The 57,190-nt window shown below is 69.8% G+C and carries 49 protein-coding genes (1 of these 49 cut by a window edge); 28 read left to right on the forward strand and 21 right to left on the reverse strand.

Features of this window, described 5'->3' with window-relative positions; all coding sequences use genetic code 11:
• Positions 1-74: 74 nt before the first annotated feature.
• Together D7Y21_RS03265 and D7Y21_RS03270 are read right to left on the reverse strand one after the other, a co-directional pair.
• Entirely contained in the window at positions 75-1,457 is a 1,383-nt protein-coding gene (locus D7Y21_RS03265) for a lipopolysaccharide assembly protein LapB (RefSeq protein WP_120567142.1), read from the reverse strand.
• 7 nt (positions 1,458-1,464) lie between these two features.
• Positions 1,465-2,265, reverse strand: a complete 801-nt coding sequence (locus D7Y21_RS03270) for a 1-acyl-sn-glycerol-3-phosphate acyltransferase (protein ID WP_199724628.1) — start codon at positions 2,263-2,265, stop codon at positions 1,465-1,467.
• 211 nt (positions 2,266-2,476) lie between these two features.
• On the opposite strand from D7Y21_RS03270, the gene D7Y21_RS03275 reads away from it, so the two are divergent.
• The 3 genes from D7Y21_RS03275 to D7Y21_RS03285 all read left to right on the forward strand — a co-directional run bounded on the left by D7Y21_RS03275 (position 2,477) and on the right by D7Y21_RS03285 (position 6,066).
• Entirely contained in the window at positions 2,477-3,091 is a 615-nt protein-coding gene (locus tag D7Y21_RS03275) for a deoxynucleoside kinase (protein ID WP_120567141.1), read from the forward strand.
• Positions 3,088-4,263, forward strand: coding sequence for a DUF2314 domain-containing protein (locus D7Y21_RS03280; RefSeq protein ID WP_121711184.1), 1,176 nt, complete (start codon positions 3,088-3,090; stop codon positions 4,261-4,263). Before D7Y21_RS03275 ends, D7Y21_RS03280 begins: the two co-directional genes overlap by 4 nt.
• A 66-nt stretch (positions 4,264-4,329) precedes the next feature.
• Positions 4,330-6,066 (forward strand): FHA domain-containing protein, encoded by a 1,737-nt coding sequence (locus D7Y21_RS03285; protein ID WP_121711186.1) that lies wholly within the window; start codon positions 4,330-4,332, stop codon positions 6,064-6,066.
• A 6-nt stretch (positions 6,067-6,072) separates the two neighbouring features.
• Here the strand turns inward: D7Y21_RS03285 and D7Y21_RS03290 are convergent, their stop codons facing one another.
• Entirely contained in the window at positions 6,073-6,999 is a 927-nt protein-coding gene (locus D7Y21_RS03290) for a DMT family transporter (RefSeq protein ID WP_121711188.1), read from the reverse strand.
• 190 nt (positions 7,000-7,189) lie between these two features.
• Here D7Y21_RS03290 and D7Y21_RS03295 point away from each other — a divergent pair, with 190 nt between their 5' ends.
• Entirely contained in the window at positions 7,190-8,107 is a 918-nt protein-coding gene (locus D7Y21_RS03295) for a pseudouridine-5'-phosphate glycosidase (RefSeq protein WP_121711190.1), read from the forward strand.
• Between the two features lie 13 nt (positions 8,108-8,120).
• On the opposite strand, the gene D7Y21_RS03300 is transcribed toward D7Y21_RS03295, so the two are convergent.
• Entirely contained in the window at positions 8,121-8,615 is a 495-nt protein-coding gene (locus D7Y21_RS03300) for a GAF domain-containing protein (RefSeq protein ID WP_120567136.1), read from the reverse strand.
• A gap of 73 nt (positions 8,616-8,688) precedes the next feature.
• On the opposite strand from D7Y21_RS03300, the gene D7Y21_RS03305 reads away from it, so the two are divergent.
• Positions 8,689-9,420: an NAD-dependent deacylase gene (locus D7Y21_RS03305; RefSeq protein ID WP_121711192.1), complete on the forward strand. Its 732-nt coding sequence runs from the start codon at positions 8,689-8,691 to the stop codon at positions 9,418-9,420.
• 10 nt (positions 9,421-9,430) lie between these two features.
• Here the strand turns inward: D7Y21_RS03305 and D7Y21_RS03310 are convergent, their stop codons facing one another.
• Positions 9,431-10,912: a two-component regulator propeller domain-containing protein gene (locus tag D7Y21_RS03310; protein ID WP_121711194.1), complete on the reverse strand. Its 1,482-nt coding sequence runs from the start codon at positions 10,910-10,912 to the stop codon at positions 9,431-9,433.
• Between the two features lie 145 nt (positions 10,913-11,057).
• On the opposite strand from D7Y21_RS03310, the gene D7Y21_RS03315 reads away from it, so the two are divergent.
• The gene (locus tag D7Y21_RS03315; protein ID WP_121711196.1) at positions 11,058-14,123 is read left to right on the forward strand and encodes a poly(A) polymerase; all 3,066 of its coding nucleotides are present in this window, start codon (positions 11,058-11,060) and stop codon (positions 14,121-14,123) included.
• Positions 14,124-14,146: 23 nt separating this feature from the next.
• On the opposite strand, the gene D7Y21_RS03320 is transcribed toward D7Y21_RS03315, so the two are convergent.
• Positions 14,147-15,322, reverse strand: coding sequence for a DUF6068 family protein (locus D7Y21_RS03320; protein ID WP_304988551.1), 1,176 nt, complete (start codon positions 15,320-15,322; stop codon positions 14,147-14,149).
• A gap of 381 nt (positions 15,323-15,703) precedes the next feature.
• On the opposite strand from D7Y21_RS03320, the gene D7Y21_RS03325 reads away from it, so the two are divergent.
• Genes D7Y21_RS03325 through D7Y21_RS03335 form a run of 3 tightly spaced genes read left to right on the forward strand, consistent with a single transcriptional unit; the run spans position 15,704 to position 18,081 of the window.
• Positions 15,704-16,477, forward strand: a complete 774-nt coding sequence (locus D7Y21_RS03325) for a zinc-dependent metalloprotease (protein ID WP_120567127.1) — start codon at positions 15,704-15,706, stop codon at positions 16,475-16,477.
• A 3-nt stretch (positions 16,478-16,480) separates the two neighbouring features.
• Positions 16,481-17,281, forward strand: a complete 801-nt coding sequence (locus D7Y21_RS03330; RefSeq protein WP_121711199.1) for a serine protease — start codon at positions 16,481-16,483, stop codon at positions 17,279-17,281.
• A gap of 23 nt (positions 17,282-17,304) precedes the next feature.
• On the forward strand, positions 17,305-18,081 hold the full coding sequence (locus D7Y21_RS03335) for a zinc-dependent metalloprotease (RefSeq protein WP_121711201.1): 777 nt from the start codon (positions 17,305-17,307) through the stop codon (positions 18,079-18,081).
• A 30-nt stretch (positions 18,082-18,111) separates the two neighbouring features.
• On the opposite strand, the gene D7Y21_RS03340 is transcribed toward D7Y21_RS03335, so the two are convergent.
• The gene (locus D7Y21_RS03340) at positions 18,112-18,744 is read right to left on the reverse strand and encodes a TetR/AcrR family transcriptional regulator (protein WP_120567124.1); all 633 of its coding nucleotides are present in this window, start codon (positions 18,742-18,744) and stop codon (positions 18,112-18,114) included.
• Positions 18,745-18,840: 96 nt separating this feature from the next.
• Here D7Y21_RS03340 and D7Y21_RS03345 point away from each other — a divergent pair, with 96 nt between their 5' ends.
• From D7Y21_RS03345 to D7Y21_RS03385, 9 genes are read left to right on the forward strand one after another with little or no spacing between them, the layout of a single operon-like run.
• The gene (locus D7Y21_RS03345) at positions 18,841-20,535 is read left to right on the forward strand and encodes an acyclic terpene utilization AtuA family protein (protein ID WP_121711203.1); all 1,695 of its coding nucleotides are present in this window, start codon (positions 18,841-18,843) and stop codon (positions 20,533-20,535) included.
• Positions 20,536-20,571: 36 nt separating this feature from the next.
• The gene (locus D7Y21_RS03350) at positions 20,572-21,738 is read left to right on the forward strand and encodes an acyl-CoA dehydrogenase family protein (protein ID WP_121711205.1); all 1,167 of its coding nucleotides are present in this window, start codon (positions 20,572-20,574) and stop codon (positions 21,736-21,738) included.
• Positions 21,739-21,749: 11 nt separating this feature from the next.
• The gene (locus D7Y21_RS03355) at positions 21,750-22,628 is read left to right on the forward strand and encodes an SDR family oxidoreductase (protein WP_121711207.1); all 879 of its coding nucleotides are present in this window, start codon (positions 21,750-21,752) and stop codon (positions 22,626-22,628) included.
• Position 22,629: 1 nt separating this feature from the next.
• Complete coding sequence (locus D7Y21_RS03360; RefSeq protein WP_120567120.1) at positions 22,630-24,246, forward strand: acyl-CoA carboxylase subunit beta; 1,617 nt, start codon at positions 22,630-22,632, stop codon at positions 24,244-24,246.
• Positions 24,247-24,257: 11 nt separating this feature from the next.
• Positions 24,258-26,270 carry an acetyl-CoA carboxylase biotin carboxylase subunit gene (locus D7Y21_RS03365; protein WP_121711209.1) on the forward strand — a complete coding sequence of 671 codons (2,013 nt, stop codon included), beginning with the start codon at positions 24,258-24,260 and terminating at the stop codon, positions 26,268-26,270.
• Entirely contained in the window at positions 26,267-27,040 is a 774-nt protein-coding gene (locus D7Y21_RS03370) for an enoyl-CoA hydratase family protein (RefSeq protein ID WP_120567118.1), read from the forward strand. Before D7Y21_RS03365 ends, D7Y21_RS03370 begins: the two co-directional genes overlap by 4 nt.
• 55 nt (positions 27,041-27,095) lie before the next feature.
• The gene (locus tag D7Y21_RS03375; RefSeq protein ID WP_121711271.1) at positions 27,096-28,706 is read left to right on the forward strand and encodes an AMP-binding protein; all 1,611 of its coding nucleotides are present in this window, start codon (positions 27,096-27,098) and stop codon (positions 28,704-28,706) included.
• On the forward strand, positions 28,675-29,370 hold the full coding sequence (locus D7Y21_RS03380; RefSeq protein ID WP_121711211.1) for a pilin: 696 nt from the start codon (positions 28,675-28,677) through the stop codon (positions 29,368-29,370). Before D7Y21_RS03375 ends, D7Y21_RS03380 begins: the two co-directional genes overlap by 32 nt.
• Positions 29,371-29,415: 45 nt before the next feature.
• Positions 29,416-31,209, forward strand: a complete 1,794-nt coding sequence (locus D7Y21_RS03385; RefSeq protein WP_199735348.1) for a Vps62-related protein — start codon at positions 29,416-29,418, stop codon at positions 31,207-31,209.
• Between the two features lie 2 nt (positions 31,210-31,211).
• Here D7Y21_RS03385 and D7Y21_RS03390 read toward each other — a convergent pair whose 3' ends face one another.
• Positions 31,212-32,639: a hypothetical protein gene (locus D7Y21_RS03390; protein ID WP_121711213.1), complete on the reverse strand. Its 1,428-nt coding sequence runs from the start codon at positions 32,637-32,639 to the stop codon at positions 31,212-31,214.
• Positions 32,640-32,812: 173 nt separating this feature from the next.
• On the opposite strand from D7Y21_RS03390, the gene D7Y21_RS03395 reads away from it, so the two are divergent.
• Complete coding sequence (locus tag D7Y21_RS03395; RefSeq protein WP_121711215.1) at positions 32,813-33,349, forward strand: hypothetical protein; 537 nt, start codon at positions 32,813-32,815, stop codon at positions 33,347-33,349.
• A gap of 49 nt (positions 33,350-33,398) precedes the next feature.
• Here the strand turns inward: D7Y21_RS03395 and D7Y21_RS03400 are convergent, their stop codons facing one another.
• On the reverse strand, positions 33,399-33,599 hold the full coding sequence (locus D7Y21_RS03400) for a hypothetical protein (protein ID WP_014395921.1): 201 nt from the start codon (positions 33,597-33,599) through the stop codon (positions 33,399-33,401).
• A 1,041-nt stretch (positions 33,600-34,640) separates the two neighbouring features.
• On the opposite strand from D7Y21_RS03400, the gene D7Y21_RS03410 reads away from it, so the two are divergent.
• The gene (locus D7Y21_RS03410; protein ID WP_121711217.1) at positions 34,641-37,298 is read left to right on the forward strand and encodes a DEAD/DEAH box helicase; all 2,658 of its coding nucleotides are present in this window, start codon (positions 34,641-34,643) and stop codon (positions 37,296-37,298) included.
• Positions 37,299-37,321: 23 nt separating this feature from the next.
• Here D7Y21_RS03410 and D7Y21_RS03415 read toward each other — a convergent pair whose 3' ends face one another.
• A complete protein-coding gene (locus tag D7Y21_RS03415; RefSeq protein WP_120567113.1) occupies positions 37,322-38,182 on the reverse strand; it encodes a haloalkane dehalogenase in 861 nt (286 codons plus the stop codon).
• A gap of 151 nt (positions 38,183-38,333) precedes the next feature.
• On the opposite strand from D7Y21_RS03415, the gene D7Y21_RS03420 reads away from it, so the two are divergent.
• Positions 38,334-39,245, forward strand: coding sequence for a LysR family transcriptional regulator (locus D7Y21_RS03420; protein ID WP_121711219.1), 912 nt, complete (start codon positions 38,334-38,336; stop codon positions 39,243-39,245).
• 3 nt (positions 39,246-39,248) lie between these two features.
• Here the strand turns inward: D7Y21_RS03420 and D7Y21_RS03425 are convergent, their stop codons facing one another.
• From D7Y21_RS03425 to D7Y21_RS03435, 3 genes are all read right to left on the reverse strand, one after another.
• The gene (locus D7Y21_RS03425; protein WP_120567111.1) at positions 39,249-39,932 is read right to left on the reverse strand and encodes a hypothetical protein; all 684 of its coding nucleotides are present in this window, start codon (positions 39,930-39,932) and stop codon (positions 39,249-39,251) included.
• 146 nt (positions 39,933-40,078) lie between these two features.
• On the reverse strand, positions 40,079-40,567 hold the full coding sequence (locus D7Y21_RS03430) for an SRPBCC family protein (protein WP_120567110.1): 489 nt from the start codon (positions 40,565-40,567) through the stop codon (positions 40,079-40,081).
• Positions 40,568-40,571: 4 nt separating this feature from the next.
• Positions 40,572-40,907, reverse strand: coding sequence for a helix-turn-helix transcriptional regulator (locus D7Y21_RS03435; RefSeq protein WP_120567109.1), 336 nt, complete (start codon positions 40,905-40,907; stop codon positions 40,572-40,574).
• A 148-nt stretch (positions 40,908-41,055) separates the two neighbouring features.
• On the opposite strand from D7Y21_RS03435, the gene D7Y21_RS03440 reads away from it, so the two are divergent.
• Positions 41,056-42,645 carry an endo alpha-1,4 polygalactosaminidase gene (locus tag D7Y21_RS03440; RefSeq protein ID WP_158627221.1) on the forward strand — a complete coding sequence of 530 codons (1,590 nt, stop codon included), beginning with the start codon at positions 41,056-41,058 and terminating at the stop codon, positions 42,643-42,645.
• Positions 42,646-42,686: 41 nt separating this feature from the next.
• Here the strand turns inward: D7Y21_RS03440 and D7Y21_RS03445 are convergent, their stop codons facing one another.
• Positions 42,687-43,427, reverse strand: coding sequence for an endonuclease/exonuclease/phosphatase family protein (locus D7Y21_RS03445; protein WP_121711223.1), 741 nt, complete (start codon positions 43,425-43,427; stop codon positions 42,687-42,689).
• A gap of 95 nt (positions 43,428-43,522) precedes the next feature.
• Positions 43,523-44,458: a bestrophin family protein gene (locus D7Y21_RS03450; protein WP_120567106.1), complete on the reverse strand. Its 936-nt coding sequence runs from the start codon at positions 44,456-44,458 to the stop codon at positions 43,523-43,525.
• A 120-nt stretch (positions 44,459-44,578) separates the two neighbouring features.
• Here D7Y21_RS03450 and D7Y21_RS03455 point away from each other — a divergent pair, with 120 nt between their 5' ends.
• Positions 44,579-45,709 (forward strand): hypothetical protein, encoded by a 1,131-nt coding sequence (locus D7Y21_RS03455; protein ID WP_121711224.1) that lies wholly within the window; start codon positions 44,579-44,581, stop codon positions 45,707-45,709.
• A 6-nt stretch (positions 45,710-45,715) separates the two neighbouring features.
• Here D7Y21_RS03455 and D7Y21_RS03460 read toward each other — a convergent pair whose 3' ends face one another.
• Positions 45,716-46,618, reverse strand: a complete 903-nt coding sequence (locus D7Y21_RS03460) for a nucleotidyl transferase AbiEii/AbiGii toxin family protein (RefSeq protein ID WP_121711226.1) — start codon at positions 46,616-46,618, stop codon at positions 45,716-45,718.
• Complete coding sequence (locus D7Y21_RS03465) at positions 46,615-47,136, reverse strand: hypothetical protein (protein WP_233591947.1); 522 nt, start codon at positions 47,134-47,136, stop codon at positions 46,615-46,617. The genes D7Y21_RS03460 and D7Y21_RS03465 overlap by 4 nt, the downstream gene beginning before the upstream one ends.
• A 303-nt stretch (positions 47,137-47,439) precedes the next feature.
• On the opposite strand from D7Y21_RS03465, the gene D7Y21_RS03470 reads away from it, so the two are divergent.
• Together D7Y21_RS03470 and D7Y21_RS03475 are read left to right on the forward strand one after the other, a co-directional pair.
• Positions 47,440-47,784 (forward strand): hypothetical protein, encoded by a 345-nt coding sequence (locus tag D7Y21_RS03470; RefSeq protein ID WP_120567102.1) that lies wholly within the window; start codon positions 47,440-47,442, stop codon positions 47,782-47,784.
• 41 nt (positions 47,785-47,825) lie between these two features.
• The gene (locus D7Y21_RS03475) at positions 47,826-48,977 is read left to right on the forward strand and encodes a YgcG family protein (protein ID WP_121711228.1); all 1,152 of its coding nucleotides are present in this window, start codon (positions 47,826-47,828) and stop codon (positions 48,975-48,977) included.
• A gap of 14 nt (positions 48,978-48,991) precedes the next feature.
• On the opposite strand, the gene D7Y21_RS03480 is transcribed toward D7Y21_RS03475, so the two are convergent.
• The gene (locus tag D7Y21_RS03480) at positions 48,992-49,750 is read right to left on the reverse strand and encodes a 2OG-Fe(II) oxygenase (protein WP_120567100.1); all 759 of its coding nucleotides are present in this window, start codon (positions 49,748-49,750) and stop codon (positions 48,992-48,994) included.
• A gap of 70 nt (positions 49,751-49,820) precedes the next feature.
• Positions 49,821-50,189, reverse strand: coding sequence for a hypothetical protein (locus tag D7Y21_RS03485; RefSeq protein ID WP_120567099.1), 369 nt, complete (start codon positions 50,187-50,189; stop codon positions 49,821-49,823).
• 196 nt (positions 50,190-50,385) lie between these two features.
• Here D7Y21_RS03485 and D7Y21_RS03495 point away from each other — a divergent pair, with 196 nt between their 5' ends.
• The gene (locus tag D7Y21_RS03495; protein ID WP_121711230.1) at positions 50,386-51,399 is read left to right on the forward strand and encodes a DUF1801 domain-containing protein; all 1,014 of its coding nucleotides are present in this window, start codon (positions 50,386-50,388) and stop codon (positions 51,397-51,399) included.
• A gap of 108 nt (positions 51,400-51,507) precedes the next feature.
• Positions 51,508-54,927, forward strand: a complete 3,420-nt coding sequence (locus D7Y21_RS03500; protein WP_121711231.1) for an ELWxxDGT repeat protein — start codon at positions 51,508-51,510, stop codon at positions 54,925-54,927.
• Positions 54,928-54,934: 7 nt separating this feature from the next.
• Here D7Y21_RS03500 and D7Y21_RS03505 read toward each other — a convergent pair whose 3' ends face one another.
• Positions 54,935-56,128 carry a macrolide family glycosyltransferase gene (locus D7Y21_RS03505; RefSeq protein ID WP_121711232.1) on the reverse strand — a complete coding sequence of 398 codons (1,194 nt, stop codon included), beginning with the start codon at positions 56,126-56,128 and terminating at the stop codon, positions 54,935-54,937.
• A gap of 117 nt (positions 56,129-56,245) precedes the next feature.
• Here D7Y21_RS03505 and D7Y21_RS03510 point away from each other — a divergent pair, with 117 nt between their 5' ends.
• Positions 56,246-56,854, forward strand: a complete 609-nt coding sequence (locus D7Y21_RS03510; RefSeq protein ID WP_120567095.1) for a TetR/AcrR family transcriptional regulator — start codon at positions 56,246-56,248, stop codon at positions 56,852-56,854.
• Positions 56,855-57,113: 259 nt separating this feature from the next.
• On the opposite strand, the gene D7Y21_RS03520 is transcribed toward D7Y21_RS03510, so the two are convergent.
• Positions 57,114-57,190: the 3' portion of a substrate-binding domain-containing protein gene (locus tag D7Y21_RS03520; RefSeq protein ID WP_121711233.1), read on the reverse strand. The gene runs 481 nt beyond the window's last position; only the last 77 of its 558 coding nucleotides appear in the window; its start codon lies beyond the right edge, outside the window; the stop codon is at positions 57,114-57,116.

A 57,190-nucleotide genomic window follows, 5' to 3' on the forward strand; every position in this document is an offset into this window, starting at 1 on the left:
GGGGTGCTGGGAGGGGCGGGTTTGCGCGCGTCGCTCATCGGAGGCGGAGTGTAGAGGGGGCGGTGCGCCGGTGGCTACTGGCCCTTGAGCACCTGCAGGGCCTTGCTGGCCACCGCGTTGTCGGGCTGGGTCTCCAGCACCTTCCCCAGCCAGCGCTCTGCTTCGCTCGCGGCCTTCTGGCGGTCCTCGGGGCGGCGGGCCTTCTGGGCCTCCTCGGTGTAGAGCAGGCCCAGGCGCAGGGCGAACTCGGTGTTCTCCGGATCCTTGTCCGCCACGACCTTCAGCTCCCGCTGCGCGGCCGCGTAGTCCCCCTGCAACTGGTACACGAGCGACAGCTTGCCACGCGCGGCCGCCGAGTCCGGTGCCAGCGTCACCGCCACCTGGAAGGCCTCCTTCGCGGTGTCCAGGTCCCGGGCCTCCAGGCGCAGGTCGCCCAGGCGGAACCAGGCCAGGTCCAGCAGCGGGTTGAGCGCCGCGGCCTTTTCGAAGGCGGTGCGCGCCGCGTCCGTGCGCTGACGCGACAGGTACAGCTCCCCCAGGTAGAGCTGGTTCTTGCCGTCCTGGGGGGCGCGCTCGATGGCCTGCTTGAACTCGTCCACGGCGCGGCCGGCGTCATCCAGGCGCTGGTAGGCCAGGCCCAGGAGGGCGTGCACCACGGCCAGGTCCGGGTAGTCGTGGAGGATCTCCTCGAAGGCGATGAGGGCGTGCTGGGGGGCGTCCAGCTCGTGCAGGTAGCGCATGCCCTCCTCGAGCTTCGCCTCCGCCGCCTTGGGGAAGTTCTGGAACGGGTCCGCCAGCGGGTTCATCAGCGCCCGCGCGGTGGCGACCTCCGTGGGGGTGGGGTTGCCGCGCACGACGGTGCCCAGGGCCTCCACGGCCCCCGCGGTGTCGCCCGTGCGGGCCAGGGCCTTGGCCAGGGGCAGCTTCCAGCCCGCGCGCTCCGGGGCCAGCTCCACGGCCTTGCGCAGCGGGCCCAGGGCGGCGGCGTACTGCTCCGACTCCAGGCGCGCCACGCCCAGGCGGTAGTGGAACTCGGCGGTGGTGGGGGACAGCGCGATGGCGCGCTCGAAGGCGGCCACGGTGGGGGCGCCCGCGTCCCGGGCCCGCGAGAAGAGCGTCAGGCCCAGCATGTACTGGTCCACCGCGCGCTCGTTCTTCGCGATGGCCTGGCGCAGCTCCTCCGTCCAGGCGTCCGCGCGGCCGGCCTTCACCTGGGCCTCGGTGAGGGCGCGGGCCACGTCCACGTCGTCCGGCGTGCGCGCGTGCAGCTCCCGCAGGAGCTTCACCGCCTCATCCGGCTGGTTGCCGTCCAGGTACGCGCGCGCCTGCGCCTGGGGAGACAGCGCGGGGGCCTGGGCCTGGCCGTGGCCGCAGCCGGTGGCGAGCAACCCCAGCCCCAGGAGGGCGGCGGGCCAGCGGAGCGAGCGGAGGCGGTTCGAGGGCGGCGTCAGGGGCACGGTGAACTCAGGAGGCCTTGGAGGTGACGGAGGAGGCAAGCTGCGCGACGCCCTCGCGGTTCGGTGCGGCGACGGCGGTGTCCGGGTCACCGCCCTTGCCGCCCAGGGAGAGGCTGTCGGCGATGATCTGTTCGCGCACGGCGCGGGCCAGGCCCTCGCGGTCGTTGTCCGCGAAGCCGCTGGTGTCGATGGGGCGGCCAATCTTCACGCGCACCGGGCCCGGGGTGATGTTCCACGAGTTCTTGGGCATCACGTTGTCGGTGCCCTCGATGGTGACGGGGCAGATGGGCACGCGGGCCTTGAGCGCGAGCGCGAAGGGGCCCTTCTTGAAGGGCAGCACGCGGCCGTCCGGGGAGCGGGTGCCCTCCGGGTACAGGAAGATGCTGGTGCCCGCGCGGATCTTCCGGGCGGCTTTTTCAAGCGACGCGATGGCGGACGAACGGTCTCCGCGGTTGATGAAGACGTGGCCCGCGAGCCAGAGGTACCAGCCGATGAACGGCACGAAGCGCAGCTGGGACTTGGCGACGAAACGGAAGTCCACCGGCACGGCGAGGAAGTGGGCCGGGATGTCGAGTGTGGACATGTGGTTGCCGACGTAGATGGTGGGCCGCTTCGGGTCCACGTTCTCCCCGCCAGTGACCTCCAGCTTCGCGCCACCGGCCCACAGGAGCACGGGCGACCAGATCCATCGGGCGACCCAGACCGAGCGCGACGGGTTGAGCGTCACCAGCATCGCGAGGCATGCGAGGGTGAAGCAGATCGGGGACCACACCGCGACCACCAGGATGCACCACAGCTTGCGCAACATGCGTCGCCTTTCCTCCTACCGGGGGGCCTGCGCGCCGGAAGGGCCCCGGGAGTGCCGCTCACCGGTCGGGCAGCCAGGCGGCGCGGCGCGAGCGCCGGCACGGGCTCCTGGACGTGCGGAACGGGGCGGGGGCATGCACTTTATCTACCATGGCTCCCCCCGCCATTGTTTCTGGTGAATGCCGCTCGCTGGGGTTACAAGCAAGGGTGGCGTGGCCAGGAAAAAGTTCATCGCCATCGCGGGCAACATCGGGGCCGGAAAGACGGAGCTCACGTCCTTCCTGTGCCGGAAGTACGGCCTCACGCCGTCCTTCGAGCCCAATGACCAGAACCCTTATCTCGCGGATTTCTACAAGGACATGAAGACGTGGGCGTTCCGCTCGCAGCTCTTCTTCCTGACGCACAAGTTCCGCCTGCACCGGGAACTGGAGCGCACGCCGGGCACCGTGCTCCAGGACCGGACCCTCTATGAGGACGCGGAGATCTTCGCCAAGAACCTCCACCGGCAGCGGCTCATCGACAAGCGGGACTGGTCCACCTACTGGGAGCTGTACCAGACCATCTCCCAGTCGCTCCGGCCGCCCGACCTGATGATCTACCTGCGCTGCCCGGTGATCACCCTGAAGGAGCGCATCCGCCTGCGTGGGCGGACCATGGAGAAGGACATCCCGACCGCCTACCTGAAGCGCCTCAACGCCCTCTACGAGGAGTGGTTCGAGGGCTACTCGCTGTCACCGGTGCTGGTGCTGGGGACGGACAAGCTGGACTACCTCACCAACCTGGTGGACCGCGTGGACCTCTTCCGACAGATAGAGAAGCACCTGTGAAGGAGGTCTACGTCCTGGCCACCGAGCAGTCCGTGCCGCCCTCCCTGGACGCGCTGCGCGCGGCGTTCGCGACGGACGAGGTGGAGTTCGTGCCGCACGAGGGCGACTGGGGCTTCACCGTGCGGGCGGACGGCTCGGAGGTGAAGGTGGTGCTCAAGCCCCTGAGCGACGGCCGTCCTCGCGTCCCCCAGGAGCTGTTCAGCGGCAGCCCGGAGGCCTTCGCGCGCGTGGAGAAGTCCCAGGCCTGCTACGCGTTCCTCCTGGAGCCGGGCGGCGCGCAGCCCACGCTGCCCGTCTTCGAGGCGCTGTGGACCGTACGCACGCTGATGGAGCAGGCGCCGGGCGTGCTCGTGGACATGACGGCGTTCAAGCTGCACGAGCCCGAGGACGTGGCCGAGATCACCGAGCTGGACTTCGACATCCGCGACCACGTGCACCTGCACGCCATCGAGCTGGCGGAAGGGGACACGCCACTGTGGGTGCATTCGCACGGGATGGAGAAGTTCGGCGCGCGCGACGTGGAGATCTTCCACCTGGGCGAGGGCGACCTGCTGGCCGCGGAGAGTTTCCTCCACGAGCTGTGCACGGACCTGGCGTTCGCGCAGGGCCCGGCGCTGCGCTCGGAGGTGGCCACCAGCGAGGGCCAGAGCTTCACCCTGGTCCCGTCGGAGGAGGCCCGCGCGAACCTGCTGGGCGTTCCGCTGGATGCCTTCGAGGGCCACGAGGGGCTGTTCCTCACGGTGGTGTCGCCCTTGGGCCGGCACAACACGGCGGAGCTCCTGTCGACGTACCGGGAACGCTTCGCCAAGGAGCCGGCCGAGCAGACCCAGGCCATGCACGAGGAGGCGCAGGCGCTGTTGCCCTCGTTCCTGGCGCGCTTCCAGCGCAAGGGGTTGATGGAGCCCCTCACGTTCCTGGTGCGGGCCCCCTTCGAGACGCACCCGGAGGGCGACGTGGTGGTGGAGAACCTGTGGCTGGAGGCGGTGACCCGGGACGAGGGCTCCGTCGTGGGCCGGCTGGTGGATGGCGCGGTGCACACCACGGAGTGGCGCAAGGGGGCCCACGTGGAGGTGGAGGAGAAGCAGATCAACGCCCTGGCCATCGCCCGGGAGGGCCGCCCGCTCAACGAGTCCGAGCTGCGCGCTCTTTTGAACGCCGAACGCCCCATGTAGCGCTGTGCGTCCAACCCGACGCGTCTTGCGGGCGCCCCGAGGGGCGCTGCTAGGCTTCTCTTCCGCATGCCGGCATTGCTGCTGCTCACGGGCCCCTCGGCGGGGCGCCGGTACGAGGTCGTCTCCCAGCTGACCCTCGGCCGCAGCCCCTCCTGCGACATCCCGCTGGAAGACGATCAGGTGTCGCGCCGCCACGCGCAGCTGTTCCTGGACCCCGTCGCGGGACAGGTGCGGCTGCGCGACCTGGGCTCCACCAATGGCACGCTGCTCAACGGGCAGCGGCTGGCGCTCCAGGAAGAGGCGGTGCTGCGGCCGGGCGACCGGATGCGCGTGGGCGCTACCATCGCGGTGTACGAGCCGCCGCCGGTGTCCATCGTCGACGAGCCCTCCGGCGTGATTGCCCCGGAGCCGGAGCACGTGCCCATCGAGGAGGTGCTGCCGCACGTGGGCGCGGCCGCGGCGATGTACTCGGCTGGGACGGCGCTGCTGGGGGCCACCAGCGAGGCCATGGTGCTGCGGCGGCTGTCGGAGGAGACGGCGCACGCGCTCAACGCGGACCGCGCCGCGGCGCTCCTGAGCGGGCCGGAGGGGCTTCGCACGGCGGCGGTGTCCGGCGCGGCGTCCGTGGAGGTGCCTCGCGCGCTGGTGCAGGCGGCGCTGGAGCGCAAGGAGCTGGGGCGGACGGACACGGCGCTGTGCTCGCCACTGGTGGCTTCGGGCGGGATGCCCTTTGGCGTGCTGTACGTGGAGCGCGAGGAGTCGCCGTTCACCGAGGGCGAAGGCCAACTGCTCGCGTCGCTGGGGCGGCTGGGCGGTGAGGCGTATACGGCGGTGCGCTCTCGCGGAGAGGCGGAGGCCGCGGAGACGCCGTGGGTGACGCCGCTGGGGACGTCGCGGGCGTTCCGGGGCGTGGTGGAGGAGGCTCGGCGGGCGGCGGGCAGCGCCGCCCCGGTGGTGCTGCACGGCGAGCCGGGTACGGGCAAGGCGCTGCTGGCGCACTTCCTCCACGGGAAGTCCCCTCGCGCGCTGGGGCCGTGGGTGACGGTGGAGTGCCGGCAGTCCCTGGAGGCGGTGGAGGTGGCGCTCTTCGGCCGTGCGGGTGCGCCCGGCCAGCCTCCAGTGACGTCCGCGGTGCTGCGCGCGGACGCGGGCACGCTGTTGCTTCGCCATGTGGAAGCGCTTCCCCGGCCCGCGGCGGAGCGGCTGGCGCGGATGCTGGCCCGGCGCGCGGCTCCAGCACGGCAGGGCGGGGAAGAGCCCGTGGACGTGCGCATCGTCGCCACCAGTGCTTCACCGGTATCTCGGCTCGCGTCCCGGGGGGAGTTCGACGCGGCGCTGGCCCGGGGGCTCGCGGGCTTCGAGTTGGAGGTACCGCCCCTGCGGGAGCGGCGGGGGGACGTACCGGTGCTGCTGGAGCACTTCGCGCTGCGCGGTGCCCGGCATGGCGGGCGGGAAGCGCCGGTGCTGGGACCAGAGGCCCGGCGCCTCTTGGCGGAGTATCCGTGGCCGCAGAACGTGCGTGAGCTGGAGCTGGTCGCGGAGCGGCTGGGACGTGTGTACGCGGCGGGCCACGTGGGCATCCCGCAGCTGCCTCCGGAGGTGCGCGAGGGCGCGGTGGGGCAGGCGCCTCGCACGTTGCAGGAGCAGGTGGCCCGACTGGAGCGCGACGCCATCGCGGAGGCGCTTCGCGAGTCCGGCTGGAAGAAGGTCCGCGCGGCGGAGTTGCTCGGCATCAGCCGGCCCACGCTCGACCGGAAGATGGAGGAGTACGGGCTGACGCTGGAGCGGGGGACTCGCGGCTGAGCGCGGTCAGGCCTTCGTGATGGCGGTGTCCTTGCGGCGGCTGATCAACACGCCCGTGAGGATGAGCGCCGCGCCGAGCGTCTGGAACAGGGTGGGGCGCTCACCACGGACGGCCCAGGCGGTGATGGCGGCGACCACGGGGATGCCGGTGCCGTAGAGCGTCGTGCGGTTGGTGCCCACCTGCTGCACGCTGCGGAACCACACGAAGTACGCGAGCACCAGCGGCACCAGCGCCGAATACACGAGCGCCACCCAGCCCGCGGCACCCACGCGCGACGCGTCCATCGTGATGACCTGGGACGCGCCGGCCAGCACGACCCCCGGAGCTCCCGTGAGCATGGTGATGGCGGTGACGCGCAGCGCGGAGATGCCTTCTCCCACGGCTCGCGTGCCCACCGTGTAGATGGACCAGCACAGCGAGCTGCCGACGATCAGCGCGTCACCTGTCCATGTCTCCGCGCCCAGGTTCGGTCCTCGCGCGCCCACGACGAGCAGCGTGCCCACCACCGCGAGCGAGAGCCCCGCGACGACCGGGCGCCGCAGCCGTTCGATGCCCAGCGCCGCGCCCAGCGCCGCCGTCACCACCGGGCTCACCGCCGTGAGCATGCCGCTGTTGGCCGCCGTGGTCCGCGAGAGGCCTTCGATGAAGCACAGCTGGTACAGCGTGTTGCCCACGAACCCCAGCGCGGTGAGCTGCAGGAACGCCTTCCACGGCATCGGCTTGTGGCCTTCCACCGCGAGCAACACGAGCCCCATCGCGAGCGCCGCGAGCCCGAAGCGCAGCGACATGAAGGCCCGTGCCGGCATGCCCTCCAGCGCGTCCTTCACCAGGGTGTAGTTCGTCCCCCAGACGACCACGACGGCGATCATCGCCAGGTCGGAGGCGGAGAGGAGACGGGCAGGCGCTGCGACCGCGGGCGACGAGGTGCTCACGGCGGCGGGGCATAGGGCGGCGCGAGGCCGGATGCAACCGACGGAGCTGCAACGAACACGCGGCCCGCACCGCTTCCCTGGCGGGTGACACGCACGCGCGGTGCTCTTCCTCGGGGAGGCGACACCGGGCCGACGTTTCCCCTCGCCCGTGCTTGTCCGGCCGCCCGGGCCGTGGCGTAAATGCCCGCCCATGGACTTCCGCTATTCGGACGAGGTGCGGCGCGCGATGGACTCCGGGCTGCCGCTGGTGGCGCTGGAGACGAGCGTCGTCGCGCAGGGCCTGCCGTACCCCGACAACCTGGCCGCCGCTCGCGCGTGCGAGGAGGCCATTCGCCGCGCCGGCGCAGTGCCCGCGCCCATCGCGCTCGTGGACGGCGAGGTGTGGATTGGCCTGGAGGACGCCACGCTGCGCCGCCTGGCTGAGGGCAAGGAGAAGCTCCTCAAGGTGGGCTCGCGCGACCTGGCCGTGGCGGTGGCCACCCGCGCCAGCGGCGGCACCACCGTGAGCGCCACGTGCGAGCTGGCCGCGGCGGCCGGCATCCGCGTCTTCTCCACCGGCGGCATCGGCGGCGTGCACCGGGGCGCTTCCGAGCACTGGGACATCTCGCAGGACATCGCGGCCTTGTCGCGCTACCCCGTCGCCGTGGTGTGCGCGGGCGCCAAGTCCGTGTTGGACCTGCCCAAGACGATGGAGCTGTTGGAGACCGCGGGCGTGCCCGTCATCGGCGTGGGCACGAACGAGCTGCCGTCCTTCTACAGCCGCGAGTCCGGCCTCTCCCTGGAGCACCGCGCGGACGACGCGGAGGCCGCCGCGCGCATCGCCCACGCGCGCTTCGAGACGCTGGGGCAGGGGGGCGTGCTCTACACCGTGCCGCCTCCGGCGGAGGCCGCGCTGCCTCGCAACGACGTGGAGCTGCACATCGCGTCGGCGCTGGCGGACGCGGACCGGCAGGGCGTGCGCGGCAAGGCCGTGACGCCGTTCCTCCTGGGCGAGATGGCGAAGCGCACCGGGGGCAAGACCCTCAAGACGAACCTGGCGCTCCTGGAGAACAACGCGCGCTTCGCGGGGGCGCTGGCCGTGGCCTACGCCCGTCTCGCGAAGCGCTGAACGCCGCGCGGAATCAGGCCGCGCGGTGCTGGAACCAGGACATCAGGTCCTCCAGCGCCGCGCGGTCCACGTCGTCGAAGGTGTTCTTGTGCTCGGAGTCGATGTCGAGCACGGCGAGCAGCTCGCGGTCGCGCCCGTACACCGGCACCACGATTTCAGACGCGGAGCGCCCGTCGCAGGTGATGTGGCCCGGGAAGGCGTGCACGTCCGGCACCACCACCGTCTCGCCCTTGGCCGCGGACGTGCCGCACACGCCCTTGCCGAAGGTGATCTCCAGGCACCCGAGCGTCCCCTGGTAGGGGCCCACGCGCAGCAGCTTCCCGGGTGTCACCACCCGGTAGAATCCCGTCCACAGGTGGCCGAAGGCGTTGTGCAGCAGGCAGCTCATCGTCGCCATCGCGCAGATGTCGTCATCCACGCCTTCGAGGATGGCGAGCGCATGCGTCTTCAGCTCGGCGTATGCCTCGGTCTTGGGCTGACCGCGCAGATCCAGGGTGACTTCGGCCATGATGGGGTCCTCTGTCAGGAATTCCGTCTCGCCCCTTCTAACAACCCTCGTGCCCGCTGGCACTGGAGGTCGTGTGGAACCGCTTGTCCTGGATTCGAAGACCCGCTTGCTCGTACTCACCGGCGCCGGAGTCTCCGCGGAGAGCGGGGTGCCCACCTTCCGGGGCATGAACGGGCTGTGGGAGAACCACCCCGTGGAGGCGGTGGCGTCCCCGCAGGGCTTCGAGGCGAACCCCGCGCTCGTCTGGCGTTTCTACTCGCAGCGCCGGACGGGGGCGGCGGACGTGACGCCCAACCCGGGCCACGACGCGTTGGTGCGCTGGGAGCAGCACCTGGGTGACCGCTTCCTCCTGGCCACGCAGAACGTGGACGGCCTGCACACGAAGGCGGGCAGCCAGCGCGTGGTGGACATGCACGGCAACCTCTTCCGCACGAAGTGCGCGGACTGCCAGCGTGCACCCTTCGCCGACACCTCCGTGCACCCGTCGGGCACGGTGCCGAAGTGCGACGGCTGCGGGGGCCGGCTGCGGCCGGACATCGTCTGGTTCGGGGAGATGCTGGACCCCAACGACCTGGCGCGCATTGGCGAGTTCATCACGCGCGACGATGGCACGCGGCTGGTGTTCCTGGCCGCGGGCACGTCCGGAGCGGTGTGGCCCGCGGCGGGCATCGTGGACGAGGTGCGCTCCGTGCGCGGGGACACGTGGCTCGTGAACTACGAGTCCGCCGCGAACACGGAGCGCTTCCATCACTTCGTCCAGGGACTGAGCGGACAGGTGCTGCCCACCCTGGCGAAGCTCGTCTGAGGACCGGGGCCTACGGTCCCCGGAGGACGGTGAGCCCCTGGTTGGTGAGGACGAGCAGCATGCTCGGCGTCACGGTGGGCTCGTAGACGAGCTGCAGGACGCGCTGGCCGGACACGTCCTTCACCTGGGCCAGCGTGGTGCCATCGGGCTCCAGCCGCCAGAGGCCGGCGCCGTCGGTGCCGATGTAGAGCGCGCCGTCGTCCGTCGCCTTGAGCGAGCGGATGCGGTTGGACGGCAGCCCCGCGAGCTTCGACCAGCTGCCTGTCGAGCGGTTCTTCGGCGTCAGCGCCCAGACGCCGTACTGCTCGCTGCCCAGGTAGTAGCGGCCCGAGCGGACCTGTTCGAAGGCGCGCCAGTAGTCGTCGGTGGTCTGGCCGTTGAGCGCGTCGTTGTAGCTCTTGAACGACCAGGGCGTGGGGCCTTCCCAGGTGTGCTCGCGGTCCCACTCCTCCAGCTTGGGGCTGGGCACGAGCACGCCTACCATCTGCTCGTTGGCGACGAGGACGTCACCGTTCTGCCCGATGCCCAGGCCGTGCATGTAGGGGCACTGCAGCGAGCCCCATTCCGAGCCGTCCTCGTAGAGGTACCAGCCCGGGTGGCGGTGGCTGTTGTAGGTGAGCCCCTGGATGCGTGTCACGCCGTGGTTGGTGGTGATGTAGAGGTCGCCGCGGTCGCGGCCGCGCGTCACGCGAGCGCAGTTGAGGACGGTGCGGTCCTCCTCGTAGTGGAAGTCATTGGTGTTGTGGATGCCCGCCTCGCGGCCCGCGTTCGACGCGCCGGTGGTGCGCCAGAGGTGCTCCTCGAGTTTGATGCTGCCGTCCGGCTGGAGGCGGACCGCGTCGAGGTCTCCCTTCCGGTACTCGGCGAAGCGTTCCGCGGAGTAGCCCGCTTCGCCCCTCCAGGGGATGTACGTGCGTTGCTCGATGCCCTCGGCACGCTTCATCTCGTTGGCGGAATAGCCCACGTATGCGCGTCCGGCCTCACCGCCGCAGATGACCGTGGAGCCGGTCGCGAGCGATTCCAGGCCGAACGGCTCCGCCGCCTGCCCGACGTTGGAGGTCCACGTGGGCTGGGTGTCGCCCGGGCGCAGCACGCCGATGCTGCGGCCGTCGAGCAGCCAGAGGTTGAGCCCTTCATCCACGCCGACGCTCTGGGGCGTGCCGGCGCCGTACGAGCGTGTGTAGTCGAGCACCGCGTCCGTGGGCCACGGTCCTGCGTCGGGCGTCTCGCCGGTGCCGGCATCGGGATCCGGCGGCGTCCCCGCGTCGGGAGTTTCGCCGGCATCGGGTGTCCCGCCATCTTCACCCGGAGGGGGCGTGCCGGCGTCCGGAAGGGAACCCGGAGGGGGGAGCGAGGGAACTTCGTTTCCATCGGACGGATCCGTGACGGTTCCCTCCTGCGGATCGACTGTCGGGGACTGGTCGCTGCAACCCGCCGACAACAAAGAGAAGACCACCAACCCCGTCCCCACCACGCCTGCGCGAATACCCATTCCGTGTCTTCCTCCATGAGGGCTTCATGGCAAGACACGGGCCAGCGTGTTCCGCGTCAGGCTCGTTCAATTCCTCGCGTCAACGCGGCGCGTGCGCGGCCGACCCGGCGTGCCATCCGCTTCCCATTGCTTATGGATCCTCGCCATGTCCCAGGAACGCTTCACGACCAGCCGCGAGGTGTATCACCGGATCCGGTGGGACTCGCGGCATGACACCCGCGAGTTCGTCGTCGGTTACGACGCGCACCGTGGCGTGATGGAGGAGATGCCCTTCGAGGCGTTCGTCCCCGATGGCGAGATTCCGTGGCACCGCGTCTGGTACTTCAAGCGCGGGGCCCAGGTGGTGTGGGACCGCAAGGCGCGCATCGACCTCCTGAGCAACTCCCGGCCCGTGGAGGAGTCCGCGCCTCCTCTTCCCGTCACGGTGCCGGGGTTCACGCCCTTGCCCGCGTGGCGGTACGACGCACGCTCGGGCGCATGGGCCCAGGCCTCCCGTGAGCCGGGCCACGCGCTTCCCGCCGCGGCGCCGTTCACCGTCGCCACCTTCAACGTCCTCTTCGACCTGTACGACGCGGAGTTGCTGGCGACCGAGCGCAGGACTCCGGCGGCGCTCGCGCTGCTCCGTGAGACTGGCGCGGACGTCATCGCTCTTCAGGAAGTCACCCCGTCGTTCCTCAAAGCCCTGCTCGCGGAACCCTGGGTGCGTGAGCGCTACTGGATGTCTGACGGTCCCGGTGCGCACACCGTGACGCCCTACGGACAGGTGCTCCTGTCGCGCGTGCCGCTCGCTTCCGTGTGGCAACGCGTCTTCTCTCGCGACAAGCGCATCATCACCGCCGAGCTTCATCTCTCGGGCGGCACCCTGTGGGTGGCCACGCCGCACCTGACGAGCGACCGGGACGCGTCAGGAGCCTCCGCGCGCGCCGTGCAGGTCGAGGCCCTCCTCGAATGGGCCCGCGTGCTCGGTTCCACGAGCGATACCGAGGCGCCGGACCTGGTGCTGGCCGGTGACTTCAACTTCGGCGACGGTGCACCGGAAGCGGAGTCTTTCGCGCGCGCCGGCTTCGTGGATGCGTGGCCCACGCTGAGACCTTCGGAAGCGGGGGAGACGTTCAACCCCCGGTTGAACAGCCTGGCGGCGCTCACCACCGTCTCGGGAGCGCTCCGGCGATTGGACCGGGTGCTGGTGGCGTCTCCTTCGGGCCGGCTCGCTCCTGAGTCCGTGGAGCTCTTAGGCGAAGCGCCCTTGTCGGGGCCGCCCGGGCCCAGCGGCCAGGTCCTCTTCGCTTCGGATCACTTCGGACTGCGCTGTGTCCTGCGGCGTGATGCGGTCGCATCCCTCGTGGGACTCACCGCGCGCTCCTCCACGGCGCTGGTCCACCACACGGCCCTGGTGCTCATCCCTCCTGACGATGTCTGGGGCCCCATCCAGGCACTGCGCAAGAAGCACGACGCGAAGTTCCAGCGGTGGATGCCTCACATCACGCTGCTGTATCCCTTCGTTCCGGAAGAGGACTTCGAGACGGCGGAAGCCATCCTCGTGGATGCCCTCCAGGGCTTCGAGCCCTTCGACGTGACGCTCTCCACGTTCGGCCACTTCGAGCACCGCGCCAACGCGACAGCGTGGCTCCGCCCCGATGACCAGCCCTCCGGCGCGCTGGCGGCCCTGCACGCGAAGCTCGTGGCGGCCCTGCCTGAATGCGCCTCGTCCGCCCACGGTGGCTTCACGCCCCACCTCTCCGTGGGACAGCTCCCGCTCTCCGCGGACATCGTCCGCACGCTCGGCGAGTGGCAGCGCGCATGGCGACCGCTGAAGTTCCGCGTGGGCGAGCTCTGCCTCATCCGGAGGAAGGGGGACACGCCCTTTGAAGTCATCCGGCGCATTCCCCTGGCACAGGCACCCCGCGCAATCCCGGAGCATGAAGACGCTCCGCTGCGCGATGCACAGGCCTCCATCGGAGCCGTCGAGTCACACGAAGGACACGCCGCCAGGACCGCGGCGGTGGATCAACTGCGCCAGCATTGCGAACGGATCGGCGCCACGCTGCATCCGTATGGCTCCTATCTCCTGGGCACGGATGGCGCGGGCAGTGACGTGGACGCGGTCGCCATCGGACCGGCTGAGCTGTCCCGCGACGCCTTCGCGCAAGCGCTCCTCCAGGAACTGGCACCGGGCACGGCCCGCTACGTGGCGGACGCAGCCATCCCGCTGGTGAAGCTCTCCCTCGGGGGCGTGAGCTTCGACCTGGCCTATGCGAGCCGTCCGGAGGGCGTGCCCCCGGATGACCCTCTGACGCTGCTCGAGCGGCACAGCGAGCAACTCGACCCCGCGGGCCTCCGGGCCGTGTTGGGCCTGGCGGACACGTTGGGCGTGATGGACGCCATCGCACGTGACGCCGAACGGACCGCGCGGTTCCGGACCCTGATGCGCGCGGTGAAGGCCTGGGCCCGGGCCCGGGGCATCTACTCGCACGCGCTGGGCTACCTCGGGGGACTGTCGTGGACGCTGCTGGCGGCCTGGGCCTGCACCCGCGCGACTCCGGATGCCATGCGGTCCGACGCGGCGCTGCTCTCGCACTTCTTCGGCACCTTCTCCTCCTGGCCGTGGCCCCAGCCGGTGACGCTCACGGCCGCAACGGCGCGCTACCGGCCCGAAGGCAAGCGCGACCTCCTTCCCGTCATCGCCCCCGCGCTCCCGGCTCGAAACACCGCGCGCAACGTGTCGCGGTCCACCTACCGCGTCATCCGGGAGGAACTGCTCCGTGCCCGCGACCTGGTGGCCAAGGCCCGCACCTCCCGCGCGCCTTCCGCCTGGGCGGCGCTCTTCCAGCCCCTGGGCGCCAACGAGACCCCATCGGTCGCGTTGCGCCTGTCCGTCGAGGCACCCACCGGCGAGGACCGGGAGGTCGTCGCGGGTTGGGTCCTCGGACATGTCACGGCCCTGGTGTACCGGCTGGAGGGAGACCGGCGTCTCTCGGTGCGTCCGATGCAATCCGCACAGGCCGCGGGAACGCTGCTCATCGGTCTGGACGTGCGCGAGGCACGGGACGCGGCTGCGTTGTCGTGGCAGCCGTCCAGTCCGCTGTTCGCGGCCGTGGAGGCGTTCCGCGCGTCCTTCCAGGAATGGACGCACCGCCCATCCGGCGCGGTGCTCCAGGTCGAATGGGTGCGAGGCCATGACAGCGCACGGAGCGACACACCCGCTCCGTAACGCGTGTCACCCGGACGCCCGCGTCACTTCTGTCCCGCGAGCCACGAGCCCCAGCGCACGATGCGCGTGCCGCCCTCCGGCTCGCGCTTGCCGCCCGTCACCACGCGGTCGGTGCTGTTGGCGAGCGGCTGGAAGCGCGCCTCATACGGCAGGCCCGCGAGCCCCGGCGCCCACGGGTCGGCCGCGTAGGTATCGGAGAAGACGCGCTGGGTGCCTTCGACGTCCTCGTTGCTCTGGGTGATGAGGGCGGGCACGTCGTGTCCCTCCGCGCTGAACGTGCCCCGGGTGCCGTTGGCCGCCGCGGCGGGCGGCCAGTCCTCCGTGAACACCACCTCCGACGGCAGCCCCATCAGCAGCTCCTCCAGGGGCTCCGGCTCGGCCTGGGAGAAGTCGGAGCAGGGGGCGGCATTGGCGTCGACGGGGCCCTCGGTGCGCAGGAGGTAGCCGCGCTCCGCGCTGAAGCACACTCGCTGCACGCCGGGCGCGGGGCCCACGTCCACGTATCGCTCGTAGTACGCGCCAGGGCCCAGGGGCCGCTCCAGCGCGGGCACCGGAGCGCTGGCCTCGGCCGAGCCCTCACGGGCCTCTTGCAGCTTCAGCTGGTATCCGCCCGGCACGCGGAAGCCGGCGGACTCCGTGCTCGCTTCAATCAGGCCACGGGCGAGGTACAGCGGGCCCGGAGCGTTGGCGTACACGCGCGTGCGCAGGGGACCGTCGAAGGAGCGCTGGTCGCTGACGTAGCGCACGGCCTCCCAGCTACGGCCCGCGCTGGAGGCGACCTCGGCGGTGGCCGTGCCTCCGCGCGGCACGTCCAGCGGGCGCGACACGTCCGCGCGCACGGGGATGATCAGGTCCTGCGCCAGCCTCACCTGGGACAGCGGCCTGCCGCCTTCATCGCGGTAGGCCGCGCGCACCCAGACCCAGGGTTGCTGCACGGCCACCACTTCCAGCGTCAGCTGGCCCTGGATCGTGCGCGCGGTGCCGCCGCCGCGAGGCTCGGGGCCCCGCGTCGCATTGAAGGAGTAGGTGACGCGGTCACCCACGCGAGCGCGCGCCCAGGCCTCGGAGGCCTGTACGGATGCCGCGTCCTGGGCCCGCGTGTCGGATGCGGAAGGGCCGCTCGACTTCGTGCTCTCGCAGCCGGGGAGGAACGACAGGGCCGCACCCAACAGCGCGGCGAGGGGGAGGGAAGGGCGCATGATCATGGGACGGGAAATACCGGGAGTGGATTCAATTCGCAGCTATCGCACGATCTGTGCGTTTTTCCTGGATAGTGGGAGTAAATGCGACCCAGGGGAGGGTGACTGATGAAAAGACACCCCTGTCCGAAAATCAGTGGGTTGCGGGATGACAGGTAAAAACCACGTCACAACAAGCACTTGCGACCCAAAACGTTACAGTTCGTTACGCTCACATTCTTGGAAGCTGGAGTGCTGGCGCTCCAAGCAATTCAACAAAAGCCAGTTATTCCCTCTGGAGCGCGGCTGGCCCGGCAGTTGCTCAGTGGCTGGGCAAGCTGTCCGCGGCTGACGGGAAGGTCAGGCGGCAGCGGATCTCCCCCGAACGCAGAGGAACGACGAATGTTCAAGAAGGCGGCAGTCCTCGTGGCGAGCTGTGGTGCGTTGCTGTCTGGCTGCGGTACCGACCTGGAGAGCGAGAACCAGGAGATCGTCTCCAACCTGGTCGAGGCCGGGTTCCCCGCGGACGACATCATGATCGCTGACGGCCAGGTGTACGTGGGCCGCGACGCGCACGTGACCCTGGAGGCCTCGCGCGAGATGCTCCAGCCTGCGGACAAGGCGACCCAGGAGCAGTACCGCACGACGAACCTCGTCAGCTCCACCAAGACGAAGATCTGCATCAACCCGACGTCCGGGTTCAACAGCTACAGCCGCCTGAGCCAGGGCCTGGACCTGGCCATCCAGAACTACAACCAGCGCGGCCTGAGCTTCACGATGGCGCGTGGCCCCACCACGGGCTGCAGCGCGAACATCACCGCGACGACCATGTCCGGCGCCGGCGGCTCCGCGGGCTTCCCGTCGGGCGGCAACCCCTACGGCACCATCAACATCGGCACCGGCCTGCAGAGCTACAGCGTGGACGTGAACGAGCACGTCATCACGCACGAGCTGGGTCACGCGGTCGGCTTCCGTCACTCGGACTACTACAACCGCGCCATCAGCTGCGGCGGCGCCGCCTCCAACGAGGGCACCGCGGGCGTGGGCGCCATCCTCATCAGCGGCACGCCGAGCACCGCGACGGTGGGCGGCTCCATCATGAACTCCTGCTTCCGCTCGACGGAGACCGGTGAGTTCACCAGCTCCGACATCACGGCGCTGAACGCCCTCTACTAAGCGATGGCGTTGCGGCCCCTTGAGTCCTTCATGAGTCCGAGGGGTCGCATCCTCGCGGGCACCTTCATCCTCCTGGGCCTTGCGGCCTGTGGAAAAGAGAAGGTGCCCGCGGTTTCCCATCCGGTGGTGTGTGAGGACCCCGCGGCGTCGCGGGTGCGTCCGCCTCCGGAGGTTCGCGGCCAGACGCAGTGTGGCCCGACCGCTGACTTCACCCCCATCAACAGCTACCAGGGCGAGTTCGCGGACGTCGCGCAGACGGTCGAGGACGCGGTCGTCCTGATTGACGGGCGCTGCACCGGAACACTGATTGAAGCGAGCGCGGGTCCCGTGGTGGTGACGGCGGGGCACTGTGTCGCGCTCGGTGACCGGTCGCTCATCGTCTTCAACTTCGAGGAACAGTCTGACGGAGACCCGCTCATCACCGAGGGCACCGTCATCGAGCAATCGCTCGAACCCGACTACGCGCTCATCCAGCTCGACGTGACTCCCGAGGTCACGCCGGTCCTGCTGTCGGCCGTTCCCAGCGAGAGGCTGGCCATCATCCAGCACCCTCGGGGCAAGCCCAAGTCCATCGCCGAAGGCGAGTACCTGGATGCCTGCAATTCGCTGGTCTACTACGTGGACCTGGACACCCTGGTCGGAAGCTCAGGCGCGGGCGTGCTCAACCGTCAGGGCCAACTGGTGGGCGTCCACACCGACGGCGATTGCGACAAGACCGGCCGTGGCGCCAACCGGGGCTGGACGACGGAAGCGATTGTCGCGGCGTCTCCGTACCTGGTGGACGCCGACATCGTCGCGCGCTGAAGCCAGACCGAGGGGAGACGACCATGTTCAAGAGAGCGGCAGTGCTCGTGGTGGGCTGTGGTGCGTTGCTGTCCGGCTGCGGGACCGACCTGGGGCAGGAGCACCAGGAGATCGTCTCCAACCTGGTCGAGGCGGGATTCCAGCCCGGCGACATCCAGGTCGTGGACGAGTCCGTCTACGTGGGCGGCGACGCGCAGGTGAGCGTCGAGGCTTCCCGCGAGATGCTCCAGTCCGGTGGGGACAGCGCGGAGCAGTACCGGACGACGAACGTGGTCAATAAGTCGCTCGTGCGGAAGATCTGCATCAACCCCACGTCCTCGTTCAACAGCTACAGCCGCCTCAGCCAGGGCCTGGACCTGGCCATCCAGAACTACAACGCCCTGGGCCTCTGCTTCACGATGGTGCGGGGCCCGACCACCGGCTGCAACGCGAACATCACCGCGGCGACCGTGGCGGGCATGGCCTACAACTCGGGCTATCCTTCCGGGGGCCTTCCCTACGGGACCATCAACATCGGCACGGGGTGGAACACCGCGCCGCTCGACACGGTCGAGCACATCATCACCCACGAGCTGGGGCACGCGCTCGGCATGCGCCACTCGGACTACTACTCCCAGGTCATCAGCTGTGGCACCGGCGGCAGCGAGGGCACTGCGGGCGTAGGGGCCATCCTCATCCCCGGCACGCCCTCCACGTCCTACGTGAACGGGTCCATCTTCAACGCCTGCCTCCCCGCGAACCCGACCGGTGAGTTCACCAGCACGGACATCACCGCGCTGAGCTACCTCTACCGCTGCTGAGCCTTACGAGACGTCAGCGCGCGACCGGGCTCAGTCCGCCTGCGTCGCGCGCTTGGGCGCGAGCTGCGCTTCGAGCGTCCGCGCCCAGTGGGCCAACACCTTGCGGCGCCGGGCCGTGTCGTCGTGGAGCAGGTTCGCCAACGCCAGTCCGCGCAGGAGGTCCAGCGTCGCACGCACGGCGTCGCGGACGTCGCGGTCGCGTTCATCGAGTCCCAGCAGCTCGACAGTGAGCCGGTGCACCTCGCGGCCGACGTGCGTCTCCAATGGCAGCAGGATGGCCTTCAGCTCTTCATCCGCCACGGCCGCTACCCAGAGGTGCGTCGCGGCGGTGAAGAGCGGGCCGGCGTAGACGTCGTGGAGCAGGTTCAACAGAGGCTCGACGCGCCGCCGGCTCTCCGGCAGGCCCTTCGCGCGCCGCACCAGCTCCTCGACCTGCTGGCGGAAGACGTGCTCGACGGCCGCCGCGACCAGGGCCGCACGCGTCGGGAAGTGGTGCTGACAGGCGCCGCGTGACACTCCCGCGCGCTCCGCGATGGCGCCCATGGTCGCCCCCGCCCAGCCCTTCTCCACCAGCACTTCGATGGCGGCCGTCATCAGCTTCTGCCGCGTCACCCGGCTGCGCTCCTGCTCCTGCCGCGTCGTTCCGCTCGCCGTGCCGCTCATGGGGCCACAGTGTTGCGGCGGGAAGAAAAAAGCAATCGTGATTGCTTTATTCGGACGTGGGGGACAGACTCGCCGCTCCCTGGCTCAGGAGGTGCGATGGACGCGCGTTCGCTGCGTATCGGCAATGCATCCGGCTTCTACGGCGACCGCTTCTCCGCGTTCCGGGAGATGCTGGAGGGCGGTCCGCTGGACGTCCTCACCGGCGACTACCTGGCGGAGCTGACCATGCTCATCCTGGGGCGCGACCGGCTGAAGAACCCGTCGGGCGGGTACGCGCGGACGTTCCTGCGCCAGCTGGAGGAGACGCTCGGCCTCGCGGTGGAGCGCAAGGTCCGCATCGTCGCGAACGCGGGGGGCCTCAACCCGGAGGGGCTCGCGAACGACCTGCGCGCGCTCGCCACGAAGCTCGGGTTCACCGTCAACATCGCGCACGTCGAAGGCGATGACCTCGTTGGACGCGCGGACGAGCTGGGCTTCGACCAGCCCCTCACGGCGAACGCGTACCTCGGTGGCTGGGGCATCGCCGCGTGCCTGGACGGGGGCGCGGACATCGTTGTCACGGGGCGCGTGACGGACGCATCGCTCGTCGTCGGTCCCGCGGCCGCCCACTTCGGCTGGAAGCGTGACGACTGGGACTGCCTCGCGGGCGCCATGGTCGCGGGCCACGTCCTGGAGTGCGGAGCCCAGGCGACCGGCGGCAACTTCGCGCGCTTCGGTGAAATCGACGTGCGCCGGCCCGGCTTCCCGCTCGCGGAGATCTTCGCGGACGGCTCCAGCATCATCACCAAGCATCCGCACACCGGCGGCGCCGTCACCGTGGACACCGTGAAGGCCCAGCTCGTCTATGAGATTGGCGGGGCCCGCTACGCCGGCCCTGACGCGACGGCGCGCTTCGACACCATCGTGGTGGACGCCGACGGCACCGACCGCGTGCGCCTGTCAGGCGTGCGCGGCGAGCCGCCTCCTCCGGACGTGAAGGTGTGCCTGAACCGCCTGGGCGGCTTCCGCGGCGACGCCCAGTTCGTGCTCGTTGGTCTGGACATCGAGGAGAAGGCCGCGCTCGTGCGGGCGCAGCTCGACGCGACGCTCAAGCCCCGGCCCGCCGAGGTCCTCTACACGCTCGCGCGCACCGACCACGCCGACGCTCCGAGCGAGGAGCAGGCGTCCGCGACGCTGCGGGTCACCGTGAAGGATGCCGACCCGAAGGTCGCTGGCCGTTCCTTCAGCGGCGCCGTGGTGGAGCTCGCCCTGTCCAGCTACCCCGGCTTCTTCCTGCCCGCGTTGCCCGGCGATGCTTCGCCCTTCGGCGTCTACACCGCGGCCTATGTGGATGCGCGGAAGGTGCCGCACGTCGCGGTGCTCCCGGATGGCCGGCGCATCGACGTGCGCCCTACGGAGGAGACGCGGGGGCTCGAAGCCGTCCCCGCGCCGTCGCTGCCCGCGGTGCTGCCGCCCGGACCCTGCCGGCGTGTGCCGCTCGGCCAGGTGGCCCTGGCGCGCAGCGGAGACAAGGGCGGGGACGCGAACATCGGCGTCTGGGTCCGCTCCGACGAGGCCTGGCGCTGGCTGGTGCACACGCTCACGGAGGAGCAGCTGCGCGCACTGCTTCCGGAGGCACGGGAGCTCAAGATTCAGCGGCACGTGCTTCCGAACCTGCGCGCCCTGAACTTCGTCATCGAGGGCCTGCTGGGCGAGGGCGTCTCGTCGTCCACCCGCTTCGACCAACAGGCGAAGGCGCTCGGCGAATGGCTGCGCTCGCGCCATGTCGACGTCCCTGAATCGCTTCTGTAGCGCCTTCGCACGCGCCCGATTCCACCGAGGAAGCCCATGCAGCAGACCCAGGAACACCGCGCCATCCGCCAGACCGTCCGCAAGTTCGTGGAGCAGGAGCTGCACCCTCACGTCGACGCCTGGGAGGCCGCGGAGATCTTCCCGGCGCGGGAGGTCTTCAAGAAGCTGGGCGAGCTCGGGCTGCTCGGCATCACCAAGCCCACGGAGTTCGGCGGGCTGGGGCTGGACGCGTCGTTCTCCGTCGCCTTCGCGGAGGAGCTGGGGCACTGCACCTGCGGCGCGCTGCCCATGGCCATCGGCGTCGTGACGGACATGGCCACGCCCGCGCTCGCGCGCTTCGGCAGCGATGCGCTGCGGCGGGAGTTCCTGGCGCCCACGCTCACGGGCGAGCGCGTCTGCTCCATCGCGGTGAGCGAGCCCGGTGCCGGCTCCGACGTGGCGAGCGTAACGACCACGGCGCGCCGCGACGGCGACGACTACGTCATCGACGGCAGCAAGATGTGGATCACCAACGGCATGCAGGCGGACTGGGTTTGCCTGCTCGCCAACACGGGTGACGGGCCCGCGCACGCGAACAAGTCGCTCATCATCGTGCCCATGGATCGCCCCGGCATCACGCGGTCGAAGATCCGCAAGCTCGGCATGTGGGCGTCCGACACGGCGCAGCTCTTCTTCGACGGCGTGCGTGTCCCGGCGCGCTTCCGCATAGGCGACGAGGGCCGCGGCTTCGCGATGCAGATGCAGCAGTTCCAGGAGGAGCGGCTGTTCGTGTCGGCGAGCACCCTGGTCACCTTCGACCGGCTCATCGCGCAGACGGCGGAGTACACGCGCCAGCGCAAGGCCTTTGGCCAGTCCATCCTCGACAACCAGAGCGTGCACTTCCGGCTCGCTGAGTTGCAGACGGAGGTGGAGGCGCTCCGGGCGCTCATCTACCGGACCGTGGGCATGTACATTGAGAACAAGGACGACCCGGAGGTCGTGAAGCTCGCCTCGATGTGCAAGCTCAAGTCGGGCCGGCTTGCCCGCGAGCTCGTCGACGGCTGCCTCCAGTACTGGGGCGGCATGGGCTTCACCTGGGACAACCCCGTCGCCCGCGCCTACCGGGACCTGCGTCTGGGGTCCATCGGCGGCGGCGCCGACGAGGTGATGCTCGGAATCATCAGCAAGGCCATGGGAACGCTGCCCCGCAAGGCGCGCGGCTGAGGAGCTACACGATGGGATACCGTTCAGTCTTCGCCCCGAATTCCTTCGCGGGCCGCACCATCATCGTCACCGGCGCCGGCAGCGGCATTGGCCGGTGCACCGCGCACGAGCTCGCGTCGCTCGGCGCGCACATCGTCCTCGTGGGCCGCAAGCCGGAGAAGCTCGCGAAGGTCGCCGAGGAGCTTTCCGCCGAGGGCCACGCGTCCACGCAGCACTCCGTGGACATCCGGGACGAGGCCGCGGTGCGCGACATGGTCGCCGCCGTCGTCCAGAAGCACGGCCGCATCCACGGGCTCGTGAACAACGCGGGCGGGCAGTTCCCGTCGCCGCTGTCGCAGATCTCCAAGAAGGGCTTCGAGGCGGTCGTCTCGACGAACCTCACCGGCGGCTTCCTGGTCGCGCGCGAGGTGTTCACCCAGTCCATGAGTGAGCACGGCGGCGCCATCGTGAACATGCTCGCGGATGCCTGGAACGGCATGCCGGGCATGGGGCACTCGGGCGCGGCGCGCGCCGGCATGTTCAACCTGACGCAGACGGCCGCCGTCGAGTGGGCCGCCTCCGGGGTTCGCGTCAACGCGGTCGCGCCCGGTTGGGTCGCCTCCAGCGGGCTGGACACCTACGAGGACCCCTTCGTCCGCGAGATGATCCCCTTCCTGCGAAAGCAGGTGCCCCTGCACCGGCTGGCCACCGAGGCGGAGGTGAGCGGCGCCATCGTGTTCCTGCTCTCCGACGTGGCGGCGTTCATCACCGGCGAGGTCATCCGCATCGACGGCGGCGCGTCCTGCAACACCAAGGCGTTCCCGCTTTCGGAGCACGACAACTCGAAGCCCTACGACGGGTTCCACCTGGCCAAGGGGCCCGCCATCCTCGACGGCCCGAAGGAGAAGTGACGTGCCCACGCTCGTCTCCCAGGTCGAACCGGCCTCCGCCACCTTCACCACGCAGCGCCAGGAGATGCTCGCCCGCGTCGCGGAGCTGCGCGCCATCGAGCAGAAGTCGCGCGACACCGAGCAGCTGGCCCGGGACAAGTTCAAGCAGCGCGGTCAGCTGCTCCCGCGTGAGCGTCTGGCATTGTTGCTCGACCGGGGCTCGCCCTTCCTGGAGCTCTCCACGCTCTGTGGCTACAAGCACCACGACGACAGCGACGGCTCGCTGGCCGGTGGGAACACCATCATCGGCATTGGCTTCGTGTCCGGTGTGCGCTGCCTGGTGTTCGTGAGCAACTCCGCCGTGAAGGGCGGCACGGCGACGCCCTGGGGTGTCCAGAAGGCGCTGCGTGCGCAGGAGATTGCCCTGCAGAACCGGCTGCCCGTGGTGTCGCTCGTGGAGAGCGGCGGGGCGAACCTGCTCTACCAGCAGGAGATCTTCATCCCAGGCGGGGAGACCTTCTACAACCAGGCGAAGCTGTCCGCGGCCGGCATCCCCCAGGTCACCGTCGTCCACGGTTCGAGCACCGCGGGCGGCGCTTACATCCCGGGCCTGTCCGACCACGTCGTCATGGTGCGCGGCAAGGCGAAGGTGTTCCTCGCCGGCCCGCCGTTGCTGCTCGCGGCCACGGGTGAAGTCGCCACGGACGAGGACCTCGGCGGCGCGGAGATGCACACCACCGTGGCCGGCACGTCGGACCACCTCGCCGAGGACGACGCCGACGGCATCCGCATCGCGCGGGAGATCGTCGCGTCGCTGGGGTGGAATGACGCCCTGCCGGCGTCCGCGCGTCCCGCCTTCGAGCCGCCCCGCTACGCGGTGGAGGAGCTGTGCGGCGTCGTGCCCATGGACCACCGCAAGCCCTATGACTGCCGCGAGGTGATTGCGCGGCTCGTGGATGGCTCGGACTTCTCGCCCTTCAAGGACGACTACGACGCGCTCACCGTCTGCGGCTGGGCGCGCATCGAGGGCAGGGCGGTGGGCCTCATCGGCAACAACGGGCCCATCACCGCGAAGGGCGCGACGAAGGCGGGACAGTTCATCCAGCTCTGCTGTCAGGCGCGCACGCCCATCATCTACCTGCAGAACACCACGGGCTACATGGTGGGCACGCAGTCGGAGCAGGGCGGCATCGTGAAGCACGGCGCGAAGATGTTGCAGGCGGTGGCCAACGCGACCGTGCCGCAGATGACCCTCCTGCTGGGCGGTGCCTTCGGGGCGGGCAACTACGGCATGTGCGGCCGTGCGTTCCACCCGCGATTCATCTTCGCCTGGCCCAACGCACGCACGGCGGTGATGGGCGGTGAGCAGGCGGCGAAGGTGCTCACCATCGTCGCCACGGAGAAGGCCCGGCGCGCGGGGCTGCCTCCCGATCAGGAGTTCCTGGACGGGATGGCGAAGCCGCTCATCGAGCAGTTCGACCGCGAGTCAGATGCCTTCCAATGCAGCGCGCGGCTGTTCGACGACGGCGTCATCGACCCCCGGGACACGCGGCGGGTGCTCGGGTTCATCCTGGCCACGTGCGACGAGGCTTCGCGCCGCACGCTGTCGCCCAACTCCTTCGGTGTCGCCCGGCTGTAGCGAGGGGAATCATGAAACGCATCCACAAGGTGCTGGTGGCGAACCGGGGTGAGATCGCCGTGCGCGTGCTGCGCACGTGCCGCCGACTCGGGCTGCGCACGGTCGCGGTCTTCTCCGACGCGGACCGGGATGCCCCACACGTGCGGCTCGCGGACGAGGCCATGCACCTGGGGCCGCCGCCCGCGCGGGAGTCCTACCTCTCCATCGAGCGGGTCCTCGCCGCGGCGAAGGCGTCCGGCGCGGACGCCATCCATCCCGGGTACGGCTTCCTGTCGGAGAACGAGGACTTCGCGCGCGCGTGCGCGGAGGCCGGCTTCGTGTTCGTCGGCCCGCCGGCGGAAGCCATCGAGCTGATGGGGAACAAGCGGCAGGCGAAGCTGCGCATGCAGGCCGCGGACGTGCCCTGCATCCCCGGCTATGAGGCGGCACGCCCTGGCGAGTCGCTCGAGGACGAAGCCCTGGTCCGCGAGGGCCAGCGCGTCGGGTTCCCCATCATGGTGAAGGCGGCGGCGGGCGGTGGCGGGCGCGGCATGCGGCTCGTCCGCGAGCCGGGCGCGCTGCTCGACGCCATCCGCTCTGCGCGTTCGGAGGCGACGAACGCCTTTGGCAGCGGCGAGCTCATCCTGGAGCGGGCCATTGAAGGCGCGCGTCACGTGGAGGTGCAGGTCTTCGCGGACGAACATGGGAACGCGGTGCACCTGGGCGAGCGCGACTGCTCCGTGCAGCGCCGGCACCAGAAGGTGATTGAAGAGAGCCCGTCTCCGGCCGTCACGCCCGAGCTGCGCGAGCGCATGGGGGCCGTGGCGGTGCAGGCCATCCGCGCCATCGGGTATCGCGGCGCGGGGACCATCGAGTTCCTCCTGGCGCCGAACGGCGACTTCTTCTTCATGGAGATGAACACGCGCCTTCAGGTGGAGCACCCGGTGACGGAGCTCATCACCGGGCTCGACCTGGTCGAATGGCAGCTGCGCGTCGCGGACGGCGAGCCGCTCCCGCTGACGCAGCCGGAGATCACCTGGCGCGGGCACGCCATCGAGGCGCGCCTGTGCGCGGAGGACCCATCCAAGGGCTTCCTCCCGCAGACGGGCCGGCTCCTCGCATGGGAGCCACCGGCGGGGGAGGGCGTCCGTGTGGATCATGGCGTGCGTGAAGGGCAGGACATCACGCCGTTCTATGACTCCATGCAGGCGAAGCTCATCGCGTACGGACCGGACCGCGAGACGGCTCGCGAGCGGCTGGCCGCGGCGCTGCGCGAGCTGACGGTGTTCGGCGTCACGACGAACAGTGCGTTCATCCAGCACGTCCTCGGGCACGAGGCGTTCCGCTCCGGCCGGTACGACACGGGCTTCGTCGGCGCGCACACGCCGCCGGAGACGCTTCAGGCGCTCGGGAAGGCCTCCCCGGAGGATCAGGCCATCCTGGCCGCCTTGCTCTTCCACGACGACGCGCAGGCGCTGGCCCGGAAAGGTGGCTTCGACGCGACGCTCACGGGCTGGAGCAGCTCCTACGCCCTGCCGGTGCCGGTCAGCCTGCATGACGGTGCTTCGGAGTTCCGCGCCTCGGTGCGTCCCGTCGCAGCGGAGGCCTACGAGGTCCGTATCGGCGACAGCTCGTTCGCGCTCTCCCTGCGCGGACTCGGCCCCGAGCGCGCAGAGGTGGAGGTGGCGGGGCGCCGTCGCGCGGTCCGCTACCGGCGGGCGGGAGGCACGCTGTGGTGCACGCTCGACGGCATCACGCGCCAGCTGCGCGACGTGTCCTTCCGGCTGCCCTCCGAACGCGAGCGCGCCAGCGACGGCCGCCTTCGCGCGCCCATGGATGGCCGCATCATCCGGGTGAGCACCGAGGTCGGCGCGACCGTGAAGAAGGGCGACGTGCTGGTGGTGCTCGAAGCGATGAAGATGGAGTCGTCCCTCATCGCTCCCACGGATGGCGTGGTCACGGCGGTGAACGTCACGGTCGGGGCGCAGGTGCCGGCACGGCACGTCGTCGCGGTCGTCTCCCCCGCAGCGAAGGAGGCAGCATGAGTGAAGCACCGCTCGTCCGGTACGAAGTCTCTCGTGGCGTCGCGACCCTGACGCTCGATTCGCCGCGCAACCGCAACGCGCTGTCGCGGGCGCTCGTCACGCAGCTGCTGGAGCGGCTGAACGCCGTGGGCGCCGACCCGGGCGTGCGCGCGGTCGTCCTCGCGGCCACCGGTCCCGCGTTCTGCGCGGGGGCGGACCTCTCGGAGATGGCGGACGGAGGCGCCGCGAAGGCTCCGGGCGTGCTGCTCGACGTGCTGCGCACCATCGTGACGCTGCCTCAGCCCGTCGTGGCGAAGGTCGCCGGGCAGGTGAGGGCAGGCGGCATCGGCATCGTGGGCGCGTGTGACGTGGCGGTCGTCGCGGAGTCCGTGAAGTTCGCCTTCACGGAGGCGCGCATCGGCGTGACGCCCGCGGTCATCTCGCTCACCACCCTGCCGCACCTGACCAGCCGGGCGGCGAGCCGCTACTTCCTCACCGGTGAGGCCTTCGACGCAGCCGAAGCCGCGCGCATCGGGCTCATCACCACCGCGGTGCCAGACGCGTCCCTGGAGGGCGCCGTCGAGCAGATCCTGGAGACGTTCCGCGTGTCGTCTCCGCAGGGCCTGCGCGAGACCAAGCAGCTGGTGTCCGCCGGCCTGCGCGCGCGCATCGATTCCGGGGGCGCCGAGATGGTCGCGCTCTCCGGCCGGCTGTTCGCCTCCGAAGAGGCCCAGGAGGGGATGCTCGCCTTCCTGGAGCGCCGGCCTCCCGCGTGGGCCGCGCCGAAATAGGCCGCGGGGGCACCCGGTTCGACCCGACGCCCGAACGGGCGGAATGGAGCACACGATGACAGCGATCCAGGCACCTCGGTCCCCGCGCATCAGCCGCGTCTCTCTGGGCGACATCGTCCACCGGTCGGCGGTGCGCTGGCCGGAGCGGACGGCGCTCGTCGACGGGGACCTCGAGTTCTCCTACGCGGAGCTCGACCGGCGCTCGAACGCGTTCGCGCACTACCTGCTCGCCCAGGGGCTGCCCCAGGGCGCGCGCATCGCGATGCTCTGCGGCAACTCGGCGCAGATGCTCACCGCCTTCGTGGGCATCTACAAGTCGGGGTTCGTCTGGGTGCCCATCAACACCGGCCTCTCCGTGGAGGCCGTCCGGTACATCCTCGAACACGCCGAGGCGACACATGCCGTCGTCGACGCCGAGCTCCTCGCGAAGCCCGGGCTGCGGGCGATGCTCGACGCGCTGGGCACCCGCATCATCGTCTGCGTGCCGGAGGGGCAGGCGGCGCCGGGCGGGGACTCGGTCGCGTTCCTGGACACGCTGACGGGGCAGCACGGCACGCTGCCGGAGGTGGACATCCAGAGCGGCCAGCTCGCGCAGATCATGTACACCAGCGGCACCACCGGCCAGCAGAAGGGCGTCATGCATTCGCATGCGTCGGTGCACGCGGCGCTGAGCGGGAACCTGTTCGAGCTGGGCATGCGCTCGTCGGACTCCACTCTCTGCGTGCTCCCGATGTTCCACTGCGCGCAGCACGCCATCGTGATGACGTTCCTGCTGGCCGGGGCGACCGTGGTCGTGCGGCGGGCCTTCGACCCGGGGGCGATGCTCGCGACCATCGAGCAGCGCGGCATCACGTTCCTGCTGGGCCTGCCGGTGATGTACGGCGCGATGCTGGCGCACCCGGCGCGTCCGGCCACGAAGCTGTCCAGCCTGCGCCTGTGCCTCTACGTGATGGCGCCCATGGCGCGCACCATGCTCGTGGCGCTCATCGAGCACTTCTGTCCGGGCGGCTTCGCGCTCGCGTCAGGCCAGACGGAGATGTACCCGGCGACGACCATGTTCAAGCCGGAGCAGCAGCTCAAGCGGTTCGGCTCGTACTGGGGTGACTCGGCCGTGACGAATGAGACGGCCATCATGGATGACGAGGGCCGGCTGCTCGGGCGCGGCGAGGTGGGGGAGATCGTCCACCGCGGGCCGAACGTGATGCTCGGCTACTACAAGGACCCGGAGGCGACCTCGCGGGCGAGCGCCTTCGGCTGGCACCACACGGGCGACCTGGGCATGTTCGACGCCGACGGTCAGCTGCTCTTCGTGGACCGCAAGAAGGACATGATCAAGACGGGCGGAGAGAACGTCCCGTCCATCAAGGTCGAGGAGGTCCTCCTGCGCCACCCCGCGGTGCTTCAGGTCGCGGTGGTGGGTCTGCCGCACTCACGCTGGACGGAGGCGGTGACGGGCTTCGTCGTGCTCAAGCCCAACGCCTCCGCGACGGAGGCGGAGATCAACGCCCACTGCCGCCAGCACCTGGGTGGGTTCGAGGTGCCCAAGGCCATCGTCCTGCTCCCGGCCATGCCGCAGACCAGCACGGGCAAGGCCCAGAAATTCGTGCTCCGGAAGCAGTACGCACGGCACTACGATGCGGGCCGTGACGACCCCAATCGCTCCTGAGTCCTCCCCGCCGAAGAAGACCGTCCTGCCTGGCGTCGCGCTGGGCTTCACCATCGCAGGCCTGTGCATCGTCTGTCTGTGGCCGGTAGGGCTCGTGCTGGCCATCCTGGCGATGGTGAAGACAGGCAAGCCGGAGCATGCCGGGCGCAGGGGGCTCGCCATCGCGGCCCTCTGCGTGGCGGGGTTGGGGCTCTTCACCATCGGCATCCAGGCCGCCATCGCCATTCCCAACTTCGTGAGCTTCCAGGCTCGCTCGAAGCAGGCGGAGTGCAAGGTCAACCTGAAGGCGTTCTTCGGCACGGTGAGGGCGTACGTGGTGGACAACCATCCCGTGGACAGCTTCGCGATGATGGGATTCGAGCCGGGACCGCGCAATCGCTATGCCTATGTGCTGCGGATGCCGGAGGACGTCATCCCCGTGGCGGGAGCGTTCCCCGCGCTCGACCCGGAGGCCATCCAGGCGGCACTGGATCAGGCGGGCGTGGAGCCCGGCTTGGAGGGGACCTGTCCCGATTGCAGCGTGACGGCCGTGTGTGTGGGCAACGTGGACAACGATGACACGCTGGACGTGTGGAGCATCTCCACCGTCGACCGCACGTCGGCCAACGGCGAAACGATTCCCCTCGGAACCCCGTACAACCACGTCAACGACGTCCGGGAATAGCAGTCCCGGAGTAGGGTCCTGGGTTTCCTCCTTCCCCAGGTATCCATGGCCCTCCGGCGATTCCTATCCCTCGTCGCGCTCGCCACGTCTTCGCTCGTGGCGAACGCAGCCCACGCGAACACCGTCTACGGCTTCTGGCAGGGCTCGGGAGGACAGAGCTCCTCCAGTCCGGGCAACCGGGTGTTCCTGCTGGACTCACAGACATCCAGCAATCCGGTGACGTTCACGCTGACGTCGTCCGCGGATGCCTGGCTGTACCTGCTGGATGCGAACGGCACCATCCTCGCGCAGGACAACAACGGCGGTGGCGGCACGAACTCGCGCCTGGTCGTCACGCTGGTCCCGGGCAGCTACCAGCTGGTCGCGGCGACCGCGCTGTCGGGCCAGAGCGCCGAGTTCACCCTGGCGTCGGACTCCGGGGTGCTGCGCCATCCCAAGGCGCTGGAGGTCCGGCCCACGAGCCGCTTCACCTGGGTCTACGACGATCACGGCACCGGCGCGACGAACGACATCGCCGTCTGGCGCCCGGACCTCTCCCAGACGCCGGGCTTCTTCTCGTTGGGCGACGTGGCCATGCCGAACCGGGGACAGGCGCCCGCGACGACGTTCGTGGTTCGCGGCGAGGGGGACCTGCTCGCGCGCCCGTCCAACTACAACTGGACTTGGGACGACTCCGGCTCCGGTGGAACGCACGACGTCTCCTTCTGGGAGCCGGTCGCGCCCGCGGGCTACACCTGCCTGGGCCACGTCGCGGTGCTGGGCTACTCCAAGCCCTCCACGGACCTCATCCGCTGCGTGCGGAGCGAATACGTGCTGCCCGCCAATCCCGCCTGGGTGTGGGACGACAGGGGCTCTGGCGCGGACGACGACATCGGCGTGTGGCAGGCGGTGGCGCGCGACCACCGCGGCCTGCCCGCATCCACCTTCGTCTCCCGCCCCAGCCACGGCGACACGGGCGGCAACCGCTACTGGGTCCTCAACAAGAGCGCCACGTCCAACGCGGAGCTGCGGGGCCTGCCCGTGGACGCGCAGACAGTGGCGGCGTTCGCGCCGCGCGTGTGGCTGCATCCGGACGAGGCCTATTTCCCGTCCTCCACGCAGTTCCACCTGGCCAACGTCCACGAGGAGAACGGCCACCTGGTGACGAACCAGGCGCTGGGCTGTGACTCCTGCACGGATCCGCAGTTCCTGGACGGCCAGCGCCCCAACCAGACGTCTGTGCCCGTCTATGCGCAGGTCATCCCGCGCACCCAGAGCGGTCTGCCGACGAACGTGACGGACGTGCTGTATTGGAATTTCTATCCCTACAACAATGGCAAGCGCGTATGCATTGGCTGGTATTCGCCCTGGGGCTGCGTGGGCGGCTACTCCACCTTCGGCAACCACGTGGGGGACTGGGAGCACCTCACCGTGCGGTTCATCGACGGGCGCCCCGCGCAGGTCTACCTGAGCCAGCACGCGAACGGGCAGGCCTTCACGTTCGGAGACAAGGCCGTGTTCCTCACCGGCTGGCATCCGGAGGTGTTCTCCGCCAATGGCTCGCATGGGCTCTATCCGGACGCCGCGCGGCACATCTACGAGACCATCTTCAACGGCGACTTCCTGGCGGACGACACCGGCGCCGGACTTGCGTGGGACACCTGGAACAACGTGGTGGTCATTCCCTGGCAGCCGGCGGGGACGTACACGGGGTCGCTCGCCTGGATGAACCTCACTGCGTACTGGGGCAACCCCGAGTCCGGCTGCGACAACCCGACCGGCTACTGCGTGAATAGCGGCGGTCCCTCGCCGCTGCGGAACCGGTCGGTGTACCAGCCGGAATACATGACCCTGGAGTAGTCCTAGCGTCGGCCCAGGAGGCCGAAGGGCTTCCACTCCAGGATCTTCAGGTCGAACCCCGCCTGGCGCTTCCCGGCGATCCAATCCTCGAGGGCGCTCAGGGCGGAGGACTCGTCATCGAAGTCCTGGCGCTCGTCGTCGCGGGTGACCAGCGTGGTGCCGTCCACGATGGCTGACGTGTACTCGTTCTTCGGGCCGCCGTACTTCGCGAACTCCCGTTCGAGCGGGCCCCGGCCGGGAACCACGGTCGTGACGCGCAGGAAGTCTCCTTCGTAGCGGGCCTCCAGCCGCCGCACCTCCTGTGCGGCGGCGTCGGAGGTCTCGAAGGCGAAGCGGAACGTGCGCATCGACCCGTTGTTGAGTCCCGCGTGGAACTGCACGACGGCGCCGAAGCGTTCGATCTCGATGAAGAGGTCGCCCCGCCTGCGCCAGAAGGTGACGCGCTCCGAGGCCCGCTGCTTCACGTCGAGCGCGGGCGGCGTTCCCTGTCCGAGGAACTCCTTCCCGTCGAAGATGTGCAGGGGCAGGCTGCTGGGACGCATCAGCCACACCTCGCCTGTCTTGCGCTGGGCGTAGACGACGTCCCTTGCGCGCGCGTTCTTCGACGCCTGGGCCGCGATGCCTTCGATGTCCAGGCCTTCGAGCTCCTCGGCGGTGGGTTCATCCGGCTCGCGGACCTGCTGGGGCTGGAGCGTGTCCGTGAAGACGGGCTCGCCCTCCTGGATGCGCTTGAACAGGGCGTCGTGGTGGATCTCCCCCAGATCGAGGTTCCACAGCTCCGGGCGCAGGAAGGTGGACGCGAGCGAGGCGGCCTCCTCGCCGGGGCGGCCGTTCTCCAGGTGCTGCTCGGCGTGGGTCTCGCCGTAGCAGGTGACGTCGTGATCGTTCTCGTCGAGGAATCGCGTGGTGAGGTCACCCGCCACGACGAGGCTGTCGTCGTTGTAGATGCCCTGGATGGCATCCCGGACCACGAGGTCGCCGAGCACCAGGAAGTTCCCTGACGTCTGGAGCCCCCATGCCGTGCAACGGCCCACGACCACGACCGTCGAATCCGGTCCGCAGTCCTCCAGCACGCCCGCCACCTCCAGGTCCCCGAGGACGACGAGGGGCGCGGTGACACGCAGCAAGCCGGCAGCCCGCGCGTTGCCCGTGATGACCCGGGCCTCGGAGATGGTCCCTTCGAGCACCGCGTCCTCGGGCGCCAGCAGCTCGCGCATCACCAGGGCCGCGAAGCCGATGGGCGACAGGGGGCCGGGACATAGCGCCTCCGCGACCTGGGACGGGGACCGCTGCGCGTCCTTCCGGAAGACAGCCGCGAGCTCCGAGACCGAAGGCTCACCGTGATGGGAGAGCGCGTTGAGGACAGCGCCTTCGAGCCGGGCGCGCACGGCCTCCGCGCGCGGGAGGAACTCGTTCTGGGAGAGGATCATGGGCGCGCATGATGCTACCGGCCGGACGCCGCGCGAGAAGTTGTTCCGGTGAAACCTCGTGACAGGGCGTGGCGGTGCGCGGCCTTCACTGTTTTCATGCAGGGCCCCGGCCGTTTGTACCCGGGTGAGGCGTCCGTTCCGGGCCTGCGTGCTGTCTCTTCGAGGTGGGGTTGATGCGCGAGGAAGATGTGGTCATGGCGGTGGTGGCGGGGAGCTGGGCACTGTTCTTCCTTGGCGGAGGCGCCTTCGTCGTGCGCCTGATCTACCGGGCATGGAAGAAGGAGCAGACCCGCAACCACGGTCTGCCGGGCGAGGCCACGGTGCTGGAGTACAAGGCCACGCGGATGTACATCAACCGCAGCCAGGTCTTCGACTTCCTGCTCGAGGTGCGGATGCCCGGCGAGGCGCCGTATCAGGTGTCGTTGAGCAGCCGGTGGCACGACTGGAACGTGCGGGTGATGGACGTGGGGCTGCGGCTCAACGTCAAGGTCGACCCGAAGGACCCACAGGGCGTCGTCGTCCTGGGGCCGGTTGTCGCGCAGGACCTGGGCAGGTTCCTCCGCCAGGGCATGGACGCAATGGCGACGGGCCAGGCGGCGCACGCAGACCCCGTGAAGGCCCTGGCGGACCTCCAGCGGATGGCCGACGCGGGCCTCGTCTCGGAGGAGGAGTACGCGCGGAAGAGGGCGGAGATCCTCGACCGGCTCTGAAACGGCCGGGCCCATCACGGAGGCCCGGCCGCGGTTCATCCACTTCGGCCTACTGGCAGATGGTGATGTCCGAACAGACGCACTGCCCGGCGCCCACGCCGGCACACCGACGGAAGCACGAGCAGTCTTCGTTCGTGCAGATGTTGGAGCAGAGGCCAATGGCCTCGGAGCTGGTGGGCATCAGCGCCCCGACGGCGCCACCGGCCACGACGCCCAGCATGAACACGAACTTCGCGATTCCCTTGCGCATGTACGACCTCCCAGGTTGAACGGCCCGTCCATTCTAGAGACGAGTCCTCGATTGGACGAGGCTCGACACCGAGGTCCGGGAGCCGGTGCCTGCGCACCTTCGATGAAGCCTTCCCGTCTCATCCGAAGTGTGCCTTCCCGACCACGAACCCATCCCCAAGGTCAGTGGCTCCCCAGGTGCCGTTTCTCAACCTTCCACCCGGGCCGGTGAGGGAGGTGCATGCAATGAAGGCATTCAAGGCGGTGCTGCTGGGAACGCTCGTGTCGGCGCTGCTCGTTGGCGCAGGGTGCAAGACCACGAAAGGCGAGAGTATGGAGGGGCTCGGCACTGGCAGCTCCGGAACGATGACTCCAGGAGTCGGCGGCAGGACGAACGTCGGCGAAAGCTCCAATGAAACGGAGGGAACCGAGACGGGCTCTGGCGACGTTGGCGGATCAGGTTCAATGACGAACCCAGGGACGGGCGGTTCCAGCTCGGGCGGCACAGGCGGTTCCAGCACGAGCGGCAGCGGCAGCGGCATGGGCGGCGGCTCCACCTCCGGCGGTACCTCTAGCGAAGGTGGCTCAAGCACTGGCGGCTCGGGTGGTAGCGGTTCGAGCACTGGCGGCTCGGGTAGTGGCGGCTCCGGTGGTAGTAGTTCGAGCACTGGCGGCTCGGGCTCAGGCGGCTCGGGCTCAGGCGGCTCGGGCTCAGGCGGCTCAGGCTCAGGCTCAGGCTCAGGCTCAGGCTCAGGCGGCTCAGGCGGCTCGGGTGGTGGCGGGGGCGACATGAGCCGCTGACCCTGACGAGCCGAGGACGCGCGGTACGCGTCCTCGGCTCTCACGTGGCTTCTTGCCCGTGCGCTCAGCGCGGTGCGCACGCCCGGCTCAGCAGCCACTCGGCGCCCCGGCGTGCGGCCTTCCGCGGATGCGCCGTGGACGACATTTCCACTGGGTTCACGTCCAGAGGCCCTGGCGTGCGCGGCTGCCTGCCTCTGTCTGCCCGGTCCCGGACGCATCTGACGCTTCCCCGGGACACCTCCCGCGCGTATCACTGGCCTTCGTGCGCACACCTACCGACCGCTTCCTGCCGCCCCGCACCGACGCTTCTTCCGCCACGCCGCCCCTTCGCGGGCGGGTGGTGGTCATCGCGCCCACGCGAGCCGCGTGCGAAACCATCGAGCTGGCGCTCGGGCTGGAGCTGCGCACGTACCTGGAAGAGCATCACGGCGAGCGCCTCCTTGCGCTCGCGCGGAGCGGGCAGGGGTTCGGCATCGTCGCGGGCACGGGCACGGGCAAGACGCTCGCCATCCGCCCCATCGCGGAGGAGCTCACGGGCCGGCGGCCCCTGCGGGTGGCGGTGGTCAACCGCGAGCGGGAGGCCACAGCGGAGACGCCGCTCGCGGACGTGGCCATCGTCACCACCGGCATCGCGCGGCGCTGGTTCCAGGGCGGCGCCATCCGGCGTGAGGACACGCTCATCGTGGATGAGATCCACCAGACCTCCGCGGAGCTGGAGCTGTGCCTGGCCCTGGGCAAGCGCGTGGGCTGCCGCTTCATCTGGCTGTCCGCCACGGTGGATCCGGCCTTCTACGCGCGCTACCTGGACAGCGCGGACGTGCTCCAGGTGTCCACCTTCGACCCGGGCAAGGCGGCCCAGGTCGAGGTGGAGCGCCGCAAGCCGCTGTCCTTCCTCGACGATGCCTTTCTCCAGGACGTGCAGCGTCAGGGGCGCGGCGTGGGCGTGTTCCTGGCCACGCGTGCTGGCGTGGAGGAGGCGGCGGCCCACGTGCGTGCCCGCTCACCCGAGGTCCATGCGGCGCACTACCACGGCGGCGAACCGCTGCGCGCCATCCGCCCCTTCCTGGAGGGCACGGCGCCCCGGCCGTTCGTGCTCACGATGACGGCGGCGGGGCAGAGCGCGCTCAACGTGCCCGGATTGGACACCGTCGTCATCGACGACCTGCGCTTCACGAACGTGGTGGAGGGCGGCCGCAACGTGCTCACCCGCGTGCACCTGGGCAACAACGAGCTCTTGCAGATGGCGGGGCGCGTGCACGGACGGGTGGCGGGCGGGCGCGTCTTCATCCTCAGTGACCGGTTGATCCACTTCGCCTCGTTGCGGCCCACCGAGCCCGAGTTCCAGCTCGCGGGAGAGCCGGAGCGGGTGGCGCTCACCGCCGCGGCCCTGGGCGTGCGGGCGGATGAGCTGGACCTGCCCGTGCCGTTGGACCGCGCCGCCTATCGGCGGGCGCTCGCGAAGCTGGAGGCGCGCGGCATCGTGGACGCGGATGGACGGCTGTCCGCCTACGGCCGCGCGGTGGAGGCCCTGCCCGTGGAGCGCCCCTGGGCGGAGCTCATCGTCAACGCGGAGGACGCGCTCCTGCCGTTCCTCGCGGTGTGCAGCGCGGTGGAGTCCCTGCACCGGATGACGCGCGAGGAGCGGAACCTGGAAGAGGTGCTCGTGCCCGGCAGCGATCACCTGACCGCGTACAACCTGTACGCCGAGGCCTTCCGTGTGGCGGGCACGGTGGGGGAGGTGCAGGGGCTGCCGCGTCACGTCTTCGACCCGGAGACGCTCGCGGCGTGGGCGGAGGGGCGCGGGGTGCTGGTGAAGGCCCTGGAGGACGCGGCGCTCGCGATGGCGAGCGTGTACCGGAGCGTGGGGCTGGCGCTGCCCGCGCGCATGCCGTTCGCGAGCTCCAGCGTCCACCATCGCTTCTGCGACCTGCTCGCGCGCTTCATGCCCTTCGACCTGGTCATCGACGAGCGCACGGCCTGGGGTGATCTCACCCGCGTGTCGAAGACGAGCGTGTGCGGCAACCTGGGCGCGGTGGCGGGCACGCTGCGCTACTTCGCCGACCGCAATGGCGAGTCGCAGGGCGCCATCGAAGGCACCCAGCTGCCCCAGGCGCTGCTGCGCCGCTACGCGCGCCGTCACTCGGAGGCGCCCGCGTATGACGCGCGCTTCCGCTCGGTCGTGCTCATCAGGCTGCTGGACTACTACGGCTTCACGCTGGAGCAGGAAGTGGACGTGCTGCGCGCCTGGGGGCCAGAGCTCGCCAAGGCGGCCCGGCACGCGCTCGCGGAAGCACTGGCGAAGGGTGAGGCGCCGCATCCCGCGGTGGACCGTCACCGGGTCGCCATCGCCGAGGTGCGCGAGCTGTGGCGGCGTTCGGGAGGCACCACCGCGCCGCTGGGGCACCCGGAGCTCACCGCGCTCTACGAGGCGCAGCTCGATGGGGTGGACACGCTCGATGACTTCCGGGAGCGGCCGCTGCGGCTGGACCTGGACGCGCTCGTGCCGCGCGCGACGCGGCAGGCGCTCCTGGCGCTCCCGGACGCAGTGGAGGTCCGCGAGCAGGCGGTGCCGCTGGAGTACGACGTGGAGGAGCTGTCGGACGGCGCCCTGCGGAGCGTGGTGCGGCTGCACCTGCCGGAGAAGCTCGCCCGCACCCTGGTGGAGGAGGAGCTGCCGCTGCTCGACCGCCCCCAGCGCTTCAGTGTGGCCCGGGGCCGGCGGGGCGTGCTCCAGGCCCGCTCACTCCTGGATCTCCAGGACCTGCTCGACCAGCCCTGGATGCCGGACGAGATCACCGAGGCCACCCGCGAGCGTCAGCCCCAGGCGCGTGGCGCCCCCGAGCGTGGGGGCAACCGCGGCCACCATGGCAAGGCCTCAACGTACGGAGGCCGGCGAGGAGGCGGCAGGCGGAGGCGCTGACCTGTCGCACGGGCCCTGGTTGCTCACCACGCGGAGCGGTCCATCCAGGCCTGGAGGGCGCGCGCGATGTCCTCCGGCGCGTCTTCCGGCGCATGGTGCCCCGCGCGTCCCAGCGGAACGATTTCGAGGGACCGGAGGTTGGCGCGCGCCCACTCGACGATGCGCGGTGCGTTGAGCCCCGTGTCGCCGAACGTCAGCAGGAGCACCGGCTTCACGGATGGCTGCGAGAGCCACGCGTCATAGCGTTCGATCACCGCGGCGACGTCGGCGGGCTCGCCATCGATGGGAATCTCCCGGGGCCACTGCAACACCGGGCGTCGCGACGCCGCGTCTGGATACGGAGCGGAGTAGACGGCCCGATCACCCTCCGCGAGGCCACGCTGGACGCCGTTCGCGAAGGACTTCTCGAGGAACGCGTTCTGTTCGAGCACGAGCTGCTCACCGACCTCCGGCGTGCGCAGGGCGCGGAACAGCTGCTCGCCCTGGGGAGGCCAGTCGCTCCAGCGCATGGGACGGAGGAACGTCTCGAACACGGCCACGCCGCGCACGCGGTCCGGATGCCGCCGCGCCCAATCCAGGGCCAGCACTCCGCCCCAGTCGTAGCCAACGAGCACGACGTCCCGCAGGCCGAGCGCGTCGAACCACGCATCAAGGTACCTCGCGTGGTCCGCGAACCGGTATGCGATGTCCGGCTTGCCCGACTCCCCCATGCCGATGAGGTCGGGCGCGAGGCACCGGCCCCGGTCGGCGAGCCGCGGAATGACGTTTCGCCACACGTGTGAGGACGTGGGGTTGCCGTGAAGGAACACGATGGGCGAGCCCGTCCCGGCCTCGCGGTAGGAGATGAACGAATCCAGGACCTGGACCTGGTGAACCATGGGCATGGGCGTGCTCCGGGATGGAAGCGGTGGAGAGGTGTGGCATGCGATGAGCACGCCCGCGACGAGACAGCCGAGCAGTCTGTGCATGCACCCATGATGGGGAAGGGGACACCTCCCTGGTAGTGATGGTTCGTGAGGTCTAGGCTCACCAACCGTGAGCATTTCGATCGCCGCCCTCGACCTCAACCTCCTCCTGGTACTCCACACCGTCCTCACCGAGCGCAGCGTGGTACGCGCGGCCGAGCGGCTCCACGTCACGCCCTCCGCCATCAGCAACAGCCTGGCGCGCCTCAGGTCCGTGTTGGGCGACCCGCTGGTCACGCGCAAGGGCCGTGGCATCGTCCCCACGCCTCGCGCGCTCGCGCTGGCTCCCGCCATCGCCCGAGGCCTGCGCGAACTGGAGTCCGGGCTGCAAGAGGCCCCATTCGAGCCGGCCCGCTGCACGCGCACCTTCACGCTCGCCGTCGCCGATGCGGGTCAAGTCACGTGGGGACCGCGAATCGCCGCCCGGATGGCAGGAGAGATGCCGAACGCGCGCCTCTCCGTGGTCGGCATCGCCTCGCTCGTGGCGCTCGGGGACCTGACCTCGTCACAGGTCGACCTGCACATCGGCCTCGCCGGGCGGGGCGCGGGCCTGCACGTCGAACCGCTGTTGGACGAGCGCACCGTCCTCGTGGCCCGCGACGACCACCCCGTGCTCACGAAGCGCCTGTCCGCGCGTGCGCTCGGCGCGCTCCGTCACGTGGGCGTGGAGATGGTCCCGGGCAAGGGCTTCCGGGACCTCGTTGGCGCCGCGTACGCACGCGCGGGCATCCGCCGCGAGGTCGCGATGACGGTGCCCTCGTTCCTGACGGCGGCGGCGATGGTGGCCGCGACCGACCTGGTCGCGACGCTGCCGGAGTCACTCGTCGCCGCGCAGGGAGCGCGCCTGGGTGTGCGTGGCGTCAACGCGCCGGTCCCCGCTCACACCGTCAAGATGGCCCTGTGCTGGCATGACCGCACGCATGCGGACCCGGCGGTGAGGTACTTCCGTGCGCTGGTCCGGAGCGCTGTCCTGGCCGCGTGAGCGTCAGAAGCTGAAGCCCACCCGCAGGATGTCCATGTTGATGTCCACGATGCGCCCGTTCCTGCGCGTATCACCCCACGGCAGGCTGTACTGGCCGCCGAGGTCCAGCTCCTTGCGCTGCTGGTTCCAGCTGTAGCCCACGGCCGCGCCGAACACCGCGGCGAGATAGAAGTTCGTGCGTGCGAACGTCTTCCGGTAGCCCAGGTCCAGGCCCAGGGTGAGCTGGCCTCCCGTCGTGCTTCGATTGGCGGGCTCGCCCTTGTCGGCGTCGGGCCGGTCCTTCTCGTTGCTCACCATGCCGCTCAGCTTGGGCTGGAGGAAGAAGCCGTCGCCCCGTGCGCGGGGCCACGGCGTCCAGGCCACGCCCGTGGAGACCGTGAGCGCCCGGCCCGTGCCGCAGTTGCCGATGTCTTCCGTGCAGCGGCGGCGCGCGTACCGGGGCGTGACTTCAATGACCAGGTCGGTCTGGTCCGACAGCTGGAGGTTCGTGCCGACAGGGAGCGCCAGGTGGAGCGTGCCGCCCACGAGTGGCCCCGTCAGCAGGAGGGAACCGGTCACCAGCGGCGAGATCCAGAGCGCGTGCGCGGGCCGCTCTCCCACGGAGGACCGCGGCCCCGGCGGCTCCATGGCCTGGGCCTGGGTCGCGGTGAGGAGAAGGAGCACCGGAATCAGCATCGCCTTGTTCAACGCATGCCTCCTGCTGCGAGTGGGGACGGACCCTTGCTGGAGCAAGGGTCGTTCCACCCGTGTGCCTGAGGCCCGCTCAGAGTGCCTTCGCACCCGCGCATGACAAGGTTGTCAGAGCCCGCGCCCGCGGATGTCGGACACAGGTGTCACACGCGCCGTTCAGCGAGCGCCGCGAGCTGCGCCGTGACGGTGCCCCAGCCTTCGTGGAAGCCCAGGTCGTGGTGCATGTTTCTGTCCGCGCTGTTCTTGTGCATCACGTGGGCGCTGTAGTCGGTGCCCTGCGGATGATCCTTCAGCGTGATGATGGCGGTCATGAGCGGCATGCCGGAGACGTCCGCGGGCCGCCAGTCAGCGACCATCACGTTCGTGAACACGATGCGCTCGAGCGTGTCGACGGCGAGGAAACACGCGCTGAGGTGAGGCATGAAGTCGCTGGTGGCCGTCTCGCTGAAGTGCGTCAGCAGCGCGCCGCCGGGCCGCAGGTCCAGCTCCAATACCTTGCACCGGGACGGCGCGGGCACCCACCACTGCTCGAAGCTGGCGGGGTCCGTCCAGGCCTTCCAGACGACAGCGCGCGGCGCCTTGATGATGCGCGAGATGCTCAGGTCGAGCTCGGGATTCAGGGCAGGGGACATCGGTTCACTCCTTGTTGGAGAGGGTGGTGACGAACTGCTCGAGCCGGTCCGTGCGGGCCTCCCAGAGGGCGCGCTGCGCGGACAGCCAGGACTCCACGGCGGCGAAGGACTTCTTCTCCAATGCGCACGTCCGCACGCGCCCTTCCTTGTGCGTGCGGATGAGCCCGCTGTCCTCCAGGAAGTGGATGTGCTTCATGAAGGAGGGCAGGGCCATGTCGAAGGGCTTCGCCAGGTCGCTGATGCTGGCGGAGCCCTTTCCCAGACGCGCAATCACAGCCCGGCGGGTCGGATCCGCGAGCGCCTGGAAAATTCCATTCAGCTGTTCCGGATGCTTTTCCACGAGGCTAAGTAACGTCTTCAGACACTTAGCGCAAGAGCTAAGTGATGAGGTGGCCTTTTGTGATAGCCGGGCCCAAACCCCTGGAGGCGCAATGTCGAACTGGAGTGCCTGGCTGTTCCCCTGCCTTGCCTTGCTGACACCCGGATGCATGCCATTGGAGGCGGACGACGCGCGGGAGCCGGAAGCTCAACAGCAGGCCCTGCCGGGCTCGGAGGTCATCGACTTCGCCTCCGCGAGCACGCAGGCGAACACGGACGCGTCGGGCAAGAGCGGCGGCATGGGCGTGCTCAAGACGAACAGCGCGAACTGCACGGTCGGCGCGTACGCGGACTGCTATGCGCAGTACATCGAGTTCAGCCCCAGCTACACGGGCTCCCTGTCCTTCAACCTCTCCAGCCTCACCCAGGCCGCGCCCACCCCGGCCCAGGTCACCCAGCTCAGCCTGCTGACCAAGTACCAGGGGCCCGGGGTCGCCACGTCCTACTACCAGTGGCAGCTCTACAAGTTCTCCACCTCCAGCTGGGTCAGCATCGCCAACTCGCAGGGGCGCGGTGATTGGGTGTGGACGCCGGCCCTGACGCTCGCGCTCCCCACCACCGAGGTCGCGTCGAACTTCGTGTCGAGCACCGGGGAGATCCGCGCGCGCATCATCAAGGGTGCGGGGACGGACGCGGCGCAGCTGGACAGCCTCCGGCTCCAGGTGGCGTGGGACATCTCCACGACGTGCACCGCTGAGACGGACGCGGCCTTCTGCACGCGGCTGGGCGCCAGCTGCGGTCAGGTGAGTGGCACCGACAACTGTGGCCAGGCGCGCACGGTCGCGAGCTGTGGCGCCTGCCAGAGCCCCCAGACGTGCGGCGGTGGCGGCACGCCGAACGTCTGTGGAGAGGCTTCCTCCTGCACGGTGGCGGCCTTCCCCAAGGGCACCACCTGGATGTGGGACCTGGAGCACAACGCCATTCCCACCAACCTCAACGCCCAGGTCTACGTCGTGGACCTCTTCAATACGACCGCCGCGAAGATCCAGGAGTACAAGACCGCCGGCAAGAAGGTGGTCTGCTACTTCAGCGCGGGCTCCTATGAAAACTGGCGGGACGACGCGAACCAGTTCCCGCAGGACACGTACTGCACCCCTGGGGAGAACTGCGCGCAGTCCGTGCACATCATGGGGGACTGGTGCACGAGCGGCGGCGGCTGTGAGTGGTGGTTGGATCACCGCAAGCAGGCGGTGCGCACGGTGATGACGTCGCGCATGCAGCTGGCGAAGAACAAGGGCTGCGACGCGGTGGAGCCGGACAACATCGACGGTTATTCGCACGACGATGAGATCAACTGCACCGATCAGGCCTGCTGGGGCCTCACGGCGGCGAACCAGCTCGACTACAACCGCTGGCTGGCCACCACCGCCCACTCGCTGTGCCTGGGCATCGCGCTCAAGAACGACGTGGACCAGATCCCCGCGCTCGCGGACTCCTTCGACTTCGCCATCAACGAGGAGTGCCAGCGGTTCAACGAGTGCGGCGCGTACAAGACCTGGTTCACGAACAAGAACAAGGCGGTCTTCAACGCCGAGTACCGCAAGGACTCGAGCGGGGACATCACCAACTGGACGTCATGCACGGGCACCGGGGCGACCTGCGCCTGCGGTGAGAGCGGCTTCGCCCAGGGGGACATGCGCACGCTGGTCTTCAGCACCGCGTCCGTCCGCTACGACAACCTCCAGTTCACCTGCTGGTAGCGCGGGCGGGCCGGGGCGGTCCTCCCGCCCCGGCCTGTTCCTCAGTAACGGACGGTCGCGGTGTAGGCGAAGTGGTCGGAGCCGTACTTCTCCAGGCGCTCGGCGGGACCGGTGCCGATGCCCACGGTGACGTAGATCTGATCGATGGGCACGCCGCTGACACCCGCCGTGTTCAGGTGGTTCATCCCGGGGATGTCCTGCGACAGCGCGCGGTTGAAGTCGCCCACCAGGACGACGGGCAGCCCCCGGCCACGCAGTTCCGCGACGACCTCGCGCACCACGGTGTTGTGCGTCCGCCAGCGCTCCTGCCGCTCCGGGTGCTCCCCGTTCCAGGCGCCGGAGATGTAGTGGGTGTTGATGAACGCCAGCTTCTCGCCGGTCGCGAGGTTCTTCAGCACGACCCAGTTCACGAAGCGCGACGGCGTCACCCCGGCCTCGCCGCCGTGCGTGAGCCGGGACCCGTCGCCCGTCTTCTCGAACTTGTTCTTTCGCCAGGAGATGGCGATGGAGTTGCGCGCGTCCAGCAGGTCATCACCGGGCCGGAAGTGCGCGTAGGCATCCATCGCCCCGAGCTTGGAGTGGCCCTCCGCGGTGTCCACCTCCTGCCAGCCGATGATGTCCGCGAGCGGCCTCGTGTTCGCCTGCCCGTGCCACGTGTTGTGCGTCGCGACCGTGGTCGTCGTGGCCGCGAGCGCCGCCGTCGCTGACTCCTCGGAGGGAGCGGGCAGGAGCCCCAGGGAGAGCAGCAGGCTGAGGACGGCCGACGACAAGAGCTTGAGCATGGTTCCCTCGGAATGCGCGCCAGGTCATTCCTGGCGCGTCCTGGGGAAGCTAGCCAAAGCCGTATTTTCTGAAAATACGAACCGGAATGTTTCTGTCAGCCGAGGACGAAGTCCTTGGGGCGCAGCGGCTCCGGCTGAGGCTCTCCCAGCGATTCCAGCATGTTGATCTCCGCCGTGCGGGACATCGCGAGCAGGGGCAGGTCGTTGGGAGCTTCTCCGAAGGGCTCCTCCAGCTCCTCACTCAGGAGGTCCAGGCCGAAGAAGGTGTAGGCGATCATGGCCGTGAGCACCGGCGTGAACCAACCCATCGACTCGGCGAGTCCGAAGGGCAGCAGCAGACAGAAGAGGTAGGCCGTGCGGTGCAGGAGCACCGTGTAGGCGAAGGGCAGCGGCGTGAGGCGGATGCGCTCGCAGGCGGTGAAGATGCTCATCATGGCGTGCACCCGTTCGTTCAAGACGCCCCAGGTGATGTCGGTGAGCCGGCCCTCACGGAGCAGGCGGGCCAGCTCCAACTGGTGCTCGCGCAGGAGGGCATTCGGGCGGTTTCCGCTGCCCAGGACGCGCGAGCGTTCGGGCTCCTCGAGGTGGCGGCCAATGGCCTCTCCGACGTCTTGCGAACGGAGGTGCGCGGCGAGCGCGTAGGGGAAGGCGATGGTGCGGTGCACCAGCCTCCTTGCCGCCTGCCGCCCGGCTTCGGGCAACTCGGCGCGCCCGTCGTCCAGCAGCGCGATGGTCGCGTGGGTGAAGGCACGCACTTCGATGATGAGCGCGCCCCACTGCTTCCGCCCCTCCCACCACCGGTCGTAACAGGCGTTGTTGCGGAAGCCGAGGAAGATGGAGAGCGCGATGCCGAGCAGCGACAGCGGCGCGGGGGACGTGATTGGAAGCCGGATGTAGCCCTGCTTGAGCGTCAGGACGACCAGCGTGGCGAGCGCCGCGACCCCCAATACGTGGGGCAGGACGCGCGGCAGGATGGTGCCGCGCACGACGAACAGGAGCTTGAAGAAGCCAGGGCGGGGACGGACGATCACGGCGCGTCTCGTGCCCCAAATCCCCGGCTGCCGCAAGCGGTCCGCGCTGTGACGCCGAGACTGACCGGTGTTCATCCCGGGTGCATCGCCGCCCTAGACTGCCTCCCTCCTGGAGGCTGAATGCACCCGAAGAGACTTCACCGGTTCCCTGTGTCCACGCTGCGCTCCCTGGCCGCGGGGGTCGCGCTGATGTGCGCCGCTGGCTGCTCGGACGATGAGGGCGTGGACGTGCCCAACCCGCTGACCAATCCGAAGGACGGGCCCCCGGCCGGCAACCCGAACGCCGAGGCGACGTGCGCCGTGCCCGCCGAGGCAGGGCTCGCGGACGTGTCCCGGCTCACCACCGTCGTCGGGACGGGCACGCCGGCCAGCTGTACCTCCGATGCCTTCGTCAGTGCCGTGGCGAAGGGCGGGATCATCACCTTCGACTGCGGCCCGGAGCCCGTCGTCATCACGCTGGACCGGACGGCGAAGGTCTTCAACGACAAGGGGCCGGAGATCGTCATCGACGGCAAGGGGCTGGTGACGTTGAGCGGCGCGGGCAAGCACCGCATCCTCTACATGAACACCTGCGACCAGGCCCAGGTGTGGACGACCTCCCACTGCCAGGACCAGGACCACCCCCGGCTAACGCTCCAGAACCTCACCTTCGTGGACGCCAGCTCCAAGAGTGAGAAGGAGTACGACGGTGGCGGCGCGGTCTGGGTGCGCGGCGGGCGGGTGAAGGTCATCAACTCCCGCTTCTTCAACAACGTATGCGTGGACACCGGCCCGGACGTCGGAGGCGCCGCGCTGCGGGTGTTCGACCAGCACGACGACCAGCCTGTCTACGTGGTGAACACGACCTTCGGCGGCAAGGAGGGCTACGGCGGGGTCTGCTCCAACGGCGGCGGCATCAGCAGCATTGGCGTGTCGTGGACCGTCATCAACAGCCTCTTCTCCCACAACCGGGCCATCGGCAACGGCGCCAATCCCGCGAAGCCGGGCACGCCGGGCGGTGGCAGCGGCGGGGCCATCTACAACGACGGCAACACGATGACGCTGTCGCTCTGTGGCACGCGCATCGAGCACAACGAGGTCAACGCGCACGGCAGCGCCATCTTCTTCGTGAGCAATGACCACTCGGGCGACATCCGCATCGACCGCTCGGTCATCCAGAACAACAAGGGCGGCTCCTGGTACGAGACCTATCCGCAGATCTCCAACCACGCGGACACGCCCATCCGGGTGACGAACTCCACGATTGAGTGATGGGGCTCAGATGCCTCGCTGGAGCGCCCGCTCCAACCGTGCCTGGAACTCCTCGAGCGTGGCTCCCGCGAGCGAGGGGTGTTCGAGCACGAAGTTGGGCCAGTCCAGGTCGCCCGCGTATTCGAACGCCCCCGGCTGGATGGGCACGCTCCACGAAGCCTGCTTCGCCTCGAACACGTGCTGGAGGAAGCCCGGTGGCAGGCGGGTGTCTTCCGCGAGCAGGACCGCGTCGTAGAGGTCCTTGCCCTGGGGCCAGCTGTCATTTCTGAGCCAGAGCAGCTTCCACGCCAGGGACTCCTCTGGCGTGGCGACCTGGACCGGCACTCCCTCCACCGTGTGCCGGAGCGGAGACGAGAGCAGCTGTTCGTTGAACACGACGTCGACCTGGACCGAGTCGCGGACGCGGCCCTCCCAGCTCCACGGGAACGTGAGCCGGCGGCCCTCGGCGCGCTCGTAGGTCCAGATGCCGTCCACCGGGATGCTCGCCGGATCCAGGTGGATGCCTTCAAGCCGCAGCGCATCCGTGACGGCCCGGGTCAGGTCCGCCATGAGCTGCATTCCCTCGCTCGACGTCGGGCTCACGGACGCGGGCGTGACGACGAAGTCGAGGTCCTTGGCCGGCCGGGCGCGCCCGCCGTACCAGAGCTCGAGGACGACGCTGCCACGCGCGACGACCTGCTCTCCCACGCGCATGCGGCCAATGCCGGCGAGGCACCGCCGTAGGAGCCGGGCACGGGCCTCACGGAAGCGGGCCGCCTCCGTGGGGTCCTCGAAGCGGGGGGGACCCTTGATGAAGGCTGCGTCGTGGTGCTTGAGGGCCGGATCGAACACGTCGGGCCGGTTGTCGTCCCGCTCATAGCCCGCGGGAAGAACGTGCCGCGGCGATACGGGCTTCGTGGGGCCGCTCATCGGGATGTCTCCTCCAGCCAGCCCTCGTCGAGGGCGATGTTGTCATCGAAGAGCACGCGCTCGCGCTCCACCTTCGTCACCGGGAGCCCCGCGTCCGCCAGGCTCGCCAGGAGCGAGTCGAAAGCCGCACCCATGGCGGCATCGTCCGAGGGACCGAACCGCTGGGTGAGGAACCGCTCTTGGACCCCGTCCGGTGACACCTTGTACGCGCTGCGGGACAGGTGGGCGGACTGCGAGGCCGCGAGCCGCCCCAGGGCCTCCAGGTCGCGGGTGGCCACCCGGACGTGGTGTTCCAGATAGACCGGGGCGGAAACCGCGAACGGGCCCTGGGACCACGGCGCCTCGACCTTGAGGCGGCACCTCCGTGCACCGCAGGTGGAGAGGGCCTCGAAGGCCAGCGCCTCGGCGTGCTGTCGCGCCTCCACCACCGACGTGCCGCTGTGCAGGGTCAGCATGACCTGCCGGGGTGCCACGCCGCGTACGAGCTCGATGCACAGCACCTTCACTCCACGGCGCACGGCCCATGTCCGGAGCTCCGGCTCCGCTCCAGGAGGCAGGGCGAGGGTGAGATGTGTTTCCAGGTGCATGGCGTGCAGTGGCTCGCGGAACGGGTTCTGGCCGGGCCCGGAGCGTACCGCTGCGACGGCTCGGAGATGGAGGCCCTGACGCAAGGAGGACGCGGACACGGCCGTCCTGGTGGCGAACCAACGTGTTTCAGTATGCTCCGCCCCGGTCTGTGTATCCGGCCGGGGGGACTCATGACGGAACGACGTGAGTGGGCATTCGGAGCGCATCGGGTGCATCTCGAGGAGCCCGATGTCTTGTGGGTCGACTTCAACGGCACCACCGGACTGGAGGATGCGAAGCGCCTGCTGTCCATCGTGCAGGAGGTGGCGGTCCAGGGGCCCGTGTTCGTCGTCGTGGACATCGACGGGTCCGTCATCGACAAGCCGGCTCGCGAGTACTTCAGCAAGGAGTCCCGCCCGGAGTGGCTGCGAGGCGTCGTCTACGTCGGAACCCAGCGGCTGCAGATGGCGAGCGCCAAGGCCGTCGCCTTCGCGCTCTACCTCACGGGCCGGCTGAAGGGGGACGTCGAGTTCGTCACGAGCGGACAGGCCGCGCGCGAGCTCATTGAACGCAAGCGCGCGAAGGCGGCGGTCCGCTAGCGGCGCTTCGAGGCATGGCGCCCTCTGTTACATTCGGCGCCATGCGTGCATGGCTGGGCTTCGTGGTCCTGTTCTGCGCCCTCGGCACTCCGGCCCTGGGCGTCACGGTGGAAGCGGTGCCCCGGCCCGCCGCGGGCTCCTGGACGGTGGACCTCACGCCGTCCCACGTCCTCACGCCAGCCGTGAGGGCGGAGGTCGACGAGCTGGCCCGGTCGCTGGACGACCGCGGGCTGGGCCAGCTCATGGTGGTGATGGTGGACACCACGTCGCCCAAGCGCTCGCGTGAGTTCGCGCTGGAGCTCTTCAACCGCTGGGGCATCGGTCATCCCGGAAGGGACGACGGCGCGCTGCTTTTCATCGCGTACGCGGACCGCAAGGCGGAGATCATCCTCGGAGACGGGGTCGATGAGCCCGACGACCAGGTGGCCAGCGACGTGGTGATGGCGGAGGAGATCGTGCCTGCCTTCAAGCGTGGCGACCCGAACGAGGCCGTGCGCGGCGGCGCGCAAGGCCTGAAGGAACTCATCGAGAACTCGCGGCTCAACAACCCCGTCGCCGCCGCCGACGCTCCGAGCGCCGCCAGTGACGACGTCGAGCTCACGGACTGGGAACGGGAGGCGTTCCTGAGCACTCCACAAATGCACGTGCTCACAGCGGAGGAGTCCTCTTCGCCACCGAATGTCGGCCTCTTCGCGGGCGCCGCGGGCGTGCTCGGCGCGGCGGGGCTCGCGGGCCGTGCCTGGCTCCGCCGTCGTCCGCGCAAGTGCCGCACGTGCGGCAACCCGCGAGTGCGGCTCGGCGAGGCGGAGGACGATGCCCACCTCGACCCGGGCCAGCGGCTCGAGGAGCAACTGGGCTCCATCGACTACGACGTCTGGTGGTGTGGACCGTGCGAGGACGCGAGCGTCGAGCGCTACGGCCGGCTCTTCTCAAGCTTCAAGCGCTGCACGCGGTGCCGCTACGTGACGGGCAAGCAGACCTCGCGCACGCTGCGGAGCGCGACCTATGACCACGGTGGCGAAGTGGAGGTGAAGGTGCGCTGCGGGCACTGCGACTTCGTGTCCACCTCGCGCCACAGCACGCCCCGGCGCACCCGGTCCTCGTCGTCGAGTTCCTCCAGTTCATCGAGTTCCTCCCGCTCCTCGTCCGGGGGCGGGCGCTCGTCGGGAGGAGGCTCCAGCGGAAGCTGGTAGCGGCTCCCGGCCATTCAGGGGCGCGGTGGCGCCCAGAGGGCGCTGTGGGCCTCTGGCGCGTCCGGGGATTGCTCCGCCGTGTAGAAGTAGGCCGCGACCGCGGCCCGGCCCCGTCCTTCGGGACACTCCAGCGCGGCGGGGTGGCCATGCCAGTGCGTGTCTCCGTGCGCCATCACGACCAGCCGATCGAGGACCGGAGCGATGCGGGCCTCGCACCGGGAGAGGTCGGCGTTCCATAGCTCCAGGTCGCCGCCCCACGCGGGCTCCCAGCCCGGGTTCAGGTAGTACAGGACGGTGAGTCGCCGTGTGAGCGCGCGGGTGTGGTCGCGGTTGAAGTCCGCGTGGAGCGCCAGATGGCCCCCACGCAGCGTGAGGTGCAGCCCGGCGCCCCGGAAGTGCGGATCCGCGATGAGCCCTTTGACGCCGGTGAGCGTCTCCAGGAAGTCGAGGAACGACATGCCCGAGAGCTCCGCGAGCAGGTGCCGGAGCGCGCCATGCACGCCTTCGAAGGCCTTGCGCTGAAGCTGTCCCAGGCGGGCCGCCTGCTCCGGGTGATCACGGCGCATCCAGGGGGCCCCGGTCGCGCCTGGAAAGACGCCGGCAAGTTGCGTCGCCAGCCGCTCTCCCAGGAAGCCGTCGATGACGACGTGCGGATGGGGCCGGGCCGCGCCGTAGGTGTCGCGATGCGCCAGCCCGAGCGAGCGGAGCGCCGTGCGGCTGAGGAAGAAGCTGGGTCCCAGCAACGGACCTTCATCGACTGTTGCGACGCTCACGGGACCTCTTCTGCTCGGGTTTCCGGCCTTCGATGATGGCATGCGCACGAAACGCATGTCTCTTCCGTCCTCACCCGGGGTCGCCGCCTTCGGTCTCGAGGAGTGCCGCGAGGAACAACGCATACGTCAGCTCGGCGACGGGCCGACGCTCCCGCCGGGCCTGGAGGCGCAGCGCCTTGGGCAGGGAGCAGGACTGGCCCCGTTCACCGTCGCGCATCTGGACATAGCCTCGCGGGGAGTAGCCCATCACCTGCCAGCCCATTTGACACAGCGCCCGGCTGAGGTCGTCGGTGAGCTGGTGATGGAGGGCGCGAGCGATGGGGACGGGGCGGAAACGCTCGCTCGACCAGCCTTCCGTGTCCTCGCGCCAGCCGCGCGCGCGCAGGTAGTTCACCTTGCGCGCAAGCGACAGTCCGCCGACGTGGCGCTCGAGCTTCATGTGGCCTCTGAGGAGCGGGAGCAGAGCATCCGCGAGGCAGGGGTTTTCACGTCCACGGGCGCATCATCCAGCAGCGCGTCCCCTACAATCCGAAATTCTCGTTCCACATCTCAGGAGGGGTTTCTCGCGGAGCCCCGTCGGCGCGGTCTTGCGCTTCTGCTAAGTCGGGACGAAACGCCCCGGAGGCCCGAAGACCATGGCGACGACGACCCGAGTCCCGCAGACGATCGATGCCTATCTGGCGAGCGTGACCGACCCTGCGGCGAAGAAGACCCTGACCGCCCTGCGCACGCAGCTGCGCAAGCTGCTCCCCAAGGCCACCGAGACCATCAGCTACCAGATGCCCGCCTTCAAGGTGGACGGGGACCTCGTGGTGGGCTTCGCGTTCTTCAAGAAGCACTGCGGCTTCTACCCCGGCAGCGGCAGCGTGGTGCCGGCGCTGAAGTCGGAGCTGGAGGGCTACACCACGTCGAAGAGCGGCGTCACCTTTCCACCGGACGAACCGCTCCCGGCGAAGCTGGTGAAGAAGTTGGTGCAGACGCGGCTCGCGGAGATCGCCACGCGCGCGAAGAAGCCCGCGGCCGCGAAGAAGTCCGCGGTCGCGAAGAAGGCGCTCATCACCGAACGCATCACGGACGCCTCGGTGAAGGAGGCCACGGGCCGTGACTGGAAGGCCTGGATGCGCGCCCTGGACAAGGCGGGGGCGGCCGGGCTGACCCACAAGCAGCTGGCCGCGCTCGTGGGCCGCGAGGTCGAGTCTGGCTGGTGGCAGCAGTCCATCGCCGTGGCGTACGAGCAGGCCCAGGGCAAGCGGGTGGTGGGCGAGACCGCCGCCACGGGCTTCCAGGTGGGCGTGGTGCGCACGCTGCCGATGACCGCACCCGAACTCTGGGAGTGGGTCACGACGCAACCGGAGCGCTGGCTGGGCCCGGGCGCGACACTGAAGGCCGAAGTCGGCGGCCGTTATGAGGCCCCCAAGCGTCGCGGGGCACCCGGTGTGCGAGGCGAAGTCCGGGTGGTGAAGCCCGGGCAGCGCCTGCGCATGACCTGGGAGACGGACGGCTGGAAGAAGCCGGCGACGTTGCAGCTCACGGTGACGCCCAAGACGAAGGGCGCCTCCCTCCACGTGCACATGGAGAAGCTCCCGGACGCGGACGCCCGGGAGGCCATGCGCGAGCGCTGGTCGAAGGTCCTCGCCGGGGTTGCCTAGCGTCATCAGGGTGGGGATTGACGCTGCGTCCACCCACCCTGTACCTCCAAGCCCTCACCGCCGAGACGCCGCCCTGGGGGCTGGCCGGTGGTGGATGAGGGGACGCACATGCAGGCCATGGCGAAGTGGGGGGCTCTCCTGGTGGTCCTGTGGTTGGGCCTGGGAGGGTGCTCGGACGCGGGGCGTCCGGGGGCTGGAGTGTCTCCGAAGCAGGGCTCACGCGCCCAGGCGCTCGCGGCGGGGGAGGCCCGGCTCCTGCGCGACATCCACCCGGGAACAGCCGGCACGATCTACGGAAAGGGCGGGGGCGAGGGCCTGCGTGTGGGTCGCACGCTCTTCTATTTCGCATCCGACCCGAACAACGGGGCCGAGCTCTGGAAGAGCGATGGCACCCCCGAGGGCACGGTCCTGGTGAAGGACATCCGGCCGGGGCCCAACGGTTCGAACCTGGCCTACTTCGTGGAGCTGGACGGCATCCTCTACTTCACCGCCAATGATCACGCCGGCAACGAGCTGTGGCGCAGTGACGGCACTTCAGAGGGGACCTGGCGGGTCAAGGACATCGCCCCGGGGCCCGACAGCGGTGGGCTGAGCTTCCTCACCCGCGTGGGCCACCAGCTGTTCTTCACCCGCACGACCGAACTGTGGAAGAGCGATGGCACCGAGGCGGGCACCGTGCTCGTGCGCTCCTTCGCGGGCTCCAACTGGGAAACCATCGGAGAGAGCGCCGCCGTGGGTGGGACGCTCTTCTTCTCCGCGAACGAGGCGGGCTACGGCTGGGAGCTCTGGAAGAGCGACGGCACTCCCGAAGGCACGGTGCTGGTGAAGGACATCCAGCCCGGCACGGGACATTCGCAGCCCGGGAACATGAGGGATGTGAAGGGGACCCTCTTCTTCACCGCGAATGACGGTGTGCACAGCACCGAGCTGTGGAAGAGCGATGGCACGCCCGAGGGCACGGTGCTCATCGCGGACGCGTCCCCTGGAGTCGGCAGCCTGGACGTCTACAATCCAGGGGTCGTGGGCGGGACGTACTACTTCGCGAGCCATGGGCTGAAGGGCGAGGGAGTCGAGCTGTGGAAGAGCGACGGCACCCCTGAGGGCACGGGGATGCTCAAGGACATCAAGGAGGGGAGCGGCAGCAACCCCGATGACTTCATCGAGCTGAACGGGGTGGCGCTCTTCAGCGCCGAGGGCCAGGGGATCGGAGAAGAGCTGTGGAGGACCGATGGCACGCCCGGGGGCACGGTGCTGGTGAAGGACATCTGGCCCGGGGGGTATTCCTCCTCGCCCTTGTCCTACACCCGGGTGGTGCTGGACGGAGTGCTCTACTTCGCCGCGAATGACGGCGTGTCCGGCAACGAGCTGTGGCGGACGGATGGCACGTCCGAGGGCACCTGGCGGGTGAAGGACATCCACCCGGGCTCCGAGAGCAGCGGACTCAGCAAGTTGCTGGTGCTGGATGGCCGCCTCTATTTCTTCGCCTCCGACCCGGCGGTGGGCTCGGAGCTGTGGACGAGTGATGGCACCGAGGCCGGCACCGTGCGGCTGACGTACCGGGGCCCCTCGACGGTCGGCTCCATGTCCCAGCCCTTCGTGGACATGGGCGGCACGGTGTTCTTCTCCGCGGACGATGGCGTGCACGGCAACGAGCTGTGGAAGAGCGACGGCACGCCCGAGGGCACGGTGATGGTGAAGGACATCTCTCCGGGCCTGGCCAGCTCGACGGTGGCGGGGTTCAGCCGGGTAGGAGAGACGCTCTTCTTCATCGCCCACACGCCGGCCTCTGGCTACGAGTTGTGGAAGAGCGACGGCTCCGAGGCCGGCACGGTGATGGTGAAGGAGATCGGCTCCGGGACGGAGTGGTGCAGCTGCAACATGCTCGGCGCCTACCAGGGGCTGTTCTATTTCGTCGCCAACGATGGCGTGTCCGGCGTGGATCTCTGGCGCACCGACGGCACCGCCGAGGGCACGGTGAAGGTGCATGACTGGCCCTACAGCGAGGCCAGCGGCTTCTTCCGCAATCCCGTCCAGATGGAGGGCATCCTGTACTTCATCCGCCTCACCGCGCTGTGGCGCACGGACGGTACGGACGCGGGGACGTGGATGGTGAAGCAGCTCAACAGTGATTGGAGCAGTGATGCCTACCCACTCACCGCCGTGGGGAACCGGCTCTTCTTCCGCGCCTCCGACTCCGACTTCGGCTACGGCTCCGAGTTGTGGATGAGCGACGGCACGCCCGAGGGGACCGCGCAGTTGAAGGACCTCTGGCCCGGTGTGAATGGCTCCAAACCCTCATCGCTGGTGGGCCTGAACGGAAGGGTCTACTTCGCCGCGAATGACGGCGTGTCTGGCAACGAGCTGTGGACGAGTGATGGGACGCCCGAGGGCACGGTGAAGGTGAAGGAGCTGGTGCCGGGTTATGTCGGCACCGGGCCCATGTTGCTGACGCGCGTGGGCGGGACGCTCTACTTCGCCGCCACCGACGCTTCAGGTGCCCCCGCGCTGTGGAAGAGCGATGGCACCGAGGCGGGCACCGTGCGCGTCAGGGGACCAATGCCGGGCCTCCTGGGCACCGGGGACCCGATCTCGTTTCTCGCGCTCGAACCCGAAGGCATGTTGCTGTTCGCCGCCGCGGATGCCGCGTCCGGCGTCGAGGTGTGGAGGACGGACGGGACGGAGGCGGGCACCGTGCGCATCACGGACATCGTGCCGGGGCCCGGCTCCTCGCGCCCGCGCATGCTCACGCGCAGCGGCAACCGCATCTTCCTGTCCGCGAATGACGGCTGGACGGGCTTCGAGCCCTGGCTCATCCCGTGGCGGGCGGTGACCGGACCCGTGCCGCCCACTGTCACTTGCCCCAAGGACGTCACCGCCGAGGCCGCCAATGCCGCGGGCGCGGACGTGAGCCTGCCGGAGGCTCGGGCCTCGGACGACGCCGCCCCGCCGCGGGTGACGTACAGCCCCGAGTCGGGCAGCACCTTCCCGCTGGGTGACACCCTGGTGTCGGTCACGGCGCACGATGAGGAGGAGCTCACGGCCACGTGTGCCTTCCATGTGCTCGTCCGCGACACCACCGCGCCCCGGTTGACGTGTCCGGAGGACGTCTCCGTCACCGTCGAGGCCGAGGCTGTGCACACCGTGGAGTTCCCTCCCGCCACCGCCGTGGATCTCGTCACGGCCTCCCCCGTCCTGACGTACAGCCGGGACTCGGGCAGTACCTTCCCGCCCGGGACGACGCCCGTCACCGTCACGGCCGAGGACGCCGCGGGCAACCGCGCCACGTGCGATTTCCAGGTGTCGGTGAACGTGAAGCCGGCACCCTTCGACGCGGGGACGGAGCCGGACGCCGGGACTCAGAAGCCGGACGCCGGGACGCAAACGCCGGACGCGGGTGGGTCACCCATCCCGGATCCAGAGGGCACGGGGTGCGGATGCGCGGCGGGCAGTGGTGTGCCCGTGGGCGCTGTCTGGGGGATGCTGGTGCTCCTCGGTGCGATGGCTGCCCGGCGGCGCTCCATCTCCTGAGCGACATCTACAGGTGGAACTCCTTCTCCAGCAGCTCCGCCGCGCGCGCGGCTCCTGCCTCCGCGCGTAGCTCCTTGCGGAGGGCCGCGAGCCGGGTCGCGACGGCCGGGTCCTCCGTGAGCTGGAGCAGCGCGGAGCGCAATGCCTCGGCCGTGGCGTCATCCGTGTCGATGCGCCGCGCGATGCCGAGCGCGACGAGCTGGTCGGCATTGGAGAACTGATCCGTGGACTGGGGCACGGCGATCATGGGCAACCCGCAGTACAGGCCCTCCTGCGAGCCTCCCATGCCCGCATGGGTGATGAACGCATCCGCCTGCTCGAGCACCGCCAGCTGCGGCACCCAGCGGTGGACCTCGACGTTGTCTGGGATTGTTCCCAGGTCCTCCAGCGCCACGTGCTTGCCGATCTGCAGCACGACGTGCCAGCCGGGAAGTCCTCCAAAGGCAGCGAGGCACGCGCGGTAGAACGTGGGCTGGCGGGTGAAGGTCGAGCCGAGCGACACCAGCAGCACCTTCCGAGCGCCTGGGGGACGCTGCCACGAGCCCTGCGCCGAGCGATCTCCAAAGCACGGCCCCACGAAGGTGAAGCGCTTGCGGTCCACCCGGTCCGCCTGGGGTTGGAGCGCGCGAGGAATGAGCACCAGCCCGCGCGGCGGCTTCCCGACGAAGAGCATGGCGTCGGTCTCCGCCACGCCGCACTCCTTCAGCCAGGCGGAGTAACGCTGGTAATGCGCCACGGCGCGCGGCTCGGTGCGCAGCGTCTCCACCAGGGCGGCCATGTCCTGCTCGTAGCCCTCCCACGCGACGGAGGAGGGGGAGAGCTGGACCGCGGGGATGCCCCAGTTCTCTCCGAGGATTCGCGCCGTGGAACAGCCGATGTCGTAGAGGAAGAGATCCGGCCGGTCGTGCTCATACGCCGCGCGCAGTTGCGGGAGCATGGACATGGCGTCATCGAGGAACATGTCCAACTGGCCCACCAGGTCGTCGGGCCACCGTTTGTCCGGCGCCCCATCGCGGGGGAGCTGGGAACGGTAGGGGCGAAGCTCCGCGCCCGTGCGGCTGATGGGCTCGGCGAAGGCCGCGTCATTGGCATACGTCACCCGGTGCCCGCGAGACACCAGCTCCCGGATGAGCTCCAGGCTCGGATTGACGTGACCGTGGGCGGGGATGCTGACCATCGCGATATGGGCACGACGAGACATGGCGTTCTCCTGGCGGGAGGTGGCGAGACGGACCGTCTCGTTTCGCCAAGGTCCGTCGGAACGGGTCAGATGTCAAGACGAGACGTTCCGTCTCGTTGGCTGGTAGGCTGGTGGCCCATGGCTGACCCGAAGACCCCGGAACCGTCCCGCCGCAGTGAGCGCTCCCGCCAGGCCATCCTCACGGCCGCCGTCGAGCTCGTCGGAGAGGTGGGCTATGCGCGTCTGACGGTCGAGGCGATCGCGGCGCGGGCGGGGGTGGGCAAGCAGACCATCTACCGGTGGTGGGCCTCCAAGGGGGCGGTGGTGCTGGACGCCTTCGTGGAGCTGAGCGGCGGCAACCAGCCCGCGGCGCTGCCGGACACCGGCAACCTCAAGGCAGACCTGCGGGAGGTGCTGCGCGCCACGGTGCAGGAGCTCACGGATCCGCGCTTCGAGCTGCCCTCGCGGGCGCTCACCGCGGAGTCCCAGGCGGACCCCGCGCTGGCCCAGCAGTTCGTGGAGGCCGTGCTGCGGCCCCACTTGAGGGCGGTCCAGGAGCGGCTGCGCTCGGCCCAGCGCGAGGGCCAGGTCGCGAAGGGGGTGGACCTGGATGTCGCGGTGGAGCTGCTCGTCGGGCCGCTCTTCCATCGGTGGCTGCTTCGCACAGCGCCCCTCTCGAGCGCGTACGCCGACACCGTGGTGGACCTGGTCATCGCCGCGCTGCGGCCCCTGCCCAAGGGACGCTAGCGGGACCCGGAGCCTTCCGGGCGAAGCGCTGGCGGTAGTAGCGCGTCCAGAGGTTCAGCCCCACCACGCCCACCACCGTGGGCCCCAGGAAGCTCGCGAGCTGAAGGCCCTCGGCGCCGACGTGCCGGGCGTTCACCACCCGGAGGGGACGGTGAAGAACCAGACCTCCATCATCCTCTCCAAGCTGGGCGTGAGGGACCGCACCCGCACCGTGCTCCGCGCCATGGAGCTGGGCTGCCTCTGAGCGGGCCGCGAGGATTCACGCGAACGGGTGGTGCTGCCGGAGCAGCGCGACGAAGGCGTTCGTCGCGGGCGAGGCGGTGACGGCCGGGGTGG

Source organism: Corallococcus sp. AB045, from assembly GCF_003668895.1.
Lineage (GTDB): Bacteria > Myxococcota > Myxococcia > Myxococcales > Myxococcaceae > Corallococcus > Corallococcus coralloides.

Coding starts and splice junctions, on each gene's coding strand:
- D7Y21_RS03270 (WP_199724628.1), bottom strand. CDS start 2,265: ATGTTGCGCAAGCTGTGGTGCATCCTGGTGGTCGCGGTGTGGTCCCCG.
- D7Y21_RS03285 (WP_121711186.1), top strand. CDS start 4,330: ATGCCGGCATTGCTGCTGCTCACGGGCCCCTCGGCGGGGCGCCGGTAC.
- D7Y21_RS03295 (WP_121711190.1), top strand. CDS start 7,190: ATGGACTTCCGCTATTCGGACGAGGTGCGGCGCGCGATGGACTCCGGG.
- D7Y21_RS03300 (WP_120567136.1), bottom strand. CDS start 8,615: ATGGCCGAAGTCACCCTGGATCTGCGCGGTCAGCCCAAGACCGAGGCA.
- D7Y21_RS03310 (WP_121711194.1), bottom strand. CDS start 10,912: ATGGGTATTCGCGCAGGCGTGGTGGGGACGGGGTTGGTGGTCTTCTCT.
- D7Y21_RS03315 (WP_121711196.1), top strand. CDS start 11,058: ATGTCCCAGGAACGCTTCACGACCAGCCGCGAGGTGTATCACCGGATC.
- D7Y21_RS03320 (WP_304988551.1), bottom strand. CDS start 15,322: ATGCGCCCTTCCCTCCCCCTCGCCGCGCTGTTGGGTGCGGCCCTGTCG.
- D7Y21_RS03325 (WP_120567127.1), top strand. CDS start 15,704: ATGTTCAAGAAGGCGGCAGTCCTCGTGGCGAGCTGTGGTGCGTTGCTG.
- D7Y21_RS03330 (WP_121711199.1), top strand. CDS start 16,481: ATGGCGTTGCGGCCCCTTGAGTCCTTCATGAGTCCGAGGGGTCGCATC.
- D7Y21_RS03335 (WP_121711201.1), top strand. CDS start 17,305: ATGTTCAAGAGAGCGGCAGTGCTCGTGGTGGGCTGTGGTGCGTTGCTG.
- D7Y21_RS03340 (WP_120567124.1), bottom strand. CDS start 18,744: ATGAGCGGCACGGCGAGCGGAACGACGCGGCAGGAGCAGGAGCGCAGC.
- D7Y21_RS03345 (WP_121711203.1), top strand. CDS start 18,841: ATGGACGCGCGTTCGCTGCGTATCGGCAATGCATCCGGCTTCTACGGC.
- D7Y21_RS03350 (WP_121711205.1), top strand. CDS start 20,572: ATGCAGCAGACCCAGGAACACCGCGCCATCCGCCAGACCGTCCGCAAG.
- D7Y21_RS03355 (WP_121711207.1), top strand. CDS start 21,750: ATGGGATACCGTTCAGTCTTCGCCCCGAATTCCTTCGCGGGCCGCACC.
- D7Y21_RS03365 (WP_121711209.1), top strand. CDS start 24,258: ATGAAACGCATCCACAAGGTGCTGGTGGCGAACCGGGGTGAGATCGCC.
- D7Y21_RS03370 (WP_120567118.1), top strand. CDS start 26,267: ATGAGTGAAGCACCGCTCGTCCGGTACGAAGTCTCTCGTGGCGTCGCG.
- D7Y21_RS03375 (WP_121711271.1), top strand. CDS start 27,096: ATGACAGCGATCCAGGCACCTCGGTCCCCGCGCATCAGCCGCGTCTCT.
- D7Y21_RS03380 (WP_121711211.1), top strand. CDS start 28,675: ATGCGGGCCGTGACGACCCCAATCGCTCCTGAGTCCTCCCCGCCGAAG.
- D7Y21_RS03385 (WP_199735348.1), top strand. CDS start 29,416: ATGGCCCTCCGGCGATTCCTATCCCTCGTCGCGCTCGCCACGTCTTCG.
- D7Y21_RS03390 (WP_121711213.1), bottom strand. CDS start 32,639: ATGATCCTCTCCCAGAACGAGTTCCTCCCGCGCGCGGAGGCCGTGCGC.
- D7Y21_RS03395 (WP_121711215.1), top strand. CDS start 32,813: ATGCGCGAGGAAGATGTGGTCATGGCGGTGGTGGCGGGGAGCTGGGCA.
- D7Y21_RS03400 (WP_014395921.1), bottom strand. CDS start 33,599: ATGCGCAAGGGAATCGCGAAGTTCGTGTTCATGCTGGGCGTCGTGGCC.
- D7Y21_RS03415 (WP_120567113.1), bottom strand. CDS start 38,182: ATGCCCATGGTTCACCAGGTCCAGGTCCTGGATTCGTTCATCTCCTAC.
- D7Y21_RS03430 (WP_120567110.1), bottom strand. CDS start 40,567: ATGTCCCCTGCCCTGAATCCCGAGCTCGACCTGAGCATCTCGCGCATC.
- D7Y21_RS03440 (WP_158627221.1), top strand. CDS start 41,056: ATGCCATTGGAGGCGGACGACGCGCGGGAGCCGGAAGCTCAACAGCAG.
- D7Y21_RS03445 (WP_121711223.1), bottom strand. CDS start 43,427: ATGCTCAAGCTCTTGTCGTCGGCCGTCCTCAGCCTGCTGCTCTCCCTG.
- D7Y21_RS03455 (WP_121711224.1), top strand. CDS start 44,579: ATGCACCCGAAGAGACTTCACCGGTTCCCTGTGTCCACGCTGCGCTCC.
- D7Y21_RS03460 (WP_121711226.1), bottom strand. CDS start 46,618: ATGAGCGGCCCCACGAAGCCCGTATCGCCGCGGCACGTTCTTCCCGCG.
- D7Y21_RS03475 (WP_121711228.1), top strand. CDS start 47,826: ATGCGTGCATGGCTGGGCTTCGTGGTCCTGTTCTGCGCCCTCGGCACT.
- D7Y21_RS03485 (WP_120567099.1), bottom strand. CDS start 50,189: ATGAAGCTCGAGCGCCACGTCGGCGGACTGTCGCTTGCGCGCAAGGTG.
- D7Y21_RS03495 (WP_121711230.1), top strand. CDS start 50,386: ATGGCGACGACGACCCGAGTCCCGCAGACGATCGATGCCTATCTGGCG.
- D7Y21_RS03500 (WP_121711231.1), top strand. CDS start 51,508: ATGCAGGCCATGGCGAAGTGGGGGGCTCTCCTGGTGGTCCTGTGGTTG.
- D7Y21_RS03505 (WP_121711232.1), bottom strand. CDS start 56,128: ATGTCTCGTCGTGCCCATATCGCGATGGTCAGCATCCCCGCCCACGGT.
- D7Y21_RS03510 (WP_120567095.1), top strand. CDS start 56,246: ATGGCTGACCCGAAGACCCCGGAACCGTCCCGCCGCAGTGAGCGCTCC.